48 protein-coding genes (1 of these 48 running past the window's edge) are annotated in these 57671 nt (G+C 45.0%); 4 read left to right on the forward strand and 44 right to left on the reverse strand.

Going from position 1 to position 57671, the window contains the following annotated elements:
- Positions 1–32: 32 nt before the first annotated feature.
- The 13 genes from AC1DLM_RS19485 to metH all read right to left on the reverse strand — a co-directional run bounded on the left by AC1DLM_RS19485 (position 33) and on the right by metH (position 18576).
- Entirely contained in the window at positions 33–833 is an 801-nt protein-coding gene (locus tag AC1DLM_RS19485) for a hypothetical protein (RefSeq protein ID WP_477570893.1), read from the reverse strand.
- Positions 830–2020, reverse strand: coding sequence for a type IV pilus biogenesis protein PilM (gene pilM, locus AC1DLM_RS19490; protein ID WP_441986618.1), 1191 nt, complete (start codon positions 2018–2020; stop codon positions 830–832). The genes AC1DLM_RS19485 and pilM overlap by 4 nt, the downstream gene beginning before the upstream one ends.
- A 54-nt stretch (positions 2021–2074) precedes the next feature.
- Positions 2075–2860 carry a prepilin peptidase gene (locus AC1DLM_RS19495; protein WP_477570894.1) on the reverse strand — a complete coding sequence of 262 codons (786 nt, stop codon included), beginning with the start codon at positions 2858–2860 and terminating at the stop codon, positions 2075–2077.
- A 92-nt stretch (positions 2861–2952) separates the two neighbouring features.
- On the reverse strand, positions 2953–3351 hold the full coding sequence (locus AC1DLM_RS19500) for a prepilin-type N-terminal cleavage/methylation domain-containing protein (protein WP_441986620.1): 399 nt from the start codon (positions 3349–3351) through the stop codon (positions 2953–2955).
- 32 nt (positions 3352–3383) lie between these two features.
- Positions 3384–4595, reverse strand: a complete 1212-nt coding sequence (locus tag AC1DLM_RS19505; RefSeq protein ID WP_441986621.1) for a type II secretion system F family protein — start codon at positions 4593–4595, stop codon at positions 3384–3386.
- A 29-nt stretch (positions 4596–4624) separates the two neighbouring features.
- Positions 4625–5659 carry a type IV pilus twitching motility protein PilT gene (locus AC1DLM_RS19510; RefSeq protein ID WP_441987039.1) on the reverse strand — a complete coding sequence of 345 codons (1035 nt, stop codon included), beginning with the start codon at positions 5657–5659 and terminating at the stop codon, positions 4625–4627.
- A 129-nt stretch (positions 5660–5788) separates the two neighbouring features.
- Positions 5789–7453: a GspE/PulE family protein gene (locus AC1DLM_RS19515; protein WP_477570895.1), complete on the reverse strand. Its 1665-nt coding sequence runs from the start codon at positions 7451–7453 to the stop codon at positions 5789–5791.
- A 210-nt stretch (positions 7454–7663) separates the two neighbouring features.
- Complete coding sequence (locus tag AC1DLM_RS19520) at positions 7664–8659, reverse strand: metal-dependent hydrolase (RefSeq protein WP_477570896.1); 996 nt, start codon at positions 8657–8659, stop codon at positions 7664–7666.
- Positions 8660–8687: 28 nt separating this feature from the next.
- Positions 8688–9602 (reverse strand): lysophospholipid acyltransferase family protein, encoded by a 915-nt coding sequence (locus AC1DLM_RS19525; protein ID WP_441986624.1) that lies wholly within the window; start codon positions 9600–9602, stop codon positions 8688–8690.
- Positions 9603–9619: 17 nt separating this feature from the next.
- Complete coding sequence (locus AC1DLM_RS19530; protein WP_441986625.1) at positions 9620–10393, reverse strand: GNAT family N-acetyltransferase; 774 nt, start codon at positions 10391–10393, stop codon at positions 9620–9622.
- A 162-nt stretch (positions 10394–10555) separates the two neighbouring features.
- Positions 10556–13669: a discoidin domain-containing protein gene (locus AC1DLM_RS19535; protein ID WP_477570897.1), complete on the reverse strand. Its 3114-nt coding sequence runs from the start codon at positions 13667–13669 to the stop codon at positions 10556–10558.
- Between the two features lie 439 nt (positions 13670–14108).
- Positions 14109–15038, reverse strand: a complete 930-nt coding sequence (rnz, locus tag AC1DLM_RS19540; protein WP_441986627.1) for a ribonuclease Z — start codon at positions 15036–15038, stop codon at positions 14109–14111.
- A 100-nt stretch (positions 15039–15138) separates the two neighbouring features.
- Positions 15139–18576, reverse strand: coding sequence for a methionine synthase (metH, locus tag AC1DLM_RS19545; RefSeq protein WP_477570898.1), 3438 nt, complete (start codon positions 18574–18576; stop codon positions 15139–15141).
- A 215-nt stretch (positions 18577–18791) separates the two neighbouring features.
- On the opposite strand from metH, the gene AC1DLM_RS19550 reads away from it, so the two are divergent.
- Complete coding sequence (locus AC1DLM_RS19550) at positions 18792–19331, forward strand: 1,2-dihydroxy-3-keto-5-methylthiopentene dioxygenase (RefSeq protein ID WP_441986629.1); 540 nt, start codon at positions 18792–18794, stop codon at positions 19329–19331.
- An 83-nt stretch (positions 19332–19414) separates the two neighbouring features.
- Here AC1DLM_RS19550 and AC1DLM_RS19555 read toward each other — a convergent pair whose 3' ends face one another.
- From AC1DLM_RS19555 to AC1DLM_RS19565, 3 genes are all read right to left on the reverse strand, one after another.
- Positions 19415–20209 carry an HAD family hydrolase gene (locus AC1DLM_RS19555; RefSeq protein WP_477570926.1) on the reverse strand — a complete coding sequence of 265 codons (795 nt, stop codon included), beginning with the start codon at positions 20207–20209 and terminating at the stop codon, positions 19415–19417.
- Positions 20210–20250: 41 nt separating this feature from the next.
- Positions 20251–20436, reverse strand: a complete 186-nt coding sequence (locus tag AC1DLM_RS19560) for a DUF896 domain-containing protein (protein WP_056620911.1) — start codon at positions 20434–20436, stop codon at positions 20251–20253.
- Between the two features lie 144 nt (positions 20437–20580).
- Positions 20581–20982, reverse strand: a complete 402-nt coding sequence (locus tag AC1DLM_RS19565; RefSeq protein WP_441986630.1) for a LysM peptidoglycan-binding domain-containing protein — start codon at positions 20980–20982, stop codon at positions 20581–20583.
- Between the two features lie 145 nt (positions 20983–21127).
- On the opposite strand from AC1DLM_RS19565, the gene lexA reads away from it, so the two are divergent.
- Entirely contained in the window at positions 21128–21745 is a 618-nt protein-coding gene (gene lexA / locus AC1DLM_RS19570; RefSeq protein ID WP_056620907.1) for a transcriptional repressor LexA, read from the forward strand.
- A gap of 70 nt (positions 21746–21815) precedes the next feature.
- Here the strand turns inward: lexA and AC1DLM_RS19575 are convergent, their stop codons facing one another.
- The 11 genes from AC1DLM_RS19575 to AC1DLM_RS19625 all read right to left on the reverse strand — a co-directional run bounded on the left by AC1DLM_RS19575 (position 21816) and on the right by AC1DLM_RS19625 (position 35133).
- Positions 21816–23054 carry an aminopeptidase gene (locus AC1DLM_RS19575; RefSeq protein ID WP_477570899.1) on the reverse strand — a complete coding sequence of 413 codons (1239 nt, stop codon included), beginning with the start codon at positions 23052–23054 and terminating at the stop codon, positions 21816–21818.
- A gap of 648 nt (positions 23055–23702) precedes the next feature.
- Positions 23703–25031, reverse strand: coding sequence for a type I glutamate--ammonia ligase (gene glnA, locus AC1DLM_RS19580; protein ID WP_477570927.1), 1329 nt, complete (start codon positions 25029–25031; stop codon positions 23703–23705).
- 56 nt (positions 25032–25087) lie between these two features.
- Positions 25088–25498, reverse strand: a complete 411-nt coding sequence (locus AC1DLM_RS19585; RefSeq protein WP_047676992.1) for a MerR family transcriptional regulator — start codon at positions 25496–25498, stop codon at positions 25088–25090.
- 95 nt (positions 25499–25593) lie between these two features.
- Positions 25594–26823, reverse strand: coding sequence for a methionine gamma-lyase family protein (locus tag AC1DLM_RS19590; RefSeq protein ID WP_477570900.1), 1230 nt, complete (start codon positions 26821–26823; stop codon positions 25594–25596).
- 22 nt (positions 26824–26845) lie between these two features.
- Positions 26846–28174, reverse strand: a complete 1329-nt coding sequence (hflX, locus tag AC1DLM_RS19595; RefSeq protein ID WP_477570901.1) for a GTPase HflX — start codon at positions 28172–28174, stop codon at positions 26846–26848.
- Between the two features lie 210 nt (positions 28175–28384).
- On the reverse strand, positions 28385–29650 hold the full coding sequence (gene efeB, locus AC1DLM_RS19600) for an iron uptake transporter deferrochelatase/peroxidase subunit (RefSeq protein WP_477570902.1): 1266 nt from the start codon (positions 29648–29650) through the stop codon (positions 28385–28387).
- A gap of 19 nt (positions 29651–29669) precedes the next feature.
- Positions 29670–30836, reverse strand: coding sequence for an imelysin family protein (locus AC1DLM_RS19605; protein WP_477570903.1), 1167 nt, complete (start codon positions 30834–30836; stop codon positions 29670–29672).
- Positions 30837–30862: 26 nt separating this feature from the next.
- The gene (locus tag AC1DLM_RS19610) at positions 30863–32350 is read right to left on the reverse strand and encodes an FTR1 family iron permease (protein WP_477570904.1); all 1488 of its coding nucleotides are present in this window, start codon (positions 32348–32350) and stop codon (positions 30863–30865) included.
- 184 nt (positions 32351–32534) lie between these two features.
- Positions 32535–33512, reverse strand: coding sequence for an AAA family ATPase (locus tag AC1DLM_RS19615; RefSeq protein ID WP_477570905.1), 978 nt, complete (start codon positions 33510–33512; stop codon positions 32535–32537).
- 120 nt (positions 33513–33632) lie between these two features.
- On the reverse strand, positions 33633–34640 hold the full coding sequence (locus tag AC1DLM_RS19620; RefSeq protein ID WP_441986636.1) for a lipoate--protein ligase: 1008 nt from the start codon (positions 34638–34640) through the stop codon (positions 33633–33635).
- A gap of 19 nt (positions 34641–34659) precedes the next feature.
- On the reverse strand, positions 34660–35133 hold the full coding sequence (locus AC1DLM_RS19625; protein ID WP_441986637.1) for a GNAT family N-acetyltransferase: 474 nt from the start codon (positions 35131–35133) through the stop codon (positions 34660–34662).
- Between the two features lie 122 nt (positions 35134–35255).
- Between AC1DLM_RS19625 and AC1DLM_RS19630 the strand changes: the two genes are divergently transcribed.
- On the forward strand, positions 35256–36062 hold the full coding sequence (locus tag AC1DLM_RS19630; protein ID WP_477570906.1) for a GNAT family N-acetyltransferase: 807 nt from the start codon (positions 35256–35258) through the stop codon (positions 36060–36062).
- 34 nt (positions 36063–36096) lie between these two features.
- Positions 36097–36963, forward strand: coding sequence for an SDR family oxidoreductase (locus tag AC1DLM_RS19635; protein ID WP_441986639.1), 867 nt, complete (start codon positions 36097–36099; stop codon positions 36961–36963).
- 54 nt (positions 36964–37017) lie between these two features.
- On the opposite strand, the gene AC1DLM_RS19640 is transcribed toward AC1DLM_RS19635, so the two are convergent.
- From AC1DLM_RS19640 to AC1DLM_RS19720, 17 genes are all read right to left on the reverse strand, one after another.
- Positions 37018–37731: a YdcF family protein gene (locus AC1DLM_RS19640; RefSeq protein WP_477570907.1), complete on the reverse strand. Its 714-nt coding sequence runs from the start codon at positions 37729–37731 to the stop codon at positions 37018–37020.
- Between the two features lie 5 nt (positions 37732–37736).
- Positions 37737–38396: an alpha/beta hydrolase gene (locus tag AC1DLM_RS19645; protein ID WP_477570908.1), complete on the reverse strand. Its 660-nt coding sequence runs from the start codon at positions 38394–38396 to the stop codon at positions 37737–37739.
- 44 nt (positions 38397–38440) lie between these two features.
- Complete coding sequence (locus tag AC1DLM_RS19650) at positions 38441–39178, reverse strand: peptidylprolyl isomerase (protein WP_477570909.1); 738 nt, start codon at positions 39176–39178, stop codon at positions 38441–38443.
- 77 nt (positions 39179–39255) lie between these two features.
- Positions 39256–41835 carry a transglycosylase domain-containing protein gene (locus AC1DLM_RS19655; protein ID WP_477570910.1) on the reverse strand — a complete coding sequence of 860 codons (2580 nt, stop codon included), beginning with the start codon at positions 41833–41835 and terminating at the stop codon, positions 39256–39258.
- Positions 41836–42011: 176 nt separating this feature from the next.
- The gene (hfq, locus tag AC1DLM_RS19660) at positions 42012–42251 is read right to left on the reverse strand and encodes an RNA chaperone Hfq (protein WP_056620871.1); all 240 of its coding nucleotides are present in this window, start codon (positions 42249–42251) and stop codon (positions 42012–42014) included.
- 191 nt (positions 42252–42442) lie between these two features.
- The gene (gene miaA, locus AC1DLM_RS19665; protein ID WP_477570928.1) at positions 42443–43414 is read right to left on the reverse strand and encodes a tRNA (adenosine(37)-N6)-dimethylallyltransferase MiaA; all 972 of its coding nucleotides are present in this window, start codon (positions 43412–43414) and stop codon (positions 42443–42445) included.
- Positions 43405–44181 (reverse strand): class I SAM-dependent methyltransferase, encoded by a 777-nt coding sequence (locus tag AC1DLM_RS19670; protein WP_441986645.1) that lies wholly within the window; start codon positions 44179–44181, stop codon positions 43405–43407. The genes miaA and AC1DLM_RS19670 overlap by 10 nt, the downstream gene beginning before the upstream one ends.
- 4 nt (positions 44182–44185) lie before the next feature.
- Positions 44186–46291: a DNA mismatch repair endonuclease MutL gene (mutL, locus tag AC1DLM_RS19675; protein WP_441986646.1), complete on the reverse strand. Its 2106-nt coding sequence runs from the start codon at positions 46289–46291 to the stop codon at positions 44186–44188.
- A 4-nt stretch (positions 46292–46295) separates the two neighbouring features.
- Positions 46296–47735: a S41 family peptidase gene (locus AC1DLM_RS19680; RefSeq protein WP_441986647.1), complete on the reverse strand. Its 1440-nt coding sequence runs from the start codon at positions 47733–47735 to the stop codon at positions 46296–46298.
- An 81-nt stretch (positions 47736–47816) separates the two neighbouring features.
- Positions 47817–50456: a DNA mismatch repair protein MutS gene (gene mutS / locus AC1DLM_RS19685; RefSeq protein ID WP_477570911.1), complete on the reverse strand. Its 2640-nt coding sequence runs from the start codon at positions 50454–50456 to the stop codon at positions 47817–47819.
- A gap of 238 nt (positions 50457–50694) precedes the next feature.
- Positions 50695–52164 carry a putative amidoligase domain-containing protein gene (locus tag AC1DLM_RS19690; protein WP_477570912.1) on the reverse strand — a complete coding sequence of 490 codons (1470 nt, stop codon included), beginning with the start codon at positions 52162–52164 and terminating at the stop codon, positions 50695–50697.
- Positions 52165–52306: 142 nt separating this feature from the next.
- Complete coding sequence (gene cotE, locus AC1DLM_RS19695) at positions 52307–52876, reverse strand: outer spore coat protein CotE (protein WP_171630877.1); 570 nt, start codon at positions 52874–52876, stop codon at positions 52307–52309.
- Positions 52877–52990: 114 nt separating this feature from the next.
- Positions 52991–53950, reverse strand: a complete 960-nt coding sequence (locus AC1DLM_RS19700) for an aromatic acid exporter family protein (protein ID WP_477570913.1) — start codon at positions 53948–53950, stop codon at positions 52991–52993.
- An 81-nt stretch (positions 53951–54031) separates the two neighbouring features.
- Complete coding sequence (locus tag AC1DLM_RS19705; RefSeq protein WP_441986651.1) at positions 54032–54877, reverse strand: ABC transporter permease; 846 nt, start codon at positions 54875–54877, stop codon at positions 54032–54034.
- On the reverse strand, positions 54870–55643 hold the full coding sequence (locus tag AC1DLM_RS19710) for an ABC transporter ATP-binding protein (protein ID WP_441986652.1): 774 nt from the start codon (positions 55641–55643) through the stop codon (positions 54870–54872). The genes AC1DLM_RS19705 and AC1DLM_RS19710 overlap by 8 nt, the downstream gene beginning before the upstream one ends.
- A 53-nt stretch (positions 55644–55696) precedes the next feature.
- Positions 55697–56710, reverse strand: coding sequence for an ABC transporter substrate-binding protein (locus AC1DLM_RS19715; RefSeq protein WP_441986653.1), 1014 nt, complete (start codon positions 56708–56710; stop codon positions 55697–55699).
- An 831-nt stretch (positions 56711–57541) separates the two neighbouring features.
- On the reverse strand, positions 57542–57671 hold the 3' portion of the coding sequence (locus AC1DLM_RS19720; protein WP_441986654.1) for a carboxypeptidase M32. The gene runs 1391 nt beyond the window's last position; the window shows 130 of its 1521 coding nt (coding positions 1392–1521); the start codon falls outside the window, past its right edge; its stop codon occupies positions 57542–57544.

The following is a 57671-nucleotide window of genomic DNA, read 5'->3' on the forward strand; positions in this document are numbered from 1 at the left end:
CGGTAATGAAGGAGATAAGCTCCTAAACGAACTTAAATGGACAATGAATCATCATCCTGGTCAATTTGCGTATTTGTTTCATTATTAAATTTTTTGTCTGGCAGTTTTAATCCGAATTCTTGTTTTGCGATTTGCTGATTCATTGTCCATTTAAGTTCGTTTAGGAGCTTATCTCCTTCATTACCGCCTTCAGTAAGCGTGTCTTCAAAAACTTTTTTTATATTTTCAACTGTTTGTCCCGATGCAGCTTGTGTATTCGTAGTAACTGGACTTGGTGAACTCGCAACAGCTGTACTAAACGTTTTTTCCGTTTTAACCGCCGATAGGATGGAAATGGAATTAAACATTGATGAGCTTTGCAGTAAAGAAATATAATCAGCTACTGATGATAAAGCTGCGAACTCAAGCTTCAAATTTACGAGAACCGGAGTAGTTTGAGAAACAGCAGAATTAGATCCATTATTTTGTTCTTTATTCTCATCCTTAGGAATTTCCGCAGACAAAATTCGCCCAGTTGCCGGAAGCTTAGCGGAGATCGTCTCTAAAACAGGAATCCAATCGATTCGTTTATTTTTTAGTTTATCAATTTCGGCATGCAAGTTTTGATAGTTGATTGATTGTTCATCCAATTGACGCTGTTGGGTTAACGTTTGAATGGAGGCATTCGTTAAAGCGATTTGATCTTCAACATGTTGCATGTTGTTCTTAAAGTAGTGACCTGCATACAGAAGTGATGATGAAAGGATTAGAAAAAATAAAACTGATAACACCAGTAGGGGTAAAAATRTCCGCTTAGATCTGGGTGCCTTAGGCAGCAAATTTATATTTTTCATGATTCAGCCCCCCTTAGAGCTAAACCCAAAGTAACAGCATACATGGATAGATCATCTTTGAAAGCCGAATTACGACTAAAATAACTGGCAGATTGAAACAATTGTACTGGAATCGGGAGCCGCTCGGTCAAAAATGATACGATTTCAGGCATTCTTTTCAAATCACCGGAGATGACCACACCTGCAAATTCTTGATTCCGATTATTTAGCGTATAACGATAAAAGTTCATCAATCTTTCAAGCTCATGTGCCAAATCATTACAATGATTTCGAAAATCAGCATCGCCGTCCAAAAACTCTGAGAAGAGATGATCCGCACTCGTTCTCACATCTGTATTCCCCTGCGGCTTTGCTGAGAAACTAAGTGGAATACTACGAGTAATCTTGAGATTCTCACCCTGAAAAATGCTAAGATCGCCAGTAGTTTCGTTCAAATCAACGATCAAGTAGGTGTCCTTTAACTTAGTCAACGATGTGCTTTGCAGCAAACGAAATAAAGAGAGTGCTTTAATCTCAATACTCGTAAGTTTAATCCCTGCGGAAGCCAAAACTTCAAGATATTGATCCATCATTTCTTTAGGAGCCGCAACCAGCATAACATCGCATTGCATAGCAGTATCTGCTCTGGATTCTTCCTCCTGGAAATCATCAAACAACCCTTTGCCCCCGCCTAGATCCGCTTTACCAGCAGCAGCCTCCAAGATATAATCGTTCCCCTTGGGAGCATCAGCTTCTTTTATTAACTTATTTGCAGTTTTTCTTTTTTTATGGGCAGTTCCATTCATTTTCACAAAATCATAAAGCGGATTCTCGAAAGGTAAATGTATATTGTGTTTTATCTCAAAATCAACTAGCTTAGCCAAGTCCTTCTCTGGGATATCCGGTAGCTTTAAAAATCTTACCATCACAAGCTGGCTAGGAAACACCAGATGTACACGCTTTGGTTTTGCCTCTAATCGCGTCATCATGGTTTGCAACGTTTGTATCAAGCGAAGGGGTTCTTTAATTCGACCTTCTTCCATAACATGAGGTGGAAGCTCCTCTATTATATTCATCTGAATCAACGGTTCATTATTTTTTCTTATCAATACTTTGCTCATTTTTATGGTTGAATCAGAAATTTCAATTCCCAAGGAAGTTTGTCCTGGTTTCAGCACTTTAAAAATATTAAATGATGATGTTAGCATGTCCAGACTCACTCCTTTGTTGAATTTCTGAGATGTATGCATCGTTATGAACGCTTAATTAAAGTGAATTAAGCTTAAGTACCAGTTAATCACGGGCTCTCCCCAAAAGTAACTAAAGAAGGCACCTGCAGCTATGAAAGGACCAAATGGAATGCCTTGATCTTCTTGCGACGATTTCTTTCGTATTTGTACAAGTCCATACATAGTTCCTACTAAACTAGCAGCAAAAAKGGTAAATAAGGTTAATTTGATCCCGGCAATGAGGCCAATATATGCGAATAATTTGATATCACCGCCGCCCATACCTTCTTTTTTCATGATTAACATGGATGAAAGTGCGATCAGATAAAGTAATCCGCCACCAACGAAAAACGCTGCTACGTAGTTCCAAAAGGGTAATGGATGTATCCAAATGCGAAGGATGAAAGCAAAACCCATGCMTGAGAAAACAACGACATCTGGGATGATCCTGTATCTGCTATCCGCAATGGAGCAAATCATTAATATAGAAACAAATACAAGTCCTACGATCAATTCTAAAGAAGGCCCAATCTGCCAAGTAGTGACGGCAAAGGCAACAGCAGTTAGGAGTTCACCAATGGGATAAATCGGAGAAATTTTAGCTCGGCAATACCTACAAGCTCCTCGTAATCCTATATAGCTTAGTACAGGAATTAGATCTAGTGGTTTAAGTTCATGATTGCAGTGAACACAATGTGAAGGCGGGTATGCGATGGATTCCTTTTTTACAACCCTAATCCCTACTACGTTAAAAAAGCTTCCAAAAACGAGTCCGAATAGTGCAGCTGTTATTGTGTAAAGGAGAGTTAGAGAGTCCATAGTAGCTCCATTCGGGTAGGATTGAGGGATTCAATAAAGGTAACTCGTGAGAGTTACCTTTATTGGAGGTATAAATTCCTTACTTTAAGCACTTATGGAGTTGATGGTGATGTTGCTGTAGCCTTCCAACCAGCTGCTGCGGTATATTCGACTGTAACACTAGTGTATACAGGCGTGTCTGTACCTGACTGTTGTTTAGGAGCTTCCTTTAAATAGTTTGCTGCAACTAAAGCAGCAATTGTCACAGAAGTAACATTACCAGTACCTGATGGGTTAGTATTTGTTAAATAATGCACCGCAGTATCTTTCAACAATAACTCAGTTTGCTTATCCGCATTAACCTTAGAATTATTAATAATTCCCCCAATAGCCGGAACCGCAATCGCAGCAACAACCCCCAAAATTACGATAACAGCCAACAACTCGACAAGCGTTAACCCTTTTTGATTTTTAAGCAGTCTAAGCTTTGTGTTCATCATTTTTTTAAACATAGTACCCTCTCCTTCGAATAATCAAATTATATTTAATGAATACCGCCCATCAGTTTAAACGTTGGGAGCATAACTGCTAAGACAATGCCTCCAACGATTCCTGAAAGAAGTAATATCATTAGCGGTTCTAATAGCGATTTCAATCGATCAGCCATCGTATCCACATCAGCCTCGTAGAAATCAGCTACCTTTTCCAACATACTATCCAGAGCACCTGTCTTCTCACCAATCGCGAGCATTTGAACAACCATTGGCGGAAATAGCCATGAATCTTTGAACGGATCGGCAAGTGCTCTTCCGCTCCTGAGTCCTTCTCGTGATTCCAAAATCAGCTTTCCTATGACTTCATTGCCTACTACATTTGAAACGATAGTCATGGCTTGAAGCATTGGAATTGCCGCTGCGTACAATGAACTGAAGGTCCGACTGAAGCGTGCGATGGATTGTTTATGCGCTAGCTTACCAAAGACGGGAATCTTGAGTCTAAAATAATCCCAGTAATAATTCCCTTTCTTAGAACGCTTCATTGCTTGAATAATAAAACTTGGCGCGACCACGAAGATTGGTATAAAGAACCAGTAAGAATTCAGAAGATCGCTCATCTTGATGACAATCCTAGTTGGTAGCGGCAACTCCAATCCCATTGACTTGAAATTTTCCACATATCTTGGAATTACGAATGTCATCATAAGCGTGACGACTGCTATCGTAACGACACCCATAATGATCGGATAGATCATGGCAGACTTTACTTTTTCCTTGGTGTAATGCTCTTTCTCGTAAAATACAGCTAAGCGATCCAACATGTCGTCTAAATTCCCGCTTGCCTCTCCAGCTCGGATCATATTGACGAAAACGGTGGAAAATACGGTTGGAAACTGAGCGGAAGCGACTGAAAGCTGCGTACCTCGCTGCATGTCCTCGGCAACTTCTTTCAAAATCTTTTTAAACACTTTGCTCTCTGTTTGCTCACTTAAGATACGAACAGACTCAACCATATTGACACCGGATTTATATAACGTTGAAAGTTGTCGACAGAACACGGTGAAATGCTCCATTTTGACCTTCGGGCCACCGAAAGTAATTTCTCGATACAAGATGCTCTTACCTTGGTCAAAGCAATCGAGAATCCATAGACCTTTTCCCTTCAACTCATCTGTTGCTGATTGAAATGAAGCAGCTTCGAGTACCCCTTTATAGTAATGACCATGATTGTCAACAGCTTGATACCTGAACTTTGGCACTCGAGCTCATCTCCTTACTTACAGCTCCCTTATTGCAGTTCTGCGAAACCAAAGAGCGCTTCTTTCGCCGTATCCACAGTGATTATGCGCTGCTGAAGCAATTCGCGAAGCGCCATTTCCATGGTCTGCATGCCTTGAGCTTTGCCAGTTTGCATGACAGAACGGATCTGATGTACCTTCTCCGAACGAATAAGGTTCGCTACCGCTGGGGTATTAACCAACACTTCGATCGCTGCTACACGACCGCTGCCATCTGTGGTTGGTAAAAGTCTCTGCGCCATAACGCCTAACATAACGGATGCGAGTTGTACGCGAACTTGTTGCTGCGCTTCCGATGGAAAGACATCAATGATTCTGTCAATGGTTTGAGGAGCATCCGCCGTATGTAAAGTTCCAAAAACCAAATGACCTGTTTCAGCAGCGGTAATCGCGATACTAATCGTTTCCAAATCGCGCATTTCACCCACCAGAATTATGTCTGGATCTTGCCTTAGTGCTGCTCGAAGGCCTGAAGAAAACGAATGGGTATCAACGCCAATTTCCCTCTGATTGACAATACAAGATTTATGYGGGTGAACAAACTCAATGGGATCTTCTAGTGTGATAATGTGGTCACTTCTTGTACGATTGATAAAATCTAAGATTGCTGCTAATGTCGTTGATTTCCCGCTTCCTGTAGGTCCTGTGACGAGCACKAGACCTTGCGGCTTTTTGGCAAAATCTTGTGCAATCGATGGTAATCCTAACACTTCCATTGCCGGTATTTTTGTAGGAATAAGACGAATGGTCAGACTAACGTTTCCTTTTTGTTTATAAACATTGACCCTATATCTGGAAACATCTGCAATACCATAAGACAGGTCTAGATCCCCTCTTTCTAAAAAATATTCATATTGTTCGTTTGTCATTAATTCTTTCGCCATCTCTAACGTTGCAGAAGGGATCAGAATTTGATCGTTAACTGGCTTAAGCACGCCATGAATACGAAACATAGCTGGTGAATTAACGGTAATATGTATGTCAGAAGCTTTAAGGTCATGAGCAAGCTTCATCAACTCTACCATGCTCACAAGAATCCCTCCGTTCTACATTAATAGGTATATATACTCATATATACATAGTACTATAGAACTGTTAGGTAAGTGTTAGAATATTAATCGACATTTTTTTCATAAATTAAGTAAAAAAAATAATCAACCATTGCCCGTAACACGGAACACTTCCGCAAGTGTCGTTTGACCAGCGATCACTTTGCTAATACCATCTTTAATCATCGGTACCAACCCATGTTCAGTTGCGTAATTCTGATAATCGTTATCTGAACGTTTTTGCAAAATCATAGTCCGAAGTGTATCATCAATTGCCAGAATTTCATGAATCGCAAGTCGCCCCTTGTATCCACTTCTCCCGCATTCTCCGCATCCATTGCCTCTACGCAGTATCTCAACTGTATACCCATGGCCTTCCAGCAACACCGTTTCTTCTTGCGAAGGGATATAGGAAGTTGAACAACCAGGACAAATTTTACGTACAAGTCGCTGTGCAATAATGCAGTTTACTGCGGATGAAATCAGGAAAGGCTCAACTCCCATATCAATAAGACGAGTAATCGAACTCGCTGCGCTATTTGTATGCAATGTACTGAGCACGAGATGTCCAGTCATGGCTGCGCGAATGGCAATCTCAGCTGTCTCTACATCCCTGATTTCTCCAACCATCACGATGTTTGGATCTTGACGCAGAATCGTACGGAGCCCTTTCGCGAATGTCAGTCCAGTTACCGAATTAACTTGTACTTGATTAATACCCTGAAGTTGATATTCTACGGGATCTTCAACGGTGATAATGTTAACTTCCTCATTATTCAATCTGGATAAAGCGGAATACAGGGTTGTTGTTTTACCGCTGCCAGTCGGTCCTGTGATAAGAACTAYGCCATGAGCATTGTTTATTCCTTTTTGAAATAACATAAGGTTGTGTTCAGAGAGTCCTAATTTCTCAATTTCGGTAAGCGTGCTCCCCAGATCGAGAATTCGCATGACGACTTTCTCTCCATGAATCGTAGGAAGAGATGAGATTCGGATATCTACCTTTCGGAATTCAATATCCATCTCAACACGACCATCTTGCGGTAATCTTCTTTCTGCCACGTTCATATTGGCCATGATTTTGATCCTAGCAATAATAACACTCTGCATGTGAGGAGGTAATGTCCTCTCCGTGCGCATGACGCCATCCACACGATATCGAATACGCAAGCTATCTTCCTGTGGATCAATATGAATATCACTTGCTCCAATTTGGATCGCTTGGATAATGATTTGATTAACCGTCTTGACGACTGGTGAATCTTCATCTTCCACTACTGGCTTCGCTTCTTCCGATTCACGAATCGTTAAGTTCTGCATGATCTGCTCAACAGATTCCTGCAATCCATAATAGCGCTTAATCGCCCGCTGGAGTTCATCTTTCGAAGCAATCGTAGGCTCAATACGGAAACCAGTCGTCATACGAAGCTCATCAATTGCAAAATAATCCAGCGGGTCAGCCATCGCCAAAATAAGTTTATTGCCTTCAGTCCGAATGGGTAAAACCTGATGTTGTTCAGCGAGCCGCTGAGGGATTATATTAATAATTTTTGTTTCAATTTTTTGACGGTAAAGCTGGATATGCGGAATTCCCAATTGGAACTCAAGAACTTCAATTAACTGCTGTTCTGTGATGTAGTTACGGGTGATTAGCACATCGCCGAGCCTCATATTCAGCTCTTTTTGCTCTCTGAGGGCATTTTTCAATTGTTCTTCCGAGATCAGGCCAGATTCAACCAAAAGATCTCCGATTCTTTTACGAGGAGCCATAACTCCATTCACCCCCATCGATTTCAAAAAAAAAGGCCAGTTGCTTAATTCGCACCTGACTCATTTGCGCCTATGACAAGAGGTCAACCTATTATTAGAGGCACAAAATGGATATATGCTTTTATTTAAACATATCGTGAAATCTTTGGTCAATGTCAGTTTCATCCAAATCGCCAAATCCTTGCAATCACAGTGTAAGACACAACAAGATCACACAAATGGCGGATCCCAAGCTTTTTTGTCCATACCAATCCGATCACTCACAACATTCATATCCTGATCCAGATGCACATCGACTCCGAAGCTCAGCTTGCGTTTATGCCAGAAACGCATATCCCGCCACTGTACTTCATATCCACCATTCTTCTCTTTCCAACACACATAAATGTGCTGAGCAAATTGTAAAAAAGCGCGCACACCATCTGTCMCCATCGTTGCTTTCACAATTGGATGTGATTGCTGTTGATTGTAATCCTTCTTACTATACTGCTCAAGAACGACCACCTGACCATGACGAAGCTCTCCTAAATAAAAGCTGGTATCACTTTCAAAGACAAACTGCCAATAGAACCAACTTAAACTCGGTACAAGACGACATACACCTGTAGGAATTTTCAACTCACTATGCACAAGCTTAATGAGCTTATTTCTTTGAGATTTTTGGAACCACACATAGATAAGCGATGCTGCAAAAATAAGAGCAAACATCTCCCCGATATGACTTCCGGCCATGCCTCCCCATACGGCAAACCACAGGATCACCCCGCCAGCATGGAGCGTGAACAAGAATGGATCATACAGACACAGCGTATCCAAATGCACCCATTTTTTCGTAAAAGGCCGTAAGCATTGCACACCGTATACATTGAAGGCATCCAGCCCCACATGGCATACAACAGCTAGGAACGTCCATAGGAATAGATGAAGGAAATTCTCCCAAACGCCGAACACAGCTGCGAGCGGTAAACTTATCACTAGTGGCCAGATCAATAGCGCTGGTATTGAATGCGTCACACCTCGATGTAATCGAACATAACTCGCATACCCCCGTAATCGGGCTAATGTATCTAGATCCGGTGCATGGGATCCAATCAACGTTCCAGCGAGAATAGCGTGACTTAATGCGGGTTGCTCCGAAACCACCGTTTCTAAACAAGCTAATCCTGCAAGGCTAACCCCAAACAATAAGTGGCTTGCTGTATCCATTTATCGATTCCCCCCGTCCTTATGTCCATTATGCTTCCTGAAGACCGTTTTCCCAACGTTCATGAACGTTAAACCAGTAAAACCAAGAAGCAGGCTGCTCCCGAATAACCTGCTCTACGAAGCTATTCAATATCAGATTGGTTTCAACCCTTGCAGCTCGACCACCACTATTATCGTTGGCGTGTACAGAAAGCGGCTCACCCACCACAAGCCGGTGCTTGAAGCCATGGGAACGGAATCCATAGAAAGGTACGATTGGAATTTGCAGCTCAAGCGCCAACATCGCCGTACCTTCAGGAGTACGAGTCACCCTGCCGAATAATTTCGACAATGGAAAGGAAGGCCGCCAGAAATCGCCAAGCAAGAAAACGACGCCTCCGGATTGTATATGTCTTTTTAAGCTGCGATATAATTCCAGTGGGGGAACGCTGTCATAATCTAAGCCTTTGCAACCTAATGCCGCGAACTTATCATATAAGGGCTTCAGTTCAGGGCTCCCCGCTGATGCGACTGTAAGACAATCAAACCTTCTCGTGAAGTACCAATAGTAATTGAAAAAATTCCCTACATGTGGTGTGTAAATAATAAACCCTTTCCCACTGGCTAACTGTTGCGCGGCATGCAAATGCTCCTCACCTTGCAACTTGAATTCACTCGTAGGCAAGCGATCCGATTGGAAACAAATTTCGAATAGCGAAAACACAACATTTCGTACATAATCCCTTGTAAGAGATCTGACTTTACGTTCCGACATCGGTCCTAAAACATCTGTCAGATTGTGTCTCACATTCTTTAGAAACCCGTTTCGTGAAATTAGATACCATATTGAAGCTATTCCCCAACAAAGGAACGACAACATCCACAATGGAACAATGGGTAACACTCGCACCAGAAGACTTCGTTCTCCTTCACCTGAGGTTAACTTGGCGATCCATTCATACAAGGCAAGCCCACCTCATCTCACTCAGCATTGAGAAAATGACGTTTATATCGACGCGCCACCTTATCTTTTTGCAATATGATAAAAAAATCTATCGTCCCAAACAGCTCATCATACGCAGGATCCCCACCAATTTCAGCTCCAAGCCACTGATATCCTTTCATCAAAGGCGGCAGTTTGCGAAACATTTCTTTCTCATTACAAGAGAGATCAATTTGAGCGAGGCCAGCAATCCGATGTGTTTCAAGGGGTTTAATCCCAAATCGATCCGTCAACACCTGTTTCTGCTTCAGCAGCGAATAAATTTCATTTAAATCCTCAATCGTTGAAAAGTGTACACTCGCACATCCGATTAAATGAGTGAAATTGCGTTCACTAATATAGCTCGCAATCCCTTCCCATAACATTTGTATAGTCCTTCCGCCGCGATAAGCTGGAGCAATGCAACTGCGACCCAGTTCCAAAGATTGTTGTCTCAGTTCTGACATTGCGCTTAAATTAAATTCGGTTTCGGAATAAAATCCAATCCCCTCGCTTGCCCGATCACCTGGCAAAAGTCGATAAGTACCGATCACTTGATCGGTTTCAAGGTCTTTGACAATTAAGTGATCACAATATGGATCATAAGCATCACATTCCAGCTTTTGTTCATTCATCAACCGTAAATTTTTCTCTTCCTCCACAAATACTTGATATCGCAGTTGCATGGCTTGCTCAATTTCTTGTTCATGCTTAGCAAGCTTCACGATCAGCTTAGCAGGTTGTGGCGCCGCCAACAGAGGTACTCCATTCATTTTTCCTCACGCCCCTCGACTAGAGTTTACAATTTCAGATTAACAAAGCTTTATTTTCTGTTGATTTGCTGGTTGTGAAGGTTTTGTAAGCATCATGACATTTGCTGAGAAAAATGAAAAAAAACACAATTCCCCAAAGGAGAATTGTGTTTATAGGACTCATCAATTGATAAATTGTAAATAGATTAACAACCGTTTCAGCATGACAGCCGCTTGCGCTCGAGTCGCGAAGGCATTGGGATTAAGCTGTGTCTCCGTGACTCCTTGGATTAACCCTGTTTGCAGGGTAAACGCCATTGCTTGCCTAGCCCAGTTGTCGATGGCATGTTGATCTATAAATGGATTAAGAACTGTATCTTGTGCATAGCTTACTTGCTGGCTGCCTGTGACCTGAATCGTTCTATTGATCATTGCAGCCATCTGCTCACGTGTCACTTGCAGTAGCGGTCGAAAGGTTCCGTCTTCAAAGCCTTCGATTAGTCCTGCTTTAGCCGCTGTGTTGACCATGTGCGAATACCAGTCATTGTCCTTAATATCCTTAAAACCAGAGGTTCCAGGAACGGTTTCGTTAGCTTCCATGCCTAGGGCACGGATGAGCAATGTAGCGAATTCTGCACGAGATATTTCCTTCTCTGGTTCGAAATTTTGTTCATCTACCCCAGAAATGATCCTTTTGGAAGCAAGTTTTTCTACATCCTCACGTGCCCAATGCGTCCTCATATCTTCAAAATGCTTATCTTTCTGAATGATCGTGTATAACCCACCATATTGGTCTTTAATGACCATCTTCCAAGCTCCATCACCACCGGTTAGGAGAGATGGAACGAAGGCGATCTCACCGGACTCCGCATTTAATCTTACAGCGGTCACATTGGTCGTGTAGGAAGTGCCAGGAAGAGCAATTGATCTCTCCACGGGCATGTTTTCATAATGACGAATCGCAACACCGCCTGCTTGGATTTCAAACTCGATTGGATTGGTCAGGAGCAAAGCAGTTTGTTCGGCGCTTGCTTTTTCTTTCAATGTTTCTGCAAGTTGACTTGGTTCATGTCGGATAATCACGGAGAAGAGTCCATTGGAACCTTCGGCTTCACTTACATGATTTTTGAAAAGACGCAATGGAATTGTAAACTGAATCGCGTTCATATCCAGTTGAATACTCCCATTCATATCCTGTAAATCATTAAAGACGTTGGATGCGAATTCGACGACTGTCGTATCGTGATCATCTTTAATTTGTAAAAGCAAAGATGAGGCGGAACCCTCATTTATTGCGTTGAAAGCTTCCTTGAGCTCACCTTCATCAGCATGGAATTTGGAGAGCATCATACCGTCAGGTGCCGCTTCACGGACACGCTGACTCGAAATTAKGAGAGCCTGAGAACCTGTTGACTTCAAAGCACCTGTTAACGTGTAAGTTACGACGGGTCCAGTAGAGGACCAATTGTTTGCTACATCTCCCGCTTCCACTTTAAAACTCATGTTTATGCCAGCAGCTAAGCCTGATAATTGCGTAGTAAGCTCACTAGCCCTCACCGTAGTCAGCAGTTCTGAATCTTTATATATCCGGTAGGAAGTGACCCCAACGTTGTCCGTTGCTGCCGACCAGGTTAAAGTGACAGAAGAACCGGAGCCTGGTGTTACCGTTACATTGGCACCATAGTTCCAGGTAGGAGCTAATATGTCTTTGAACCCTACTGTGACATAAATCGTTGTCGAGATTCCATTATAAGTCGCGGTAATGATTGCACTCCCTGCGCTGACTGCTGTGATATAGCCGTAACTACTTACAGTAACGACAGAAGAATTTGAACTTGTGAAGCTCGTATTCGAGGTTACGTCATTGACATTAAACTGCGAATCATACGCATTGATTGTAAGATACTGTGTCCCATTTATCTCCAAGGAAACTGTACTTTCATCTGCTTCTATTCGACTAACCGTGGTTGTCACACTCACACTCGCTGATGCTGTGAAACTACCATAATATGTTGTAATCGTCGTTACACCAGGCGAAATGCCAGTCACCAAGCCACTTGAATTTACACTTGCCACTGCTGGATTTGAACTCGTGAAGGTCAGGCCAGTTGTCAACGTTTGTGTGCTGCTGTTATTTTTATAGCCAATCACGTAGGGAGACCGTGTTGAGCCAGACTGAAGTGAATACGAATAGGAGTCGAAAGCTATCCGATTCAAATTCMCCAAAGTAGAAGATATCGTAATGCTGGCAGAAGTGGATTGGCCGTTATAGGTTACTGTTAAAGTTGTTGAACCTGCAGCAACTCCCGAGATAACGCCATTCGCATTGACTGTTGCCACAGCTGTATTTGCGATTCTGTAGCTAGCTCCAGATTGGATAGTAAATGTATTGCCATTCGCATAAACCCCTGTTAAGTAACTGGCTATCGTTCCAGTTGGTTGCAGGTTATAACCTTCATCATCCAAATACACGCGAGTAAGCGTTTGGCCATTGGGATTATTGTTTAAACCACCATCCGGACCATAGATTTGAAACTCTGCAACGCTAGCATACCCTCCTGAGGCGACGCGCGTAGTTGTTAATCGAAAGTATCGTGCCGTGACATTCCCTTCATCCACATAACGCGGATCTCCCACCTGCATACTCCCTGTTCGATCGGTAAAGGTATACCAGATGATACCATCTATTGAAAAATCAATTTTATAACCATATATATCCTGGATATTGGAATACGTCGTCTCAAAACGCTGCACATTGCGGAGTTGCCCCAGGTCCACAACCAGCCATTGCGGTAATGATGTGCTACTGGGTGCCCAACTGGATAACAATTGACCATCCACAGCCTTATCAGAGCCCCAAGAACCCGAAAAACTTGATAGTGCAGCCGTTGTCTTATTTTGTGAGAGAAGTGTCAGAGCCTCACTCGTTGAATATACGCGAAAATCAAACACGCTGGCTTGATCTCCTGGTGAGCCAACGCCTACTACTAGTAATCTGACGAATCTTGCTAGAACATCCCCACTGTCCGAATAAAAAGGGTAGTTAATGGCAGTATTCGCAGAACGATCTGCAAAAAGGCTCCAATTGATACCATCAATCGAGGATTCAATCTTGTAAGCATACGAGCTATTCGCATGCTCAAACACAGTTTCAACACGTGAAACAAGAACGTTTTGCGAAAGGTCTACGGTTAACCATTGTGGAAGTTGTGAATTAGTTGCTAACCATTTGGTATGAATGAAACCGTCCACTGCTTTACTTGCACTATATGTAGCTCCTGTAACAGATGACGCCATAGCAGATTTCCCCTGAGAAACTGGTATTTCAGAGKCATAGGCATCTCTTGATAGACATAAAATCCCAATAATGACACAGACAGAAATGAGTAACGCAAAATGGTATACAGTCACTCTGTAAACCGGATACGTCATGTCCACCCCCCAGTTATGAAGCGTTTACAACTATTTTATCAGAAGCCCTATCAGTGCGTATAGGGCTTTAGATCTAATCTTCGAACTATTCTGAATCTTTGTACGACTTTCTAATTTCCTTAATCATAATGAAAAATATCGAGGATATAAAGATAGAAAGTAGCACTTCACCGAGTGTAATTCCCATACCTTCACCTCGATTTCCGTTGGTTTTGTTTAGTGTATKAGGTGAATGCAAGAAATTGACGTTGGATACAAAAATAAGCTTCTCCCAATAGAAATAAATGGGAGAAGCTTATTTATTTTACACTTTGCGAGGTATATCAAAGCTCCAGAAATCCCTTGCTAAGTGACTATTCGCGTGAATTTGTTGTGCCTGGTGAAGCAGTTCAGTTACACTATCCCCTTGATACCGCGAGCTAAGATGTGTCATGATCAGCTCATTCGCACCAGCCTCCTGCGCGGTTCGTGCCGCATCGGTCGATGTCGCATGATCGAAGGCATAGGCTAGCTCCTGCTTATCCATGGCAAAGGTCGCTTCATGAACGAGAACATCGGCACCTCGAGCAAGGCGTTTAGCTCCATCGCAGTAGCGCGTGTCACCCAGGATAACAACCACACGACCTGGAACAGGCGCACCTAAGAAATCTTTCCCATGTATCGTTCGGCCATCCTCAAGCTGTACCGTGTGCCCTAGCTTTAATTGGCCATAGATCGGACCTGCCGGTATTCCGAGTTCCTTCAGCTTTTCATTTAGAAGCTTGCCGGGTTGATCCTTCTCCACGATGCGAAAACCAAAACATTCAATACGATGCTCTAATCGAGCCGTTTCCACAAGAAAGCTTTCGTCTTCGAAAATAATACCCTCTTCATCAAGCTCGACAAGGTGCAGTGTATAACTCAGATGTGCTCCGCTGATTTCCAGCGCAGTTTCTACGAATTGTTTGAGCCCCCGCGGACCATATAAGGTCAAAGGTGTATCTCCACCCAAGTAGGAGCGACTCGTTAATAATCCCGGAAGCCCATACAGGTGATCACCATGTAAATGCGTGATGAAAATTTTCTCCGTTCGTCCCAACTTCACCGGCGAGTTCAAAATCTGCTGCTGCGTTCCCTCACCACAATCAAACATCCAGTATGTTCCCCGTTCGTCTAATAAATTCAAGGCTATTGAGGTTACATTTCGTTGCTTGGAGGGCATGCCTGCCCCCGTTCCTAGAAAATACAAGTCCACAAGCCAAACCCCATTCTATCTCAATATCACATCGGCAAAACGGAAAGCGAGGATGCCGCGGAACAGGATCGTTCACACTCGCTACCTCGCTCTCGCAATCTTATCCTACGTTAAAATAACGTGCTTCTTTATGGGCAAATACAATCGCAGATACGGAAGCTTCCGGCTCCATCATGAATGACTCCGTCAGCTCAACGCCGATATCCTCAGGCTTCAGCAGATTAAACAGCTTCGCTTGATCTTCGAGATTAGGGCAGGCTGGATAACCGAACGAGAACCGTTGTCCGATATATTTGGCTCCAAATCTTTCTTGCATCGTCATATCAACACGATCTGCAATACCAACAACATCGCGCATAATGTGATGAACGCGTTCTGCAAAGCCTTCGGCTACTTCAAGCGCTGTCGCTTGCAGCGCATGGGATTTCAAATAATCCCCTTTGTCACGCCATTCTTTTGCCAATTCATTAATATCATGTCCAGCTGTCACGAGTAGGAAACCAACATAGTCCATTTCGCCGCTTTCTACGGATTTCAAATAGTCGGCCAAGCAGAGGTAAGGCTCTTTATCTTGACGAGGGAATGTAAATGTCTCAAGCACCTTGCTCGTATCCGCTGGATCATACACGATGATATCATTCCCGTTCGATTGTGCAGGGAAGAACCGATACATTCCGTGAGCCTTAATGATACCGTTATGCTGCGCAGCATATAGGATTGAATCTACTGTGTCTTTCAGCTGAAGTGCTTTGGAATCCTTATCACTCAATAACTGCTCTACTTTACCCTTTAAACCAAGGTGATGACCTAGCAACATCTGCATGTTTACATAAGGCATCAAATGACTAATCGGGTAATCGCGTAAAATATGACGATCGGTGTCTTGTGGTACCTGAACAGGCAAATCTTTCGAAACTGCAGAAGAACTCACACGCGTAAGCTGTGGCATCTTCTCTTCTTTTTTTCCTGTGTCCATGACATCGGATTCCAGGCTATCACGTAGCTCTTGAATCAACCGTTTACGCTGCTCAGGGTCACTCAACTTGTTCGCGATATCCAGACCATCCATCGCATCCTTTGCATAAAGAACAACACCTTCATATTCTGGTTGAATACGAGTCTTGGTGAATTTCCGTGTAAGTGCAGCTCCACCGACGAGAATCGGTACATCCACGCCTGCAGTCCGTAAATCCTGCGCTGTGATAACCATTTGTTGCGCCGATTTAACTAACAATCCAGACAGCCCGATCGCATCTGCTTGCTCTTTGCGATAAGCTTCAATGATTTGCTCCGGCGGTACTTTAATCCCTAAGTTGATAATCTTGTATCCGTTATTGGATAGGATGATTTCAACGAGGTTTTTCCCAATATCGTGAACGTCCCCTTTAACGGTTGCCAAAATAATTTTACCTTTCACCGCAGTCTCGGATTTCTCCATGAACGGCTCTAGGAAATTAACGGATGCTTTCATGACCTCCGCGCTTTGAAGCACCTCAGCCACGATTAGTTCGTTGCCATTGAACAGACGCCCAACTTCCTCCATTCCCTTCATAAGTGGCCCATTGATGACCTCTAGCGGTGAATAAGTTTGAAGTGCAATCTCCAAATCCGGTATTAAGCCTTCCTTCGTACCTTCAACAACATAAGAGCCCAGTCTTTCTTCCAGAGATAAATTCGAAATCTTCTCCTTCTTCTCAACCTTCTTCTCACGGAAATGGGCAACGAACTTCGCCAAGGTATCATCGTTCGTATTATAAATGAGTTCCTCTGCCAGTTGACGCTCTGTATCAGGAATCGACGCATACCGTTCTAGTTTCTCCGTATTTACGATGGCATAATCAAGTCCCGCCTTCGTACAATGGTACAAATAAACAGAGTTCAGAACCTCACGACCCGCATCCGGTAAACCGAATGAGATGTTACTTAGTCCTAGAATCGTTTTGGCGAGAGGATACTTTTCCTTGATCAGCTTAATCCCCTCAATTGTTTCTACGGCAGAGCCAATGTACTGCGGATCTCCTGACCCAACGGGGAACATATTCGGATCAAAAATGATATCCTCTGGATTCATGCCATATTTGCCAGTAAGAAGTTCATACGAACGTGTTGCTACTTCGATTTTGGCTTGACGGGAAACCGCCTGCCCACGCTCATCAATGAGAATACAAACAACCGAAGCCCCGTAGCGATGAATCAGAGGTAAAATCCCTTCGAATTTGCTCTCTCCATCTTCCAAGTTAATCGAGTTAATAATCGCTTTACCTTGCGAATATTTGAGTCCAAGCTCGATAATGTGATCATAAGTCGAGTCAATCATTAACGGAACTTTGACCTTTTTTACAACTTCTTGCATGAATTCTTCTACCGCGTATGCTTCATCAATGTCTGTATCCTGTAGATTAATGTCGATAACATGAGCGCCATTTTTCACCTGGTTACGCGCAATTTCAGAGYCCTCTTCAAATTTACCTTCTTTAATTAGGCGCTTAAACTTCCTAGATCCGGAGATATTCGTCCGTTCTCCAACCATGATTGGTCGATTTTCCGGCTCGATATAGACAGTCTCAATACCTGAAATTGCAGGTGGATGAGAACCGTATTCCCCTCTTGGTTTATAATTCGCTAGTGTTTCTGCCATTGCCCGAATGTGTTCAGGCGTCGTTCCGCAGCAACCACCAGCAATATTGAGCCAACCTTGCTCAGCAAAACCTGCCATCTTTTTGGCCAAAGACTCCGGAGATTCATGATAATGCCCGTTCTCATCCGGCAACCCTGCATTCGGATAACAACTGATGGCTGTATCTGCGATGCCAGAGAGTGTACGAATATGATCCCGCATAAATTCAGGTCCAGTCGCACAGTTCAAGCCCATCGAAATTGGCTTCAAATGCTCCAGGGAAATATAAAAGGATTCAATATTTTGACCAGCTAGCGTTGTCCCCATCGGTTCAATTGTACCCGAGATCATAATCGGAAGCTCTACACCTAATGTTTCAAAAGCTCTGCGAATCCCGATACTGCCCGCTTTTACGTTCAGCGTATCCTGAGATGTTTCGAGAAGCATCGCATCAACGCCTGTTTCGACAAGCGCTAGTGCTTGCTGATAGTAGCTTTCTTCTAGTTGTTCAAAAGTCACGCCACCTGTGACAGATAAGGTCTTGGTCGTCGGTCCCATAGCACCTACAACGTAACGTGGCCACTCCGGTGTCGAATATTTCTCAGCGGCAGCAATCGCCAATTTCGCAGCGGCGATGTTCAACTCCMGGTGACGGTCTTGTAAATCGTATTCCGCCAGTACGACACTCGTCGTCCCGAACGTATTCGTTTCTATCATATCAGCGCCAGCGGCGAAATAAGCTTCATGAATTTTTTGAATAACATCTGGGCGTGTAACACATAGAATTTCATTACAGCCATCGAGGTCGTCACTTCCGAAATCATCAGCAGTCAAGTCCTCTTGCTGAATCATCGTACCCATGGCACCATCTAGGATCATAATCTTCTTCTTAAGCTGTTCTTGAATCGGTGGTTTCTTCATGGCAAGGCTCCCTTTCAACTTTTCCTAAATCAGGATTAAAAAAAACGACAAATTATGTTAAGATTTAGTGTAACAGAATACGGCTTCTATGAAAAGATTTTGAATTATGAATAATCCCTATAGGTTTTATCGGAAAAACTTATATCCTTCCATCGACAGTAAGCTTGATATCCTCTATAATATGGTTATATTTATTAATGAAAGAGGGATGTAACGTGGCACAAATTAGAATTCGAAATACCAATGAACGTATCGAGGGCGAAGCAGAAGTTAAAGCCTTCTTAGATAGTCAAGAAGTCGTATACGAGCATTGGGATGCGAACAAGCTTCCAGTAGCACTTCGCGAGAAATTCATTCTTAGCGATGATGAAAAAGCAGAGATCATTTCCACTTATGAAGCTGAGATTAAGGATCTAGCTGCTAGACGCGGCTATGAAATTTGGGATGTCATCTCCTTATCTGATGTTACCCCGAATATTGAAGAGCTTCTGAAAAAATTCGAACAAGTGCACACGCACACCGAAGATGAAATCCGAGCTATCGTTTCTGGAAAAGGAATTTTCATCATCAAATCCGAAGAACTTGGCTATTTCGATGTTGAACTTGAGCCAGGTGATGTGATCTCTGTTCCTGAGAACACGAATCATTTCTTCACCTTGATGGATAATCGTGAAATCGTTGCTGTTCGCCTTTTCATCGAAAAAGATGGCTGGGTAGCTTACAACATTGATGATCCTGACTTTATTAAAGCTTAATTGTTAAGTTAACACAATAAGCCCAATAGCACTTTAGACCATTGTGTCCAAAGTAGCTGTTGGGCTTTATTCTTTATTCGAAATTAACCGTTATTGATGATTGGTAAAATTTCTTGAAGACGCGTCACTTCATAAGCAGGTACGATCTCATCGCCACTTTGAAGCCCATGATGATTAATCCAAATGTTACGCATACCAATGCTTCCTGACCCCAAAATATCTGTCGTCAGTTTGTCCCCGATCATAATACCTTCATCCACACTAATCTCAAGCAGACCCAATGCATAATTGAAGATAGCCGCTGCTGGCTTCCCTTGTCCAAATTCTCCAGAAATCACGATGTGATCAAAGTAAGAAGCAATCTCAGGAACCCCTGCTAATTTCTCTTTCTGTAAATCCGGCGAGCCATTCGTTAAAAGAAGAAGCTTGTATTTGCCTTTCAACTCGTCTAGTACGCGGAATGTTTCTTCATATACATAGGGACGACTGCGGCGTTCGGCTGCAAACAATTCACCTAGCTTGAACCCTAACTCACGATCTTCGATCCCTAGTCCTGCAAGTCCTCTAGTCCATGATTCTGTGCGATAGCCAGGTGCTAGCTTCTGTAATTTACGGAAGTTTTCGTCCTCACCTTGCGTGAAATTGGCCCACAGTCCTTCAAACGGGTTAATCCCAATCATTTTGGTAAATGGGAACGTCTCGAATGATTCATATAAACTCCTTGCTTCCTTTCGAACAGATGCTTCTAATTCCTCTGGGTTCAACCCATTGACTTGCTTCGCTGCTTCTGCGCATGTTGCAGCAAAAGCTTCCTCCACACTACGATCGTCCCATAACAGYGTATCATCCAAATCAAATAGCACAGCTTTCAACGTCATCATTCATTTCCCCTTTGAATGTAGTATCTATGTGTGTAGGCTTATTTCTCTTCGTCAGTAAACTTAATGGAATCTAGTTGAACCTTTAGGTTCCCCCTGAAGGCATTAATATAGATTTTCCTTAGCTCATTTCGCTCATCAATCTCTGCATCCGTTAGGCCAACTGTCTTCGCCTTTCGAGCTAGTTCATTGATTCGCTCAATCGTCTTATCCATGCTGTCACTCATTGTAATCCTCCCAGTCAAAATTTCAATATGAGTATTACTTTGCCATCACCGAATAGGATTGTCAAGGATACAAAGCAAAGAGACATAGCAACAGACGACTATGTCTTAAACAAACATCTATATAGTGAACTAAGAATTATTTCATTAAGGTAGTAATAGAACTTGCCCCTCTTGCAGTGAACTGTTCGTTAAGTGATTAAATGCTTTCAATTTTTCGACGTAGGAACGCGTGTTCTCACCCTTCTTTTTGTGAGTTTCTGCAATTCCCCATAGCGTATCACCACTTTGAATAACAACTTTCTCGTTTTGAGTATCTTTCGCTAATGGTTGCGCGGAAGTGATTGGTGTAGACACGGTAACAGTACCATCACCTGCATAGGCTTGTACGATCGCACCGAACGACAACACTGTTCCAAGAATTACTGCTATCAGTATGAAACGAAGAAGTAGCTTCGCATAACCGCGTTTAATCGTCATCCCTTTGGATGCATGAGCAGTACCCCGAAGTGTTGTTGTTCCGTTAGATTGTGAATAAGCCATATACATAAAATTCATCCCCCAAACATTTGTTCTGATATTAGAATAACACGAACACATGTTTGAGTCAACCGTTTTTCGAACTTATGTTTGTACGAACTCGGGTTCTATGTTATACTTTGGGTAATGATTCCCAGTATTGGAGTGATATCTTATGAGTAAAATTTCGCAGCGTCAACAAGCAATAATGGAATTCATTAAGAACGAAGTGAAAGATAAAGGCTACCCTCCTTCCGTTCGAGAAATCGGCGAAGCAGTTGGACTAGCCTCTAGTTCTACTGTGCATGGCCATTTGGAACGTCTTGAGAAAAAAGGCATGATTCGTCGAGATCCAACCAAACCGCGTGCTATTGAAATTCTAGGGCTTGATGGTGCTGAATCCCAATTCGCCGTCTCCGTCGCTCGTGTTCCCCTTGTTGGTAAAGTAACGGCTGGTGTTCCTATTACTGCCACTGAGAATATCGAAGATTATTTCCCTCTTCCTTCAAGCATGGTTGGTGATAACAACGTGTTCATGCTTAGCATTATGGGTGACAGTATGATTGAAGCTGGTATTCATAATGGCGACTATGTCATCGTTAAACAGCAACAAACAGCGAATAACGGTGATATCGTTGTCGCAATGACAGAAGATGATGAAGCTACAGTTAAGCGTTTCTACAAGGAGAAGGATCATATTCGCCTTCAACCGGAGAACTCCGCTTTACAACCAATTTTATTGAAAAATGTAACGATCCTTGGTCGTGTCATTGGTTTATTCCGAGATATGTAAGAACGGCAGACACCACAAAAAAGCAAGGCTCCCAAAGTGGATTAACACTTGAGAGCCTTGCTTTTTGCATTTAAAACGTCAATACCCAGTTCCCCGCACGGAAGATCGGTTCGATCGTCCCATCTGCAAGTTCTCCATCGATTTCAAGCTCAGCAGAACCAATCATAAAATCCACATGAATCAAGGAGCTATTCCCTCCGCGAGCCTTCAACTCTTCATTCGATAACTTAGTGCCATCCTTTAAATTAATCGGATAGCAACTACCCAGCGCTAAGTGACAGGAAGCATTCTCGTCGATGCCTGTGTTGTAGAAAATACGATTTAAATTGGAAATCGGGGAATCAAACGGCACGAGTGCAACCTCACCTAAATACCTCGCGCCTTCATCCATATCAAGTAATCGTGCCAAATGGTCATAACCAACCTCCGCTTGGAAGTCCACAACCTTGCCCGCTTCGAACGTAAAGGTAAACCGGTCCACTAAAGCACCATTAATATTCAAAGGCATTGTACTCGCTACCGTACCACTAACACCTGTTCGGTTTGGGATGGTGAACACTTCCTCCGTTGGCATATTCGCTACATAACGGATACCGCGAGCGTTCTCATTATCCCCACCTAGCCAAATGTGTCCTTCTGGCAGTTCAACACGCAAATCCGTACCCGTTGCTCGATAACGTAGAGCTTTATAGCTTCTTTCATTCAATAAGCTATGTGTCGCCTTCAGCGTATCCAAATGGGACTGCCAAGCTGCTACGGGGTTCTCTTCATATACACGGTTAATTTGGAAAATAGCATCCCACATCGCAGGAATACGCTGCTCCTCTGGCAAATCCGCATACACAATCGAAGCCCAAGCTTCAGTTGGTGCTTTAATTAAACACCAGCTAAACTCACCTGTTCGTACATAGTGCTGATACTTGGCTCTTGCCGTTGATGCGGCTTTGGAAGCTCTTGAAATCAGGCTGGCATCAATGCCATCGTACAGATTCGGATTCGGTACCTTAATGTTCAATAAGGCCCCTCCGTTTTCAACAAAACGTTCAAGCATCGTCGTATACCACTCCGGGTAGTAGTCCATTGAATCTTCTGATGCATAATCAAATTTATTTCGCGTAACGACATCATCCTGCCAATGCACATGGACAAAATTCGCTCCAGCCTCATACGCTTTCTGAACGATTAATCTTGTTAAATCCAATGTTTCTATGGGAGCTTCAACCAACAAATCTTGGCCTTTATTCAAGTTAACCCCGATTCGAATCACTAACTCTGCATACTTTTCTAAATTTCGATTGAAATTGTCCATAGTTCAATTAGTCTCCTTCGCGTTAAAAAGCCMATCAGTTCATTCTATGCGTGACCGACGGGCGTTAAGTATCTAGTTGTCCTTCTAATCATACAATACCMCCTTAGAGGTTGGCAATGTAGCATGAACAGCATTCGATAAGGAGATTTCTATCAAAGTCGCTCGTGAATACGTGTTATGAACTTCGGGAAGGTCAACATTCTTTGTGGATGAGAGTGGTACGAACGCGTATTCTCGTCACACAGTCGTTTTTAGCAGAGTTGTAGCTTAGATTGGCTAGTGTAATGCTGCACAAACTTGAATTAACTGGAAAATCTACAGCTATTATCGATGAATTTCCTCGAAAACTCGTTTTAGATGGAAAACATGAAGGTAATTCTGCCACTTTTGATCAAATCGAGTAATATGGTTAAAATTAACTGTAGGTAATCCATCTATTCTGGATTTGATCGGAAAATCCAGAATTTTAACTGTAGAAAATCCATTTATTTGCCGGAACACGAGATAATTACAAAACTCTCCCCCCGCAACTCTACTCGCAACCAACCTGCCACACATCACCACGCCCAATGGAGAAGCATCTCTCGCCTCAAACAGTGTCAAAAAGAAAAACCCTCAACGCTTACAGCGCCGAGGGTTTTAATCATTTTAGTACAGAGACAGATATTGATCTCTCTCCCATTGGTGAACTTGCGTACGATACATATCCCACTCAATTTCTTTCAACTCGTAGAAATGCGCTAGCGCATGCTCACCAAGTGTGTCGCAAACGACATCGTCACGAAGCAACTCGTCTAGTGCTTGTTTCAAGTTAAGAGGCAAGCTAGGAATGCCTTCAGCTTCACGCTCTTCTTCCGTCATCACATAAATGTTGCGATCTGTTGGCGGAGGAAGCTGCATTTTGTTCTTAATGCCATCCAAACCTGCTGCAAGCATAACCGCAAGTGCAAGGTAAGGATTTGCCGCTGGATCCGGGTTACGAACTTCAACACGCGTGCTTAGACCGCGGGAAGCTGGAATCCGAATCATTGGGCTGCGGTTACTAGCAGACCAAGCTACATAGCAAGGCGCTTCATAACMAGGAACTAGACGTTTATATGAGTTAACCGTTGGGTTCGTAATCGCAGCGAAAGAACGCGCGTGACGAAGTACACCAGCCATATATTGTCTTGCAACCGTGCTCAAGCCTAATTTGTCGCTCTCATCGTAGAACGCATTCGTCTCACCTTTGAACAAGGATTGGTGACAATGCATACCAGATCCATTCATTCCGAACAATGGCTTCGGCATAAATGTTGCATGCAAACCATGCTGTCTAGCTACCGTTTTCACAACCAGTTTGAACGTTTGGATTTGGTCAGCAGCTTTAATCGCATCTGCATATTTAAAGTCGATTTCGTGCTGGCCTGGCGCTACTTCATGGTGAGAAGCTTCGATTTCAAAGCCCATTTCTTCCAGCGTTAGCACGATATCACGACGGCAGTTTTCCCCAAGATCCATCGGTGCCAAATCGAAGTATCCACCTTGGTCATTCAATTCCGTTGTTGGATTACCTTTATCATCTGTTTTGAACAAGAAGAATTCCGGCTCAGGTCCAACGTTCATTGCTGTGTAGCCCATTTCTTCTGCTTGCTTCAACGCATTTTTCAAAATGGCGCGTGGATCTCCAGCGAACGGCGTACCGTCCGGCATATAGATATCGCAGATCAAACGAGCAACTTTGCTCTCCGTTACCCATGGGAAAATAACCCATGTATCTAGATCGGGATACAAATACATATCCGATTCTTCAATTCGCACATACCCTTCGATGGAAGATCCATCGAACATCATTTTATTATCAAGCGCTTTCTCAAGCTGGCTCAAAGGAATTTCAACGTTCTTAATACTTCCCATCAAGTCTGTGAATTGCAAACGGATAAAGCGAACGTTTTCAGCTTTGGCAATGCGAAGAATATCTTCTTTGGAATAGTTAATGTTGTAGCTCACGTGTGCATTCTCCTCTCAACTGTTAAGCGTTTTGACAACCGATTTTACTTGTAGAATCTGGACAACTGTCCCTGAATTAAGGAAACCTGATCCGGGCGTTTACCTCCGCCAATCAATTGTTGCTTCAGCATTTTGTGCAATTGAGAGTCGGTTAATTCTTTCCGCTTCACTTCAGTGTGCTCGTTTAGAATCGTTGCATCCTCTGAATCCTTATCCACAGGGATAAGAACTTGCTTGATACCCGCAATGTTCACACCTTTTTCAATCAAATCTTTAATCTCAAGAAGACGTTCCACGTCATTAAACGAATAGAGCCGTTGATTTCCAGCTGTTCTAGCTGGGATGATTAATTCGTGTTGCTCATAGTAACGAATTTGTCTTGCTGTTAGATCTGTCAGCTTCATGACGATCCCAATGGGGAATAACGCCATATTTCTACGTATTTCATCACTCATGCTAATCACTCCTGGTCAGTAAGTACCTCACTCTCATTGTACCTTTCTAACAAAAACGTGTCAAGGAGTGTCAGGTTTGTTCACAGTTTGAATTTTCACAGCAATCCCTTGTCTTCCATATGTTGGATAGCGGTTAGTACACCTAACTTGCAATGTGAGTAGGTCAAGCCGCCTTGCATATAAGCGATAAAAGGTTCACGAATCGGAGCATCCGCTGACAGCTCTAAGCTGCCACCTTGGATGAACGTCCCTGCTGCCATGATAACAGGATGCTCATACCCAGGCATGTCCCAAGGCTCGGGTACGACATGCGAATCGACAGCAGATGCCTTCTGAATGCCTTGCACGAACGTAATCAAATGTTCCGCGGACGTGAAGCGGATCGCTTGAATTAAGTCCGTTCGCTGCGCATCCCAGCGCGGTGAGCTGACAAATCCGAGGTCTTCGAATATCGCTGCCGCGAAGACCGAGCCCTTGACGGCTTGCCCCACCAAATGCGGGGCAAGGAATAGCCCTTGAAACATGGCTCGAGTAGCGCCGAGCATGGCCCCAACCTCGCCCCCAATGCCGGGGGCGGTCAATCTGTACGCGGCGAGCTCCACAAGGTCGCGTCGCCCGGCGATATAGCCGCCGGAAGGGGCGATGCCGCCGCCGGGGTTCTTGATCAGTGAGCCGGCTATCAGATCGACGCCAACCTGCGTCGGCTCCTGCGGCTCTGTGAATTCACCATAGCAATTGTCCACGAAGACAATGAGCTCTGGGTTGATTTCTTTGACAAATCGGACCATCTCGCCGATTTGCTCAATCGTGAACGACGGCCGCCAGGAGTAGCCGCGTGAACGCTGGATGCCGATCACCTTCGTGTTCGGCTGTATGGCTGCCGTGATTGCCGACCAATCCGGCGAGCCGTCTTCCAATAGCTCGACTTCACCGTAGCCGATGCCGAAGTCTTGCAATGAGCCTGTGCCATCACCAGGCTTTCCAATGACCTTGTGCAACGTATCATAGGGCTTACCTGTGATGTAAAGTAGTTGTTCGCCAGGACGCAGTACACCGAACAAAGCTGTACCGATCGTATGTGTCCCCGATACAAAATGTGGGCGAACTAGTGCTGCTTCTGCTCCCATTGCATCTGCATAGACGAGGTCAAGCACTTCCCTGCCTCGATCATTGTAGCCATAACCTGTTGAAGAAGCAAAATGATAATCACTTACTTTATGTGTTTGGAAAGCACGTATGACCTTCCATTGATTGAGATCGATAGTTTTCTCAATTTGACGAAAAGCGCTCTCTACACGCTGCTCCGCCCTTTCCATTCTGGCCATAACTTTTTCCCCGAAATGCATCTTAGTTGCTCTCTCCCTCGTTCTCATCCTGCACTTGCTTCGATACTGATTGATCATAATCTACCAGTAAATGAGCTTGTTTCACATAATCCTCCGTGTTCACTCTTACCTTGAAGACCATGTCTTCCCCATCCACATCCGTCTCCAGCACCTCGCCAATACGGTACATGAGGGCGATAATATCCCCTTTGTTGGCTGGAATGCGGAACTCTTTGCTATCTCCCATCAGCTTATCTTCAATCGTAAAACGAAGACGTTCTAAATCCTCAGGTGCGTAAGCACTCACCTTCATGAACTCGCCTTGGTCAGACAGCAATTCCCGCTCTTCTTTTGAGATAAGATCAATTTTGTTGAAGACAGTAATCTGTTCCTTTTGATGGGCTCCTAACTGCTCTAGTACCTCTCCAACAACACGCATTTGTTCGTTACGCATATCCGTAGAGCTATCCACCACATGCAGAATCAAATCTGCCTCATTCGCCTCTTCTAACGTGGCGCGGAACGAAGCGACTAGATCATGGGGTAGATTTTGAATAAAACCTACTGTATCTGTGAGGACGATTTCCTTGCCGCTTGGCAATACCATTGTCCGAGACGTCGGATCTAAAGTAGCGAATAGTTGGTTCTCAATATAGACGTCTGCTTGTGTTAATTGTTTCAATAACGTAGACTTCCCTGCATTGGTGTACCCAACTAAAGCAACTTGAAATACACCGCTTTTCTTACGACGTTCACGATGCAGAGTACGATGACGCACAACTTCTTCCAGCTGCGCTTTCAGTTCGTCAATACGTCCCCGGATATGCCGGCGATCCGTTTCCAGCTTCGATTCACCGGGACCTCTTGTCCCGATACCGCCACCTAAACGCGACAAGTTTTTGCCTTGTCCAGACAGTCTAGGCAAGAGATAGCTTAACTGCGCTAATTCTACCTGGATAATGCCTTCACGTGTTTTGGCACGCTGTGCGAAAATATCCAAAATGAGCTGTGTACGATCGATAATTTTCACATCAAGTGCTGCTTCCAGGTTACGAACCTGTGCACCCGATAGTTCCTGATCGAAGATCGCCGTATTCCCGCCAAGCTCTTCCAACATCAGCTTTAACTCTTCAACTTTCCCTTTCCCAATAAACCACTTGGTATCCTTAGCTTCTTTGTTCTGTGTCATCGTGTCCAGCACTTGAACGCCAGCCGTTTCTGCCAGTTTTACAAGTTCTTGCAACGAATATTCTGCCAGCAGCTCATTTTTCTTCTGCTTCTGTGTAATCAAACTGACGAGCACCGCTCTGTCGTCGATTTCTTTTTCTACCATATGTGAAGTTGTTTTCATAGTCGTCTCCTTTACTTCCCGCAAATTGCTTAAAATGACGGAAATAAGGCCTAATTGGCCTATACCTTCATCATTGTGGAGGAAATGATTAGGAAAGTCAATTTGAGACACAGGAAAATTCGATTATAACGATCTTGCTAACAAAAAACAGGGCATTCACACAAGTAGATCACTCTACTCGAGGAATAACCCTGTTCCAACTTCTTTATTTCATTCAAACAATGTCTGCCCAAGATAAGCACCTTTCGCAGAAACCCCTGGCAATACAGCAAAATACCCTCCGCCAGTCGTATCCGTATAGGCCAGCATTTGATCCGGCATTTTCGGATTCGTTAAGCGTTTCTGGATCGATTCGAACTGAGTTTGGATATTCCGATTGAAGCACACAAACAACAATCCGGCATTCATGCGACCTACGTTGTCCAGGTTTTCCATAAAATTATATCCGCGCCGCAAAATACGTTCACGCTCAGAATTTTCACCAGTGCGTGGGTTAGATAACCGTATATGCGAGTCCAAAGCCGTCACCTTGCCTTCGGCGTCTGCGGCAAACTGCGGCGTATCGAATTCAGCTTTGCCATCCATGGGTGCTCCAGATACCTTTTGACGGCCAATGATCTCTTCTTGATCCGAGTAGGTTTGTTGATCCCATGTTTCGATTCGCATATGAATGCGACGAACAACCATATAGGTTCCGCCTGCTAACCACGGTGCGCTATCCTTATCGCTAGCATCAATCCAGACGTTATTTTTCATAAAAGTCTCATCTTGTAAGGCAGGGTTAGCCGTACCATCCTTAAAGCCAAATAAATTACGTTTCGTTCCTTGCGCTTTCACGCCAAGTTGACCTGTTTGCTGCCAACGCAAGTGAGCAACGCCTCTAGCCGCCTTCGTTAAGTTGCGAATCGCATGGAAACAGATAATCGGATCGTCAGCACATGCTTGAACAACAATGTCCCCATGAGTCAATTGCTCTTGAAGTGAATCTTTATGAAAGATCGGCATCTCGGTCAATCCTGCCGGTTTACGGGAGCGAAGCCCGAAACGGTCAACACCTTCTTTTTCAAAAAGAGAAGCCCCTACAGCAAATGTAATTGTTAATTTCCCAGTATCAAGACCAAACTGCTCGCCTGTATCCATTGGTGGAAAAGCCCCATCCTGCGGCTCCACAGCTAACGGTTTACCTGCCATCAAGGTGGCAGCCATCTCCGTCCACTGCTTCATAAGTGCTTGCAGTTCTTTCACATCACTAGTCGTTACATCAAAAGTCGCCACATTAGCAAAATTTTGTGCAGGTGTGACAACTCCTGTTTGATGGGTGCCATAGAAAGCCAACGTCTCACTAGTCGTGGTAGCGGTAGCTTTATTCGTTGGAATGGCGGCTTGTGCCTTCCMCAACAAATCTCCCAAAACAACGCCCGCCGCACCCGCAGCGGTCATTCCTAAGAAGGTTCGACGATTCATTTTGTCCGACATACCACTTAACCTCATCCCTTTATTTACTTAACGTTCCTGGCATCTTCACAAGCGGTTCAGCCAAAGCTTCTAACTTATTTTTCAAATCGACTTGTTTGGCTTGTTCTAATTTACCGAAATCATTCCATGTTGGGCCAACAGGCGAAAGTGTGTTCATCGTTTCGATAACGGCTGCTAAGCTCTTACTGATTTTCTCATCCAACGCCGCATCTTTCTTCTTCAATTCAGCTTTAACCAGATCATAGATTGCTTGAGCGCCTTCTACATTTGCACGGATCACCGGCACTGTCGCACCGCTCCAACGCTCTTCTTCACCTGTAATTTTGCTGGATTGCGCTTCTTCCATCAATTCTCCAACGCCTGCGATAAAATCTGTAGGAGCAATCGTTGTTGCTGCAATCGCTTGTTGCATTTTCTTACCATCTTCAAGCAAACGTGCTGCAAATGGCTCGGCATCCTTCATGTTTTTCTTCACAAACAATAAGTATTCAATTCGGTGATACCCTGTAAAAGCAGGATCCTTCTCGTTTTTAAAATCATCCACACGCGCATCCATCACACCGTCCAGCTCACTGAATGTTTCGATGATTGGCTCAATTCTCTCATACGGCATACGTGCTAGTCCATATGCTTCTGTTGCTTTTTTCATATCACCGCTTTTAATGGCTGTATTCAGTTGATCGAGCACTGTCACCAGTTGGTTACCTTGGTCTTGCACATATTTATTGTAAGCTTTGGCGGCATCCTTCAGCGCAGTAGAAGCTTCAATGACGTCTTTATTAATAGCACCTTTGTTATTTGCAAAAGAAGTTGTCAACTCCGTCAACGCCGCTTTTAAATTCGTATTCAGAGCCGTTAGCGTAGGGAAATCCAACTTATCTTCTTTTAACCCCGCTTCAAGAGGTGTCAAAAACTTTTCAACTTTAAAATATAATTCAGGGAATTTAGGCTTTACTTCATCCTCGAAGCTTGCCCATTGATCTTCCAGCTGGTCGGCAAGTTTCTTTGCATCCTTGACTTTCGACGCATCTAATTGACCCTTCAAACTATCGACACTTGTTACTAAAGTCGTTGAACCCTCTTTAAATGGCACTTTTGCGACCTCAGTTGGCTCTGATTTCCCACAACCTGCGAGCACAAGTGTAGTTGCTGCTGCTAAAATAATAAGTTGTTGACTTTTTTTCATGGGATAATCCTCCACTTTTCTTTAAATTAGGATTTATTGTTTACTAACATATTTCTGTTAGAAATGGTTTTAAGACGATCCTTGATCACTGCAATGAGGGCCAGAAGCAATAGGAGGAACTGTGGGATTGCGCTCTCTAAGGTAGGATATAGAGCAACGGCATCCCAGCTTGGCAGCCAATCGGCTGTAGTTGCGGGCAAATAACCGGCTAATTGAAGTCCATGAACGCCCATCCCTGCAAATTTGAAGCATAAGTAGAAAACAAAAACACTTGAAATTAAGAAAAAGGGACGCATCGGGATACGAAGTCCAATTTTCAGAATCAGAAAAGCAATAATGAGCAACGAACCTACACCAATCCCGATTCCACCAAGCAGCGAAGCCAATGAAATGGAGGAGGCMATCCCAATCATAAAGAGGACCGTTTCTGTCCCTTCACGGAAAACAGCTAGAAAAGCAAGCACGCTAAGCGAAGCCAGGCTGCCAGTTGCTAATGCTTTGACACTTTGATTACGAATATAAGATTGCCAATTGGAAATACTTGACTTGCTATGCAGCCAATAGCTCATATACAGGAGCATCAGAGCGGCAAAAATCCCCGTACATCCGGCAATTAGAAAGTTGTTATTCCCAAACGCACTCGCCGAAAATAACTGTTGCACCACAATGCCCAGTGCCATGCTGACAACGAGTCCCCCATACACGCCAAACCAAATCCATTTTTTCTTGTCTTCGTGGCCAGCCTTTTTGAGAAACCCAAGTAACGCAATAACGACTAGCAAGGCCTCAAGCCCTTCCCGAAGGATAATCGTCGTGGCATCAAGCATGGAGTAGCTTGTCTTTGCTGCCAAAGGTTGTAAATCGGCATGCATCCGACTAATCGTCACAGCGGCATCCGAAAGTTGAGCCGGACTAGCTGAAAGCTGAGCATACGCTGTTACCATGTCTCGCTCCATGGAGGTGTACACGGCTGAGGACTGTGTCAATACGATTCCCTCAATAAGCAACCAAGAGTTACGAAGCGTTTGAATACTCTCGGAAGCTCCCTCAATATCCTTCTCCTTCACTTGATCAGATGCATTCTCCAACAAAGTTACTAGCGATGAAACGGTTACTTTACTATCGTTATTCGCAGAAGACCCGAACGCAGAGAGATCTCCTTCTATGAAATAAGCGTTCAACTTATGTAGATCCTTCAACTTCGCCGCAAGTTTCTGAGCATCGACAGGCTGTTTCATCGTTTGCAGCGATGCTTCGCCCATTGCACCTTCGATTTTCTGATATGCTGCCAAGGATTGCGCCTTAATGCCTTCCTCATAGTTCAGCCAATTGATTTGAAAAGCTTCAAACAACTTCGTCGCTTGCTCGATATTTCCGCTTTCTGCAGCTTGAATTGCACTTACGATGCCTGCATCTTCCTTGGCTAGATCATCCTGAGGCTTGGCACAGGCGATCAATGGTACTGATAGAAACAATAAAATAGCGATCCAACTGGCTAAAACAACTTTCCGCATACATGACAACTCCTTTGGAGTGGTGAACATTACACGCTCCAACTTTTATTTAGAAACAATATTGATAATCATTATCAGCAAAATAGTTACTCTGTATATTTTACTCTGATCCTCTAAACTGTCAATTACTTTCCCATAAAAAAAAGCCAATTAACTTAAATAAGTTAATTGGCTCTTGGATCTGTCATTTAAATTTCACATCTTCCGGACGAATCGACATCAGCTCAAGTTTGGATGGTGCGTTCACATATTGACTTAACAATCGTACAGCTTGATGCCGCATCGCTTTCTCCAAAATATTCCGAACATACCTCGCATTGCTGAAAGAACGCCAGGTCATCGCCTTCTCCTCGGCTAGGTGTTGCTTTAGCTTCGCTAATGTTTGTGGCAGCAGGACATATTCCCGATCCTTCGCCATCAACTCCGTAATTTGGATCAATTGATCAATGGCATAATCCTCGAAATCAATTTGAATCGGAAATCGTGAAGGAAGTCCAGGGTTCGTTGCTAGGAATTGCTCCATTTCTTCACTATATCCTGCTAGGATGAGGATGAAATCATTTTTCTTATCTTCCATTCCTTTGACTAGCGCATCAATCGATTCCTTGCCAAAATCTTTTTCACCGCCACGTGCCAAGCTATATGCTTCATCAATAAATAGGACGCCGCCCATCGCTTTTTTCATGAGTTCGCGCGTTTTTAGTGCAGTATGTCCAATATATTCACCTACGAGGTCTGCACGCTCCACTTCAATGAAATGCCCTTTACTCAGTACGCCCATCGCATGAAACATACGACCTAACAATCGTGCTACCGTCGTCTTCCCAGTTCCAGGGCTGCCCTTGAAAATCATATGGTACACATGAGCATTGCTCATAAGTCCGGCTTCAACTCGAAATTGAGAGATCTGCAGCAGCGCATAAATTTCATGCACGAGCTCTTTAACATTTTCTAAACCAATCAGCCCATTCAGCTMTTTGAAAACATCCGATAGCGGACCCTCCATTGGCGTCCTTTTGCCAGAGATCATCGGCTCGGCGTCGGCAAGGGGCGAAGCGCCTGACTGCCCACCGGATCCCTCAACAGTTCGCCGCTGACTGCCAGGTTCCGGCTGCCGTAAAACGATGTTGATTTGTCTGGATGGCAAGCTTCTACCACTCATGAGGATCACCTCGTTTACTTGATGGTTTATTAGTGCATATCCACCATCCTACGCTTGTAAACGCCATTTTAGACCGCAGCCTCTGTCCGAATACAGTAGTCTCTGCTTATTTACATGGAATTATGTCAAAGTCAGCATAAGTAAGGCCACGAATGTCTCCTTATCCAAAGCTCCGAAATAGCGTCTCAGTTCCACTTCTGCCAATCGTTCACGAACTGCACTTTCCTCATACCGCGTGCCAACCAGCATTTGTTCAAGTTCAGCGACATCATGGGCACCGAAGAAATCACCAAATATTTTAACATGCTGCAAATGACCTTCTTCGATGTCTAAATGAATATCCAATCTGCCAACGCCTTCAATTCTTTTGGCATGTTGAACAGTGCTTTTAGGTGATTTCCCATAATTCCAATCCCAGTTCTGATAGCGTTCTTTCGAAATCTGATGAATCTGCGCCCAATCTTCCTCTGTTAGCTTATAGCTAGGTACTTGTTCAGCATCAACTCCGAAAATAGAACTAAGCAACTTAGATCGAAACTCTGCCATCGTAATCGGTTCTTTCAGAAATTCCACAATATTCGCGACCCGACTACGGATCGACTTAATACCTTTGGATTGAATTTTATCGGGATCAACGCGAAGTGCTGAAACGACATTCTCTATTTCCGAATCGAATAAAAGTGTCCCATGACTGAACATTCTTCCCTTGGTGGAAAATTGCGCATTGCCTGAAATTTTGCGTTCACCAACTTGAATATCATTGCGCCCTGTTAATTCAGCTTGAACCCCAAGTGAATGCAAGGCTTGGGCCACTGGCGCCGTAAACTTCTGAAAATTATGAAACGAATTCCCGTCATCTTGGGTGATGAAGCTGAAATTCAAGTTCCCCAGATCATGATAGACCGCACCTCCACCAGACAATCGACGAACCACATGCAGGTTATTCGCTTTCACATACTCTGGATTAATTTCTTCCAGTGTATTTTGGTTTTTGCCAATGATGATCGAAGGTTCGTTTATATAAAAGAGTAAATAACTCTCTCCCGCTGGGAGCTTACGCAAGGCGAACTCTTCAATAGCCAGATTAATTCTCGGATCCGTGATTCCTTCATTATCTATAAAAAGCATAGGTAATCTCCTTCTATTTCTATAAATTTGTCGTAAGGGTGCGGTTTAATGTCTGCATGCCAAGGGATGCATAGAAAAGCAACGCTCGTTCATTAAATTCCCAAACATTTAACTCAAGCGATTCGGCTTCGCGTGCTCGTGCCCAATCAGCAGCAGCCTGATAAAGTCTTTTGCCAATTCCTTGACGTTGATGTGTGGAGGCAACGGCAAGTTCATTTAAATAAGCATATTTACGCGGCACAAGTGCTTCATAGTTTGGACTTTGCTTCATCTCTAACATAGCGACACCGACTACTTCCTGTCCAATCTCTGCAACGATAATCTCTTTGTCCGCTCGATCAGAGAAGCTTCGATACCAACCCATCGCAACAACATGATCAAGTTTGGCAAATCGGTCTGGCAATGCCTCGGCATGTTCTTCCTGACCTTCACGGATGATCGTATTCACAGCATCATAGTCCTCCCATGTGGCCGTTCGCAATCGTAGTTCCATCGTCAACTCCCTCTCCAAACACTACTTGTAAGATCTTCGCAAGTTCAACAATTTTTAGTTTGAATTTTTATGCATTAAATTGTATATTTATGTAATGCTTTTCGAGAATGGAGGCACTTTTCATGCAAACAGAATATGATTTTTTCGAATATCTTGATCGTGTAGCTGCAAATACTTGGCCTGCTGAAAGTAACACAATGATTGATCAATGGCTCATTCGAGCATCAAACGGAATAACGAAACGCGCAAACAGTGTGTTTGCTATTGGCTCTTACCCTCGTGATGACAATTGGTTATCGCATGTTGAACAATTTTACCATAGTCATGGGTTACCTGCTATTTTTCATGTTAGTTCTGCTTCTCCTGATCAATTKGACAGTTTGCTGCAAGACCAGGGCTACGAATTAGATACTCCTTGTTACATGATGACAGCTGATTCCCAGCAAGTGGCTTCACACGCTGAAGAACGCATAAAGAAGCAATATCCTTCAGCACTGGATCTTGAATTAGAAATTACACAATCCGTAACGAAAGAATGGCTAGATGCTTTCCTCTTCTTAGAGCAGTACCCGGAGGAACGTCGAAGCTTTTATCAAGGATTAAGTGACCGAATGCCGTCCCCGAAAGCCTTCATTACACTGAAAGATCATGGCCAGATTGTCGCACTTGGCACAGCTATCGTTGAAAGAGAATGGGCAGGCTTTGTGAATGTGATCGTACACGCAGAACACCGCGGCAAGGGATACGGCTATGCCATTCTTCATGCCATGACAGCATGGAGCATTACACAAGGCGCAACGCAGCAATATTTGCAAGTAATCGCCAACAATGTGCCCGCAGTTACGTTATACGAGAAACTTGGGTACCAAATGAAATATGGCTATCATTACAGAGTGAAGTATGATTTGGCTGATCTTGTATCATCCTAACTAAGAATTTCTTAGGATGAAAGGAGCCGATTACATGACTGCCACTAAGGAAAAACCTGTTTTCCCATCACAGCATCAGAACCATCAGCCCGGCATCGAATCGGAAATGAAGCCACTACCCGAATTTGAGAATGCGAACTATAAACCCGCTGGTAAACTGAAGGATAAAGTTGCTATCATCACTGGAGGTGACAGCGGCATAGGGCGCGCTATTGCCGTGGCTTACGCCAAAGAAGGTGCCGATGTGATCATCGTCTACCTGAACGAGCATAAGGACGCAGAAGAAACACACCGTCATGTGGAAAAGGCGGGTCGAAAGTGCCTACACGTCGCAGGTGACATTGGTGAAGAGAGCTTTTGCAAGCAAGTTGTTGCGCAAGTCGTCAAAGAGTTCGGCAAGCTCGACATTCTGGTGAACAATGCGGCTGAGCAGCACCCTCAGAAAAGTATAACGGATATTACGTCAGCGCAGCTTGAACGTACGTTCCGAACGAATATTTTCTCCTACTTTTATATGACGCAAGCCGCCCTTCCTCATCTAAAGCCAGGTAGTGCGATCATAAACACCGCTTCGATTACTGCTTACCACGGTCACGAACAATTAATTGATTATTCATCAACGAAAGGTGCGATTGTCACCTTCACGCGTTCGCTCTCCTTGCAATTGAACACCAAAGGCATTCGGGTGAATGGTGTAGCTCCTGGGCCCATCTGGACACCGTTAATTCCATCCACCTTTACAGCTCAGGAAGTTGAAGTCTTCGGATCTACGACACCGATGAAACGGGCCGGACAGCCCAGTGAATTGGCACCTAGCTATGTGTTCTTAGCCAGTGAAGACGCCTCATACATGGCTGGGCAAATTCTTCATATCAACGGTGGAGCCATCGTAAATGGCTAAATAAAAGAAAGCATGACAAGCAGCGGCATTTCCCGCTTCCCTGTCATGCTTTCTTCATTTCAGTCCGAGCTTCAATTGCAGTTTGGTTAAATACCAATTCGTGTAAGCTAGCGTTTCTCGCGTATCATGGTAAGGCATGAAGAGCACTTCTGACTTGGCCCCGGAGACTACCGGATCTTTGAAACCTATCGTTTCTGCAATATCAAGTGAACGAGAGCTATGAAACTTATGGGTGATAATAATTGAGCTAACAAGCGACTTCTCGTCCATAATTTGCTTACTAAACAGTAAATTCTCATAGGTACTCGTTGCCTTAGGCTCAAGTAGTATGCTTGACTTAGGTAAGCCATTCTTCACCAAATAGTCCCTCATGCCCTCAGCTTCAGTCAGCTTAGAACCATTATGATCCAAACCACCAGATACAATAAGCTGCTTGAAACGCMCCTGCTTGTACAACTCCACAGCCATATCCAGCCGCTCTTGCAGCCCAGGACTTGGGATATCATTACGCAGGGAAGCTCCCAATACAATGCCTACATCAACTTGCTTAGGCAAGCTCGATTGACTKGGGCCTAACTGTACTTTCCACTGAATAAACACAACCCAACTCACCAGCAAGGCAAAGGAGATCAACACGAATTGAAACGTCCTTACAAATATGCGGTACAACTTAGATGGTGTTTTCCCTTTTGAAGTGCTTGCCTTCTTCTTCGTTGGTGCAGGTACGATGGCGCGTTGTTTTTTGTTCATGCTAGGCTTTGCCGGCATCCTTCCTACTCCTTATCCAGAAATGTACTTACCTGCCGAAATAAGGCTGGGGCGTCCTCGCTCAAACAGATTAAATGATCTGATTTGGCGTGCCAGTGAAGCTCTCGCTGCCCTCTGAGCTTGCTATATATATACCGTGCACTCTGCGGATGAATCACTTGATCTCGTTCCGCTTGTGCAATAAGGGTAGGCTTATTGACAAGGCTAAGCTCCGGCTTCAGATGTCGGACAAGCCTCGTAAACTGCCAGGTCGCCACCAATGGTGTTGATTTCCCCTTGATGAAACTAATTTTACGTTGATACTTCCATTCCTCACGAAGGACGTTCAAGAGCCGGCCTGGACTCACATAAATGACCGCCGTGTTTAGCAGAATGAGTTTACGAATAGGGTAACGAACCGATAAGTAGGCTGCCAATAGACCTCCCATAGAAAATCCAACCATATCAAAGGAGCCATAAGTCTCTGTCATTTTGGCCGCATGCCATTCGGCTGCCTGCACCMAATCTTCCCAACGCGAAGCGTGAAGCTGATGACGGCATTCTCCATTCCAAGGTAGGATTGGCACCTCACACAGCTGTCCACGCTCTCGTAAATGCCGAGCTAACGGCTCAACCTCATAAGGTCCACCTGTAAATCCATGGAACAATAGGCACGGTTGTTTCATGAGATCCACTCCTATCTTTTGATGAAAGCGTTGTTTATGTTAGTTTATTTTTCTTTGATTAAAATGGTGTTAATCGTTACCTTCTCTTTTGGCTTACTTGGGGTGGATTCTCCACCCATTTCCACTGGTGTTTCTGCAATTTTCGTAATTGTGGCCATACTGTCTGCTGTGACTTTTCCGAAAATTGAATAATTCGGCGTACTGTTCAAATTCGCGCAATCCGTACCCGAACAAATGAAGAATTGGCTGCCATTTGTATTCGCACCTGAGTTAGCCATTGCCACAGTACCCGGTTCATACTTATGCGTTGTTTTCAGTTCATCAGCAAATTTATAGCCTGGGCCCCMTCTGCCTGTCCCTTGCGGATCTCCCGTTTGGATCATGAAGGTTTTGATAATACGATGAAACGTAACGTTGTTATAAAAGCCCTCTTTGGACAAAAAGACAAAGTTATTCACCGTTTTCGGTGCTTCTTTGGCGTACAAGTCGATTGTAAACGTCCCTTTCGACGTTGTTACTTCAGCCTGATATGATTTGTTCGTATCAATCATCATATCTGGGGCTTTGCTCCATTGCTTGCCTGCTGATGCCGATGTCGATGCCGCAGGTGTTGCTGTTGCTGTTGCAGATGATGTTGGTGCTGTAGTGTTAGAAGCAGGCGTTGCCGTGCCGCCAGTTGTTTCCGTAGGTTTATTGCCGCACGCGGATGCGATTAGGGTTAATGTAAGCAAGGAAGCAGTGATTAGCGTTTTGGACTTCATGGATTTAGTGGCTAGTTTCATTGAATGGTCCTCCAGTTTGAATTTGTTTGATGGAGCTATAAGGCCCTTTCTGGGCCTTATTATGCTCGCAATGCTAGTTAATTACCGATCTTCAGTTTCTCGTCAATCGGCTTATTTACCGGTGATGGCGTCGGCGTTGGACTCGGTTTTGGACTTATGGATGGGCTAGGTTCTGGTGTTGGGCTTGGACCTGTTTCCGTTCCTGTGCCAGGTTTAATCGTTGCTCCTGGAGTTGTCGAAGGGCCTGGCTTCCMGCTAGGTGATGGGGATGGATTAGGATTATCCCCCCCGTTCCCAGGCGATGGTGACGGCGAAACCGATGGGGATGGTGATGGAATACCACCATTCGGAAGCGAATCATCCTTCGGAATTTCAACAGTCGCGATATTCGACTTCGCACCTGGTGTATTCGATTCGTTCGCCAGCGGAACCACATAATATTGATAGGTTTCACCGCTATTTATTGTCGTGTCCTCGACCAGCACTTTAGGTGTTTGAACAATCATTTTCGCTTCAGCCTCAGTCGCGCCTTTACGATACACTTCGTAGCTAACTTTCTCTCCCAGAGATGTCCATGCAATCTTAACACGCTTTGACTCCGGTATATAAGTAGCCGTAACATCTGAGATTCCACTAGGCGGTTCCTTCAAATCTTCCACATTGGCAGGCTTAACGAAGTTTGTAATTGGCTTGCCGTCTAGAGCTTTGGACATGACAGTCTTGAAAATGGCGGCAGTGCTGCCGCTACCCACCGTCACATAATGTTTGGAATCGACTTTATCGAAGCCTTCCCATACGGCCGCAGTCCATTCAGGGGTATAGCCAACGAACCATACATCTCGATCGTACTGTTCAATGCCCTTAATATCAAGTCCTGTTGACMCTGTTTTCCMAGCAACTGGACGATTGAACTTCGCTTTCACACCCGTACCGCCCGTCTCCACAACACCTTGCAGCAGCAGGGTCATATAGTAGGAAGTCTTTGGCTGCATAACTTGCTTTTTCTCAGGCTTATAAGCGGCAATTTCTTTACCTTGGGCGTCTGTAATGCGCAAAATGGCATGTGTTTTATTTTGCGAACCTTGGTTTGCAAAAGCTGTATAGGCTCCAGCCATTTGCAATGGCGATACACCGTCAGTAAGACCACCTAGCGCAATCGCTAAATTCTTATCTTTCTGTGGATTTAAGGTGGTTCCTAGTTTATTCGCAAATGCAATCCCCGTATTCACACCGATTTGGTTTAATAACCAGACAGGTGCAAGATTGTAGGATTTCTTAACGGCATCGAACATAGTAACCTGGCCATGTGTTTGGCGATCATAGTTTTGTGGTGTGTACGATCCGAAAGACGTCTGTGTATCATCTAACAACGAATACGGTGTATATTTCCCACTATCTAAAGCAGGTGCATAGACCGCAATTGGTTTAAAAGACGAACCTGGCTGCCTTTTAGAATAAACACGGCTGAACCCTTTTGTTTTATAATCCCTGCCACCGATTAATCCCATGATACCGCCGGTTTTATTATCCAGTATAACCATGGAGCTTTGAATTTTCTGACCATCTGCTGCATCCTTTTGGAAGAAACTCGGATCTGCGTAGGTTTGCTCGATGGTTTGCTGAGCTTTAATATCCATCGTTGTGTAAATACGGTATCCTTTGGTTAGTAGCTCATCTTCTTCAATACCGTACATGTCCTCTGCTTCATTAACCACATAGTCCACGAACGAAGCATACTGTTTCGTCCCTCCCGTACTTGTCGATACAGGCGGCACGTAATCGACATCAGCGGCTTTAGCACGCTCAGCCTCCGTAATATAACCCTGATCCGTCATCAGCCGTAGGACAACTGCTCGACGTTCTTTCGATAAATCAGGGTGGGTTAATGGCGAGTAGCGGGAAGGTGCTTTGGGTAGTGCGGCAAGTGTCGCCATTTCCCATACTTCCAATTCGTTCAAATTGGATTTGTTAAAGTAAACCTTGGCTGCTGCCTTAATCCCGTAAGCGTTACTTCCGAAGAAGATTCGGTTCAAATATTTCTCCAGAATTTCATCCTTCGTAAATCGCTCATCCAACGCAAATGCAATCGACATTTCCGTACCTTTCCGGAAGGCTGTTTTCTCTGAGCTTAGGAATACGTTCTTGGCAAGCTGTTGCGTGATCGTACTGCCACCTTCAACTGCAGACATATGAATAATATCTGTGACAAGCGCACGCCCGATAGCTCTCAAATCAACACCTGAGTGTTCATTAAAACGACGATCCTCCGTGGCGATAAAAGCTTGCTTCAACCGTTCCGGAACATCTTTGATATTGACGCTTTCCCGATTTTCACCGCGATAAATTTTGGATATCTCCGTGGCAGGTTTTTCTTTCCCATCCTTATCTTTCCCTTCCTCTTGCGCATAAATAAGGGTCGACTCTGTTGTGGAACTAATTTTATCAATATTTGCATCCAGGATTTTGAAGCCGCTCATGATGACAACAATATATATCCCCGTTGCGCAAATCACAGCGACAATTGCGGCAATGATGGAACCCATAATGAGCTTACGTGCATTGAATTTYTTCTTCTTGGGGCCCTTGTTCTGGCTTGGTTTAGACTCCCTTGGCTTGGTTTGCGGCGCGGATGGATGTCTCGTAGGTTTCTTATCCAAATTCACCAACTCCCTTACGTTTCGTTTCTCTCTAGATCGTCGATTTATCAAGCCCAATGAAAAATCGACCAAATTCCAACAAAAGAACAACCTTTATACAAGGTTGCTCCCAAAAGTTTCTATTCGGTTAGACGTTTCAGTCCATTAAAAAGTTGCAAATTGAAGCGATATACAGATTATTCCGTTGCTTCTGCAGCCGCCATTAACGAAACAGCACGCTGTGGTGTGAAGGTAGAGATCGCATGCTTGTACACCATTTGTTGACGGCCTTCGCTGTCAATGATGATCGTGAAGTTATCAAATGCACGAATAAGTCCTCTAATTTGAAAGCCATTCGTTAAATAAACGGTTACGGGAATGCTTTCTTTACGCAGCTGATTTAGAAAATTGTCCTGAATATTAATGGATCGGTTCATCAGTATGTYCCCCTTAATGGAATGAAACTTTCGCCCAAACGGCGCTATTTTTTACCACATAGGAAAGTTTGCCTTTGTTAAGCAATAAAGTGCGTAACAAACGTTCCTATTGGCGATAAAAACAACCTCTAAACGCGGTCGCTCATCTTCGAAATGACTTCGATAGAAGTTTTTATCATTGGTGATATTTGTTAATTATATTCTATTTTAAGTACAAACTTTCCTGCTAGTATATCACTAATCATTTCGAAATGGGCAGAAAAATTTGCTGTATCTGTCACATCAACCCAATCAATGTCCTTCATGTGCCTAAACCAAGACAATTGACGCTTCGCAAATCGACGTGTATCCCGCTTGAGCAAGATTACGGCATCTTCGAAGCTGAGCTCATGCTCCAAATAACTGACGATCTCTTTATAACCAAGTGCTTGCATCGAAATGGCTGACTTTGGGGTGCCAGCAGCAAGAAGCGCTTGTACCTCTTCGACCAACCCTTCCTGAATCATCGCATCGATGCGTTCTTCAATCCGCTGATATAGCAGGGCTCGGTCCATCGTGAGTCCAATGATACATAGTTCGTAGGGAGATTCTTTTTTCTGGGAGGCCAAATGAGCGGTCATGGTTTCTCCAGATATATGGAAAATCTCAAGTGCTCGTATGACGCGCCTGCGATCATTCGCGTGCAGACGGTTGGCACTCTCAGGATCAATTTCCCGCAACTTGGCATGTAGAGCTTCTTCCCCATGCGTATTTGCAAATTCTTCCTGCAATAACCTGAATTCCTCATCCATGCTGACATCCGTAAATTGATAATCATAGCATACCGATTCGATATATAATCCTGTGCCACCTACGATAAAAGGTAGCTTGCCGCGCGAGTGGATGTCTTGAATCAATCCTTTTACTCGCTCTTGAAACTCGGCTGCAGAAAACGAATACGACGGATCATGAATATCAATTAGATGATGCKGGACGATTTGCTGCTCCGCCTCGCTCGCTTTGGCGGTTCCAATGTCCATGCCACGATACACCTGCATCGAATCACCAGAAATAATTTCACAATCGAAGCGCTGAGCAATTTCCAAGCTGAGCTTGGTCTTGCCAACAGCGGTTGGACCAAGTAGCACGAGTAATTTCGGCTTGGCTGATGGGGCTAACACAATCGAATCACTCCATACGTTGTTTTCGTTGTTGAACGTAACACATGCTCGAACCCTAGCCGAGCAAACTCAGAACTGTCACGGTTTTCCTTAAGCACAATACTTTTGCGTGCAACGCGTCTTGCTTCAGCGATCGAAGCCAAGCTAACGGCTTCATCGTTCGCACGATGCCGAAGTGGGGATATCGCATGCGATTCCTCAATCGGACTGCGAAACATGGGATCAAAATAGACCACATCCACACTCTGCGTGTCTAACTGCTGCAAATAGGATAGGTGATGCGTGTGCCTAACCTCAATGCGTCTCATTGCAGCATTCAATTCCGGTATTTCCGACTGATACTGCACCAAGCCTTCTTGAATCAGCATGGCTGGGATCTTTTCACTTTCAAGCGCTGTTACATGCCCTACCATACCGACCACATAGGAGAAGACGATGGCATCCGACGCAAGCCCCGCTGTACAATCCACGACACGGTCGCCGGAAACGGCTCCTGATGCCTCTATGAGTAAATCAGGCTCCCCCCTCTGCATCCGTTTGACACGAACGAGAGACATACTTGGATGGAAAAAAGTTGCTGGGTGGTCTTCTTCATAGTACCTGATCTCTTCCCTTGTCACAAGCAGAACAGAACTATCCTTATAATTTCTCCTAAGATGTTCCAAAGAATACTTCTTCCGGGGCACATTTCGGCCCCCGTATAATTCGGATAAGCGTGCGGCTTCCGCCAGCAATCCAGCAGACGGGTTATACGAAGTTGTTACTAGCACAGGGTTACATCACTCGCTTAAACATTTTTTCTAACTCATAAGTTGTAAAACTTACTACAATCGGTCGTCCGTGTGGACACGTATATGGATTTCGACAGCCTGCGAGACGATCAATTAAAGTCTCCATCTCCAATATACCAAGGCTTTGATTCGCTTTGATCGATGCCTTACACGAGCACATTATCGCTGCTTTCTCTCGCAGTTTGGCGATATCCAAAGCTTTACGATCCGAAATAATGAGCTCACACATCTCTTCGACGATAGCCTTCTCTTCCCCTGAAGGGAACCAATGAGGATGCGCACGTACGAGGAACGTGTTGCCGCCAAAGGCTTCCATATACACGCCAACTTGTTCAAACAAGGCTAGCTTATCCGCAATAACCCCCGCTTCAGAAGGAGTAAATTCCAATGTAATCGGAACGAGCAATTCTTGGCTCGCCTCAGCAGGATTGCCAAAATGCTCATAAAAATATTCATAGTTAATACGTTCATGTGCTGCATGTTGATCGATTAAATACAACCCTGTCTCATTCTGCGCAATCAAATAGGTGCCATGCATTTGTCCGATCGGATCCAAACGAGGAAACGTTGGGAGCCTAGGTGCATCACTGTCCTCATTCGAAGGCATCAAATCCATAAATGCCTCATTCGTGCGACGTTGTTGTTGAATAGAAGTGCTTCGAAATGATGCATCGCGCACAGGCGTGTAGCTCTGACTAACCGTTGGCGTACTTTTGGTTGCAAATCCACGATCTGAAGGTGAAATGGCACTCGAAAAGGATACCTCAGGCTGCTGCTTTTGCAAAGGTTGTGTTGAAGGAAAGGGCGCTTCCTTCCGATAGTCAGGAGCAGCTTCTTTGATCTGAGGCGGCAACCACTGCGTGTCATCCTTCCTCTGATTAGAACTTGATTCCTTCAAGCCATCCAATTCATGAAAAGTCTGCAACCCCTTCGAATCTTTGGAAACCTCAGCATCCTTGTGATCCTTATAGAACTCCGCATCCAGCTCCATCGATGGACTACGGGTTTCCTTTAGCGGCTCCACGGTACGTGTGAGCTCTAATTGTTCCTGTACGTAAGCGCCTTTCGGGGCCGATGCCTTAACTCCCGTAGGTATCAGCACTTGTCTACCGAATAGCCGTTTCACCTCGGCTTCGATCAATGCCGTTAACTCCGCTTCCTTACTGAAGCGGACCTCCAACTTGGATGGATGCACGTTGACATCCACAAGCGCAGGGTCCATCCCGATGTGCAGCGCGGCAACGGGAAAGCGATTGATCGGCAGCAGGGTGTGATACCCTTGCAGCAGGGCATGATTCAGCGCGAAGTTGCGCACATATCGACCATTAACGATGGTCGATATGCCACCGCGATTCGCGCGCGTCATTTCGGGCTTGGCGACGAAGCCCGAGATGGTATAATCCAAGCTTTCCACTTGGATTGGAAGCATTTGCTTGGCAATCGCTGTGCCATAGATGCCGGCAATGACTTGGAGCAGATCCCCGTTGCCTAACGTTTGGAGCAAAACATTGCCATTATGCTTCAAGGTGAAAGCAATACCAGGATGAGCGAGCGAAAGACGATATAAATAATCAGAAATATGCCCAAGCTCCGTCTGGATCGTTTTCATATATTTCAATCTAGCTGGCGTGTTATAAAACAAATCACGTACTGTCACTTCTGTACCACGCGATGCGGCTGTTTCTTCCACAGCACGAATCGTGCCGCCCTCGATGGTGATTTTACGGCCCAACCCATCATTCGTCGCACTAGTAACACACTCTAGCCTGGAGACAGAAGCAATACTTGGCAGGGCTTCACCACGAAAGCCCAGCGTGCGGATCGAGAACAGATCCTTGCTCGTTGCAATTTTACTCGTAGCATGCCGTTGGAAAGCTAATTCACAATCCTCAAGAGCCATGCCCGAGCCGTTATCGGATACCCGAATTAAGGTTAAGCCACCTTCTTCAATCGTGACGTCAACACGGGTACTCCCCGCATCAACCGAGTTCTCAACCAGCTCTTTCACGACCGATGAAGGTCGCTCCACCACTTCACCTGCTGCAATTTGGTTCGCAATATGCTCGCTTAAGAGCTGAATTTTCCCCATCGTCTTAATTCCCCTTTGTAGCCTGAATTGAAACGTTCTCCCCTTGATGAGTGACCTTCAACTGTGGAAAATAATCATCAAATACATCAACATTCACGTAGCTCATACCGTTGACAATCATCAACTTATCGGAATCAATCGCAAACGCATGTGTTCCCTTGCTATCCGTGATATCCACGGTGCGATTCGGATCATTCCATGTAATTTTGGCCCCGATAAGAGCAGCTAGCCCACGTGCCGAAGCATAGAACTTACCTTTCTCACTAAAGCTGCCGAAGCCATAGCCAACGTCAACACCGTTAAACGTAACATTATGTTTGGTAAACGACACTTGGATATCCGAAATACCTGTTTCATGAAGTGCTGTAATTAGCTGTGCCGATACACCATCAACCTTCAAGTCCGGAGTAATGCCTACTTTGTTCACTTTTCGCATTTTGGGTGTTAAGTATTCTTCAACTGTGACCTTCAATACACTTTGATCGGGAAGCTCGAAAAGCTGCTGAACGCTTCCTTTACCAAATGTTTGCATACCAATCACTTTCCCAACTCCGTAGTCCTGTAAAGCACCCGAAAGCACCTCTGAAGCACTTGCACTATTCTCATTTGCTAAAATATAAACAGGAATCCCCAGCGGACTTCCATCTTGAAAAGTCACTGGATCATCCACACCATCACGGTTCTGGGTATGAATGAGGACGCCTTCTTTTACAAAATGCTTAGCAATATTACGTGCCGTTTCTAGATATCCGCCGGGATTATCACGAACATCTAGGATCAATGACTTCAGTCCTTTGGCTTGCAGCGCATTTAGTTGTTTATCAAATTCTTCATCCGCTTCATCTGAAAAGTCCGTGATTTGTACGTAACCAACGCCATTTGTAAAGCTTTTGCTATACACTTCGGGCGAATTTACAGCTTGGCGAGTAAGTTCGAACGTTATTTCTTTATCCCCGCGCAACACGGTAACCTTTACTTTGGTCCCCGCGACTCCAATGATTTTACTCCGAACAGCATCAATTGAAGTCGTCGAAGCGGCAACACCATCTACAGCTCGGATATAATCATCAGGCTGCAGCCCAGCAGCTTCTGCTGGGGAACCTGGGATTGTTCTCGACACATATACACCCTGGTCATCAAGACCAATAACACAGCCAATGCCTTCAAAGCTATTTTCAAGGCTATTCGAGAATTGACCGTAATCCTGAGGTGTGAAAAGTACCGTATACGGATCCTTCAAACCAGCAATCATCTGTTCAATGCTCTGATTTGCCAAAGACTCTAGGGAAACGCCGCTCACATGGTTTTCGACAAGTGTCTTTCGTACGAGAACGGTCTGTAGATCCTCATCTGCCATGGCACTTGCAGGCATAACGACGGCTAGAGCCGATGCGAGTGCCAGAGTTGCTTTAACTGCTTTCTTATTCAATGGTGAGAAACTCATATGCATATCTCCGTTCCAGTAGTGATATAAAGTCAAGTAATGAAGTGTGCGATTAAAAATAACTGAAACTGGCGACTTGGTTTACTGTAGTTTTTGCTTCCACTCATAGACTAAATTGAGCGCCTGTAGTGGCGTCATATTGATGAGATCAATGCCCTTCAACTGGTCAAGCACCAGTTGGGATTTGCCGTCAGGCTTCTTCTTGACGGCAACCTCAGCCGGGCTGTCCTCCTCGAAGAGGGACAGCTGCCGGATCGGCGTTGCCACGGGTGGTGCTATTGTGGCAACCGCAACGGTCGCTGCGGCTTGCGGTACGGCTGACGCTGCCGCGCGTTCTTCGAAGCCATTCAGCAGGGCATACGAACGCTGAATGATCGTATCTGGCAGCCCGGCGATTTCGGCACAGTAGATGCCGTAACTCGTGCTAGCTGCCCCAGGGATGAGCTTGCGCAGGAAGGTCACCTGCCTGCCGCTTTCTTTCACCGCCATGCAGTGATTGCGCAGATGCTCAAGGCTCTCTTCCAGATGTGCGAGCTCATGGAAATGCGTCGACACGAGCGTCTTGCAGCCGATCCGATCGTGAAGGAATTCAATGACGGCCTGAGCGATCGCCATGCCTTCTCCAGTCGAGGTCCCGCGGCCCAGCTCATCAATGATGACAAGGCTTCTGCTCGTCGCCTTCTCTGTCATGACTTGGATGTCCATCATCTCGACCATGAACGTACTCTGACCGCCGATCAGATCATCGGCAGCTCCGATCCGCGTGAAGATCCGGTCCGTGACCGGAATGCGCGCGGAGCTCGCAGGCACGAAGCAGCCGATCTGCGCCATGAGGCAGATCACGGCTACTTGCCGCATATACGTACTCTTACCGGCCATATTCGGCCCGGTAATAAGCAGGATGCGGCCCTGCTCTTGCAGCAGGCTCGTCCCGTTCGCGATGAACGAGCCGTCCTGGATGACAGCCTCCACCACCGGGTGGCGGCCGTCTTCAATCGCAAGATCGAAGCCTTCGCCGATCTCCGGCTTGCGGAAGTGATGCGCAGCGCTGACCGCCGCCAGCGATTGGTACACATCGGCGGTGGCAATAACCTCCGCCAGCTTCTGCAATCTGGAGATATGCTTCGAAATCCGGTCGCGAAGCTCCGTGAACAGCTCATACTCCAGATCAATCATTTTATCCTGCGCTTCCAGAATGAGCGCTTCTTTCTCTTTGAGCTCTGGCGTCACATAACGCTCGGCATTCGCAAGCGTCTGTTTACGCTCGTAACGCCCTTCCTGCAGGGCGGACATGTTGGCTTTCGTTACTTCGATAAAGTAACCGAACACTTTGTTGTAGCCGATTTTGAGCGACTTAATGCCCGTTGCTTCGCGTTCTTGACGCTCCAGCTCGGCAATCCATTGCTTCCCGTTCTTGCTAGCTTCACGAAGCGTATCCAAGTAAGGCTGATAGCCTTCGCGAATCATTCCCCCGTCACGAATCGATACGGGCGGTTCGTCCTCAATCGCATTAGCAATCCATGACATGACGTCATCACAGACGTCCATATTCTCAACGAGCTTCCGCAGCGTTTCGGATCCCGATGTCGCACATAACTGCTGCAGCATCGGAACTTGCTGCAAGGAATGCTTCAACGCAATCATATCGCGGGCATTGGCATTGCCATAAGAGATTCGAGCGACCAAACGCTCCAAATCATAAACTTCCTTCAGGGCTTGCTTCACATCTTCTCGCACAATCAATTGATTGTAGAGCAGATCGACAGCTTCTAATCGTTCCTCAATCCGAGCCACGTTCATAAGTGGCTTCTCGATCCAACGGCGCAGCATTCGCGCGCCCATGGCCGTTACCGTCTTGTCCAACAGCCACAATAACGACCCTTTTTTGGCACGTTCACGAACCGTTTCAACGAGCTCTAAATTTCGACGTGTGAACGGATCCATCGTCATAAATTGATCCGGTTCATAGATGCGAATGTGCTTTACGTGCGTTAGTGCTCTTTTTTGTGTTTCTTTCAAATAAGCAAGCAACGAAGCGACACCTTGTCGACCGATGCTAGATAAGTTCGATAACGCGGCATCTTCTGCAAAATGCTCATCAAGCAGCGTTTCATCCGCTCTTGTCCACTCTGTCAGTACCATATTGCGGCCCCACGCAGCACCAGACTCGCGAATCGTTGTTAGCAACGCTTGACTGGTCACTATTTCAGATGGATTATAGACATTTAACTCATCAACAACGAGCTCCCAGGAATTAGCCAGCTGAGTTGTGTAAAGCTCCCCTGTTGAAATATCACAGGCTGTAAATGCATATCCATCTGCTTGGTTGACCAAAGATACGATATAGTTGTTGACGGATTCTCCAAGGAGTTTGCTATCCATCACGGTACCTGGCGTAACGATCCGTACGATTTCTCGGCGTACAACGCCTTTGGCCTCAGCAGGGTCTTCCACCTGTTCACAGATGGCAACTTTGTAGCCTTTCTCAATTAAACGAGACATGTAGTTGTCCGCTGCATGATGAGGGACGCCGCACATCGGAATTTTCTCTTCGCCGCCGCCTTCACGGCCTGTTAACGTAATCTCTAATTCGCGTGACGCATTAATGGCATCTTCAAAAAACATCTCATAAAAATCGCCCAGACGAAAAAATAAAAAAGCATCTGGAACCTGTGCCTTCACGGCTAAGTACTGCTGAATCATCGGCGTATATGTAGCCAACTTGTGTTCCTCCAACCTATTCCTTAATTAAAGGTGAACTCTTTGAAACTATCATTCTTATTTTCATCCATACACAGATTCATAGAAGCTATTCTGCTTGCATGTTGCCCAATTGCGGCCAGCAAGCAGAACAACGAAATGCGTGTACAGCTTTCACATCCCACTCATTTTCCAACCAATTTCCAACTACAAATAATCTCTTAACTATCACTAACTCTATGATGAGATAGATAATCTATTATAACATGATTCCTTCATCAAATGCTTCTTTCAGCACCCCGGGTGCAATTTTCCAAGCGGTCCGAATGTCCGTCTTTTCGTTCCACGATGTCAAGGAAGTCATTTGTGTACGAAGACCTTCCAACAATCCAGTATGGACCTCATATCCCTTAAGCTGCTCTAACTCCTTCCATAGCTTCGCTGCTTCATCCTGTAGMCTCCGCTTATCACCGCTGTAATAGGCAGCTTGGATATCTGGTTCTTGCAGTGGCATCCGCGTTAAACGCCAGTAGTTATTCACGATCAGCGCAGCCAATGCGAATACACCGCGCGTGATGATGGGAGAGGCCAGCCAACTTGGCAACGTACGGTACTCGAATCCCCCATGCGACTTCTTCCGGAAATCGCCTAGATAGCCATAGCGTGGGCGTCGACCACGCGTCGATTCGTCCTCGATCAAGATCAGCGGCAGCGCGAGATAGTTATCCAGCGCACGCAGCAGATGAACATTCATCCAGCAGCGGCTAAAATGCAGGTGACCGCCCAGCGGGTAGCCGCGCACGGGCATGCCGCCCGAGCACCAGGCGAGGCTATGGTCTGTGATCTTCCGTGCGGCAAGCCCCATGGTTACGCGCACGTTCTTTGCGAGCTGCAGCGGGTCCACGCTAGGCTGCGGGCGTAGCTCAGCTAGCGGCAGAATCACGCGATGCCCGCTTAGTACGATGGCGTCGCTGCCTACAGCGCCATCACGGGTTAGGAAGCGGTCGGCGAAGACGACCTTGCCCTGCGGATTGACGAGCAGGAACTCTGGATCGCAGCCGAGCATCGCTCGCTCTTTGCGTTCCAGCTCTTTCGCAAGTGATTGATCGTATTGATCGATCGCTTGCGCGAAGAGCTGCACCAATCTCCCATTCAGCTTCGGAACGGGATCGACGTCCAGCACGAGCGTATGCCCCGCGGGTGTGATACCGATGGTGACGAGGCCATAGTCTAAGCCAAGGGCATAGATGGCTTTGACGGATTCACGGCTCGCCCTCCGGGAGTGGAAGTTAATTTGACTAGGGCCTACTTCTATGTACGCAGCATTCACATTGACTTGCCTTTGCTGCTGTAAGGACTTCTCCGAAAGCAGAACCGTCTCCTTTTTCTCATAGATAAGAAGTGTTTGGAGATGAAACACCGCTACTTTATATTTATGGGTAAAAAGCACAGGCTCCAGTTTCCCTCGTACTGAGGCAGCCTGTGAGGCGACCGTTTTCATACCGTGAAGTTGTAACAGAGCATCCCGCTTCCTTCGATTCTGAGCGCGCATGATCGCTTTAATGGGCTGCAGAGCAAGCTTCTGGGGATATTCATCATGTGCAGCTCCCCAATGAATGATAAGCTGACCTTGCCAATCCACCGGAAGATTGGTTCCACTCGGAATACGGATTCGTTCAGCCAGTTCCCGTGCATCTTTCTCCTGTGCGTGCAGAAAGAAGGTTTCCATTCTTACACCTCCCGTTCACCTATTCCCACTGTTAATAGCACTTATATATGCGAATGCCCAATTGTGCGAATACAACAAAAAAGAGGGCAAATGCCCTCTGCCGAACCTCTTTAGCCCGCATATAATGGCGTATAAAGATCCCCTAATCCAGTTCATCCTCGAGCAGCTCGGCGTCCAGATCCTCAAAATCACCATCGCCACTGTCATCGAAATCCACGTGCTTGTCGTCGAAGTCATTGCAGCCGTTGGTGCAAACGACTACACAGACTTTCGTTTCGGCAATGAGCTCAACTTGAAACTCGCGTTCCACCCGAATGATGACGCTGTCGCCGCTTGAAGAGATGCTGGCCTCTACGCAGTTCGGCTCTTGCGTCGCGACAGCTGATACTTCGGCAGTCGTCGACTTATGTTTTTTGTCTAAGTAGCTTAGTCCAACGATTTCTACATACGATACGGTTTCTTTTGCTACGTCTGTTTTGGTGTTACGATCGTAAGAATACCAGATGTTGATATCGTAAGTACCAACTACCTCTACGCCCTCTCCAGATGAATGGACAGCCTCGAATTGGTTATTAATAATCCAAGCGCCCAAAATACTGGTTGGAGAATAAGGCGGAGTCACGGTATGACTTACATGAGAAAATTTGCGACCTTTACCGCAGACAGCCTTTGTAATGATCTCTCTGCATTGCAAATCTTTATCTAATGACATCCTTTCAACCTCCTCCATACAATCATTCATTACAAGTGTATGCAGGACAGTAGTCTAGAGTGACAATTATTTTATATTATTTTTGAGATTCGAAAATACTGATATCTGTCAGAGTCAACCCGCTTCAGGACGGTGTTTTTTTTGCTTTTTGGCAATATCTAAGTAGTGCATTAACTCTCTGTTAAGCTGTAAAATCGCTGATCTCACTTCGAATTCTTCCCGACTCTCGGGCAATGGCATTCCCTTGTAACGAGCGTTCAGCTCTTGTAATTCTTTCTCTGCTTCTCCTGTATAATAGTCTTCCTTCACAGATTGGCTAATATCTTCGAAGATCGCAGCGACTAACTCTCCTTGCGGTAATGTCTGATACACGCCGGCAACAAGATCAATCATCCGGTGTATGGATTCCAACTGTTCACCTCTCATGTAGAAATACACGCGCCAGTACGGATCCCAGCCAAACAACAACGTATTTTCCATCGACCGTTTCGCCAAGCTCGCCCCGCGTTCAATTTCCTCACTAACTTCGAGAAGCTCTTTTCCATCCCAAATCACCGTATTATCCCGAAGATGCTTTGCAATGTTGACAAAAATGTCGGAAAACAATCCCTCGATTTGTTGTTTATGTGCGATARGTGTGGAATCAGCCTTCGGCATATAAGCAATATTGATCACCGTAGCTGAACCCAGACCAATGACCAGCAAGATTAGCTCATTAAGTACAGACGGCCAGTTCGCCGATTCATAAGCAAAAAGATGCAGCATCACAACCGCACCTGTTACAGCACCCTCGGTAATCCGCAGCCGAACTAGCACTGGAAACACGATCAGAATAAATATACAAACGACCCAAATATGGAACCCAAGCAAGTTAAATAAGACCGAACCGATGAGTAGTGCCAGAATGGATGCCGCGATACGATGCAAGGCACTTTGGATGCCTTTCTTCTTCGTCACTTCAATGCCCAGAATGGCAAGAAGTCCCGCTGCTCCAGGCGTATGAACCCCTAATATATACGCCAGATACATAGCGATTATGACCGCAACAGCTGTTTTGAGCACACGAAAGCCCATAGTATTTTCCCCTCTTTACAGGTTTTTCTATGGGCTTATTATTTCATTTTGCATAGGTGGTGGCAAGCCTTTCTCTATCGATTACCGATGCTTCGTTAATTTCTTCTCTAGTTTGGCTACAAGCTGATACATCACCGTTGCGACGATTGCGATTACGAACAGGGTAGATATCACTAAGGTGAAATTAAAGACTTGAAAGCCATATATGATTAAGTATCCCAGCCCCTTCTGGGACACTAGAAATTCGCCAACGATGACACCGATCCAGGCCAAGCCCACATTAACTTTCAGCGTAGAAACGATAGCAGGAAACGATGATGGCAGAATCGCTTTGAGAAATACTTTTCGCTGATTGCCTCCAAATAACTTAACGACCTTGATGTAGTTATGATCTACTTCCTTGAAGCTGCCATAAACAACAAGGGTCGTAATAATGACCGTGATCGACAGTGTTGTTGCAATAATAGACAGTAAGCCAGGCCCGAAACCGACAATAAATAAAGGTCCCAGTGCAACCTTAGGCATACTATTCAGCACGACAATGTAAGGATCCAGTACACGCGACAGAAATGGCGACCACCAAATCACAACCGCTAATGCTGTTCCCATAATCGTCCCCAAGAAAAATCCAATAATCGTCTCCTCTACTGTGACCGCTACATGTGGAAGCAGCGTACCGTCGAGAAGTTTCTCCCAGAGTAGTGCGAATACCTTGGTCGGATAGCTAAAAAGCAGGACATCAATCCATTTCAAGCGTGAGGCTAGCTCCCATAGGGATAAAAATAGAAGCAAAATAGCCGCTTGAAAAAGTCGGACCCACTTCGTCTCTCTCTTCCTCGCCTTCAGAAAACGCTGATGTACGTCCAGCTTTAATTTCTCATTGTGTTGATTGGTTTGGATGGACTGGTGGTCATCGTGATTATCCATGCTGCACACCCCCAAACTCCTGCCAAATTTGCCGAAATAGTGTGTGAAATTCAGGCAATTCTCTCGCTTCAAAAGGTATAGCTGCCCTTACCGCCTCTGGCATTAGGAAGGACCTGCGAATTCGCCCAGGATTCGGAGCCAGTACGATAATGCGATCACTCATCGCAATCGCTTCTGAAATATCATGTGTGACCAGAATAGCTGTTTTCTTCTTGGCGCGCAGCGTCTCTACAACCAAATCTTCCAACTGAAGCTTCGTTTGATAATCCAGCGCCGAGAAAGGCTCATCTAATAGAAGCAGCTCAGGTTCTGTTGCCAGCGTTCGAACAAGTGCGACGCGCTGTCGCATACCACCAGACAACTGTGCGGGATAATAATCTTTGAATGCCAGCAGACCCATTTCCTCCAATAAGTGAAGCGCCCCCTGCTTCTTCTCTTTCGTCAAAGTGCCTGCGATTTCCAATCCCATACAAGCATTAGCTTCAATCGTCCGCCAAGGAAATAAGTAGTCCTGCTGCAGCATGTAACCCACTTTGGGCGATGGTCCCTGAACGTGATGCCCTGCCACGATAATCCGACCTGATGTCGGTGGAAGGAGTCCCGCAATGATGGATAAGAGGGTTGTTTTACCACAACCACTAGGTCCAATCAGGCTGACGAACTCGCCACTGGCTATGTCAAACGATATTCCTTGCAGGGCAAGCGTTGCCCGCTCCTCAGTTACATAAACCTGTGTGACATCTCCGACCTGCACAGCTGTGTCCATGGCACCTAACCTCCTCTTATCTTCATCCTGCGGTGACTAGTTCGTTCATGTGTTTATTTCTTAACGGTTGATTTTGCTTTTTCTGCAAAAGAGTTATTCACGAGTTTACTCCATGCCACTCTTTCTTTCAGTTCTCCAGCTGATGTCATCACGTCAAGCAAGTTATTCCATTCTTTCTCATCCACTATGCCGTCCGTTGCGAAGGAGCCTTGATCTTTGTACCGTTTCACAACATTTTTCACAATCGCGACATCGATATCTTTAAAATAAGGCAGTACTGCTTCTGTAATTTCGTCTACGCTTTTCGCGGCAACCCATAGCTGCGCCCGTTGAATCGCATTCGTGAACTTCTGAATGGTCCCTGGGTTGGCTTTGATGAAGCTTTGCTTCGACATAAACACGGTATAAGGCAGCTGGCCGCTCTCTACACCGAATGATGCAAGTACGTAGCCCTTGCCCTCTTTCTCAATGATCGAGGCTTGCGGCTCGAAAAGCTGCACGTATTCACCTGTTCCCGAAGCATAGGCCGATACGATATTGGCAAAATCAATGTTTTGAATCAACTGCAAATCCTTTTGCGGGTCGATATTGTGCTTCTTCAGCGTGAACTCGCCAGCCATTTGCGGCATGCCGCCTTTACGTTGCCCAAGGAACACTTTCCCTTTGAGTGCATTCCAATCCAGCTTATCGACTTTTGTTCGAGCAACTAGGAAAGTGCCGTCCGTTTGAGTCAATTGTGCAAAATTAATGACGGGATCATCCGAGCCTTGTTGTGATACATAAATCGATGTTTCTGATCCAACAAGCGCAACATCGATGGCATTCGAGAGCAGCGCAGTCATCGTTTTGTCTCCACCGGGTGTTGTTGTCAGTTCCACATCGAGCCCTTCATCTTTGAAAAACCCCTGCGATAACGCGACATACTGCGGTGCATAGAACAAGGAACGCGTCACCTCACCAATGCGCACCTTCGTTGTTTCTTCCGTCTTGGTTCCACACGCTGAAGCGATTAAGCTTAAGAGCAGAACGACGGATAATGTGAATCCCCATCTTTTCCGATTATTCATAGGACGTCCCCCCGAATTGAATTGTAATGTATCCTATGCAGGAGCCCAGACGTCGGTTAATGGTTCTTCTAGAAAAGCTAATGGAGTTGATAAGATTTGGGATTAATGACGAAGATGCAGCAGTGTTTGTGCGTGTGCACGAAGACATGTCGAGGGATTGAATGAGATGTTTAAGCGTCTCTCAATCCTAACGCGAGGCGAATCGTCGAAGTCGTGACTTCTCCGGTGGCAAAAGTGCAAATGAGCAACCTTTTGATGCTTTTCGAGGAGCAGATGCGAAATAAGTGCGAAAGTGCAACTATTTTTCATGATTTCTCCCTAAAAGGGTAGGAATCACAAAAATAAGTGCCTATTTGCATCAATTTTGCTCAAACGTTCTAATGGAGCAAATCAAAGATGCCTATTTGCAACTTTGATGCGGAGGGGATGCTTGGTGGCGGTTGGAAACGTTAATTGTGAGCGGGCAGTTGATCGATGGAGTAACTGATGATGGTCGGAAGGAAAGTTAATCGTGAGCGGGCAGTTGATCGAGGGAGTAACTGTTGATAGTCGGAAGGAAAGTTAATCGAKGGAGTAACTGATGATGGCGGGATAGTTGATGGGACAGTTGAGGGTAAGATAGTTGGTGAATTAGGTGTGAGACAAATAAGTGTCATGGCGAGGAGGAGCAATTTAGTTGCGAGTCAACTGAATTTCATCAGTGTTATGGTAATTTGGGAGATGGAAGACAAGTAGCGACACGAAAAAACAGCTTCCCCCGACGAAAAAATCGTCAGGAAAAGCTGTTTTATCTCACACTCTTATGGATTAGAACATTGAGCTCTGTAATTACTAAATGCCGTAGACTTCCGAATATTTCTCTTCCAGATACGCGACCAAGTACTCCGGATTCAATGGCTCGCCCGTTACTTGTTGAATGATTTCGTTCGGTGTCAACAGCTTGCCGTGCTGGTACACCTTC

It is taken from the genome of Paenibacillus sp. 01T442 (genome assembly GCF_056398345.1).

Coding starts and splice junctions, on each gene's coding strand:
- pilM (WP_441986618.1), bottom strand. CDS start 2,020: ATGCTAACATCATCATTTAATATTTTTAAAGTGCTGAAACCAGGACAA.
- AC1DLM_RS19560 (WP_056620911.1), bottom strand. CDS start 20,436: ATGAGTGACAGCATGGATAAGACGATTGAGCGAATCAATGAACTAGCT.
- AC1DLM_RS19565 (WP_441986630.1), bottom strand. CDS start 20,982: ATGTATATGGCTTATTCACAATCTAACGGAACAACAACACTTCGGGGT.
- lexA (WP_056620907.1), top strand. CDS start 21,128: ATGAGTAAAATTTCGCAGCGTCAACAAGCAATAATGGAATTCATTAAG.
- AC1DLM_RS19620 (WP_441986636.1), bottom strand. CDS start 34,640: ATGCTTTTTATAGATAATGAAGGAATCACGGATCCGAGAATTAATCTG.
- mutL (WP_441986646.1), bottom strand. CDS start 46,291: ATGGGGAAAATTCAGCTCTTAAGCGAGCATATTGCGAACCAAATTGCA.
- AC1DLM_RS19705 (WP_441986651.1), bottom strand. CDS start 54,877: ATGGATAATCACGATGACCACCAGTCCATCCAAACCAATCAACACAAT.
- AC1DLM_RS19710 (WP_441986652.1), bottom strand. CDS start 55,643: ATGGACACAGCTGTGCAGGTCGGAGATGTCACACAGGTTTATGTAACT.
- AC1DLM_RS19680 (WP_441986647.1), bottom strand. CDS start 47,735: ATGAGTTTCTCACCATTGAATAAGAAAGCAGTTAAAGCAACTCTGGCA.
- AC1DLM_RS19625 (WP_441986637.1), bottom strand. CDS start 35,133: ATGGAACTACGATTGCGAACGGCCACATGGGAGGACTATGATGCTGTG.
- AC1DLM_RS19500 (WP_441986620.1), bottom strand. CDS start 3,351: ATGTTTAAAAAAATGATGAACACAAAGCTTAGACTGCTTAAAAATCAA.
- AC1DLM_RS19635 (WP_441986639.1), top strand. CDS start 36,097: ATGACTGCCACTAAGGAAAAACCTGTTTTCCCATCACAGCATCAGAAC.
- AC1DLM_RS19585 (WP_047676992.1), bottom strand. CDS start 25,498: ATGAGTGATGAAATACGTAGAAATATGGCGTTATTCCCCATTGGGATC.
- AC1DLM_RS19530 (WP_441986625.1), bottom strand. CDS start 10,393: ATGAATGGAGTACCTCTGTTGGCGGCGCCACAACCTGCTAAGCTGATC.
- cotE (WP_171630877.1), bottom strand. CDS start 52,876: ATGTCATTAGATAAAGATTTGCAATGCAGAGAGATCATTACAAAGGCT.
- hfq (WP_056620871.1), bottom strand. CDS start 42,251: ATGAACCGATCCATTAATATTCAGGACAATTTTCTAAATCAGCTGCGT.
- AC1DLM_RS19715 (WP_441986653.1), bottom strand. CDS start 56,710: ATGAATAATCGGAAAAGATGGGGATTCACATTATCCGTCGTTCTGCTC.
- AC1DLM_RS19590 (WP_477570900.1), bottom strand. CDS start 26,823: ATGGCCAGAATGGAAAGGGCGGAGCAGCGTGTAGAGAGCGCTTTTCGT.
- AC1DLM_RS19575 (WP_477570899.1), bottom strand. CDS start 23,054: ATGGACAATTTCAATCGAAATTTAGAAAAGTATGCAGAGTTAGTGATT.
- hflX (WP_477570901.1), bottom strand. CDS start 28,174: ATGAAAACAACTTCACATATGGTAGAAAAAGAAATCGACGACAGAGCG.
- AC1DLM_RS19605 (WP_477570903.1), bottom strand. CDS start 30,836: ATGAAAAAAAGTCAACAACTTATTATTTTAGCAGCAGCAACTACACTT.